At 70.3% G+C, this 55,702-nt stretch carries 50 protein-coding genes, 1 tRNA gene and 2 pseudogenes (1 of these 53 only partly in view); 28 read left to right on the forward strand and 25 right to left on the reverse strand.

The window, feature by feature from the left end; genetic code table 11:
* Window positions 1-114 precede the first annotated feature (114 nt).
* Together ABZ833_RS21410 and ABZ833_RS21415 are read left to right on the forward strand one after the other, a co-directional pair.
* Window positions 115-198, forward strand: a pseudogene (locus tag ABZ833_RS21410) (DNA-binding response regulator); the annotation flags it as partial.
* 108 nt (window positions 199-306) lie between these two features.
* Window positions 307-390 (forward strand): annotated as a pseudogene (locus ABZ833_RS21415) (DNA-binding response regulator); the annotation flags it as partial.
* A 120-nt stretch (window positions 391-510) separates the two neighbouring features.
* Here ABZ833_RS21415 and ABZ833_RS21420 read toward each other — a convergent pair.
* Window positions 511-1,245 (reverse strand): DUF461 domain-containing protein, encoded by a 735-nt coding sequence (locus ABZ833_RS21420; RefSeq protein ID WP_361048936.1) that lies wholly within the window; start codon window positions 1,243-1,245, stop codon window positions 511-513.
* Window positions 1,246-1,918: 673 nt separating this feature from the next.
* Here ABZ833_RS21420 and ABZ833_RS21425 point away from each other — a divergent pair.
* The 7 genes from ABZ833_RS21425 to ABZ833_RS21455 all read left to right on the forward strand — a co-directional run bounded on the left by ABZ833_RS21425 (window position 1,919) and on the right by ABZ833_RS21455 (window position 8,809).
* Window positions 1,919-2,401, forward strand: coding sequence for a CarD family transcriptional regulator (locus ABZ833_RS21425; protein ID WP_003953493.1), 483 nt, complete (start codon window positions 1,919-1,921; stop codon window positions 2,399-2,401).
* Between the two features lie 315 nt (window positions 2,402-2,716).
* Complete coding sequence (ispD, locus tag ABZ833_RS21430) at window positions 2,717-3,454, forward strand: 2-C-methyl-D-erythritol 4-phosphate cytidylyltransferase (protein ID WP_361048938.1); 738 nt, start codon at window positions 2,717-2,719, stop codon at window positions 3,452-3,454.
* Window positions 3,444-3,947, forward strand: a complete 504-nt coding sequence (ispF, locus tag ABZ833_RS21435) for a 2-C-methyl-D-erythritol 2,4-cyclodiphosphate synthase (protein WP_361048940.1) — start codon at window positions 3,444-3,446, stop codon at window positions 3,945-3,947. Before ispD ends, ispF begins: the two co-directional genes overlap by 11 nt.
* Before the next feature lie 120 nt (window positions 3,948-4,067).
* Window positions 4,068-4,472, forward strand: coding sequence for a PPOX class F420-dependent oxidoreductase (locus tag ABZ833_RS21440; RefSeq protein WP_249589164.1), 405 nt, complete (start codon window positions 4,068-4,070; stop codon window positions 4,470-4,472).
* Window positions 4,473-4,561: 89 nt separating this feature from the next.
* Window positions 4,562-5,962 carry a cysteine--tRNA ligase gene (cysS, locus tag ABZ833_RS21445; RefSeq protein ID WP_249589165.1) on the forward strand — a complete coding sequence of 467 codons (1,401 nt, stop codon included), beginning with the start codon at window positions 4,562-4,564 and terminating at the stop codon, window positions 5,960-5,962.
* A 124-nt stretch (window positions 5,963-6,086) separates the two neighbouring features.
* On the forward strand, window positions 6,087-7,046 hold the full coding sequence (rlmB, locus tag ABZ833_RS21450; protein WP_361048943.1) for a 23S rRNA (guanosine(2251)-2'-O)-methyltransferase RlmB: 960 nt from the start codon (window positions 6,087-6,089) through the stop codon (window positions 7,044-7,046).
* A 125-nt stretch (window positions 7,047-7,171) separates the two neighbouring features.
* Window positions 7,172-8,809: a DoxX family protein gene (locus ABZ833_RS21455; RefSeq protein WP_361048945.1), complete on the forward strand. Its 1,638-nt coding sequence runs from the start codon at window positions 7,172-7,174 to the stop codon at window positions 8,807-8,809.
* A 129-nt stretch (window positions 8,810-8,938) separates the two neighbouring features.
* Here the strand turns inward: ABZ833_RS21455 and ABZ833_RS21460 are convergent, their stop codons facing one another.
* The 4 genes from ABZ833_RS21460 to ABZ833_RS21475 all read right to left on the reverse strand — a co-directional run bounded on the left by ABZ833_RS21460 (window position 8,939) and on the right by ABZ833_RS21475 (window position 13,233).
* Entirely contained in the window at window positions 8,939-9,670 is a 732-nt protein-coding gene (locus ABZ833_RS21460) for a nucleotidyltransferase family protein (RefSeq protein WP_249589168.1), read from the reverse strand.
* A gap of 26 nt (window positions 9,671-9,696) precedes the next feature.
* Window positions 9,697-10,155, reverse strand: a complete 459-nt coding sequence (locus ABZ833_RS21465) for a hypothetical protein (RefSeq protein ID WP_361048947.1) — start codon at window positions 10,153-10,155, stop codon at window positions 9,697-9,699.
* Between the two features lie 194 nt (window positions 10,156-10,349).
* Window positions 10,350-11,486, reverse strand: coding sequence for a sn-glycerol-3-phosphate ABC transporter ATP-binding protein UgpC (ugpC, locus tag ABZ833_RS21470; protein ID WP_361048949.1), 1,137 nt, complete (start codon window positions 11,484-11,486; stop codon window positions 10,350-10,352).
* 346 nt (window positions 11,487-11,832) lie between these two features.
* Window positions 11,833-13,233, reverse strand: coding sequence for an RNA-guided endonuclease TnpB family protein (locus ABZ833_RS21475; protein WP_361048951.1), 1,401 nt, complete (start codon window positions 13,231-13,233; stop codon window positions 11,833-11,835).
* Window positions 13,234-13,415: 182 nt separating this feature from the next.
* Between ABZ833_RS21475 and ABZ833_RS21480 the strand changes: the two genes are divergently transcribed.
* Window positions 13,416-13,488: transfer RNA gene (locus ABZ833_RS21480), tRNA-Thr, on the forward strand.
* Window positions 13,489-13,624: 136 nt separating this feature from the next.
* Window positions 13,625-15,529, forward strand: a complete 1,905-nt coding sequence (locus ABZ833_RS21485; RefSeq protein ID WP_361048953.1) for a restriction endonuclease — start codon at window positions 13,625-13,627, stop codon at window positions 15,527-15,529.
* A 72-nt stretch (window positions 15,530-15,601) separates the two neighbouring features.
* Here ABZ833_RS21485 and ABZ833_RS21490 read toward each other — a convergent pair whose 3' ends face one another.
* Together ABZ833_RS21490 and ABZ833_RS21495 are read right to left on the reverse strand one after the other, a co-directional pair.
* A complete protein-coding gene (locus tag ABZ833_RS21490; RefSeq protein ID WP_361048955.1) occupies window positions 15,602-18,829 on the reverse strand; it encodes a Tat pathway signal protein in 3,228 nt (1,075 codons plus the stop codon).
* A gap of 128 nt (window positions 18,830-18,957) precedes the next feature.
* Window positions 18,958-20,352 (reverse strand): FAD-dependent oxidoreductase, encoded by a 1,395-nt coding sequence (locus ABZ833_RS21495; protein ID WP_361048957.1) that lies wholly within the window; start codon window positions 20,350-20,352, stop codon window positions 18,958-18,960.
* 125 nt (window positions 20,353-20,477) lie between these two features.
* Between ABZ833_RS21495 and ABZ833_RS21500 the strand changes: the two genes are divergently transcribed.
* Window positions 20,478-21,245 (forward strand): thioredoxin domain-containing protein, encoded by a 768-nt coding sequence (locus ABZ833_RS21500; RefSeq protein ID WP_361048959.1) that lies wholly within the window; start codon window positions 20,478-20,480, stop codon window positions 21,243-21,245.
* On the opposite strand, the gene ABZ833_RS21505 is transcribed toward ABZ833_RS21500, so the two are convergent.
* Complete coding sequence (locus ABZ833_RS21505; RefSeq protein WP_361048961.1) at window positions 21,223-21,903, reverse strand: rhomboid-like protein; 681 nt, start codon at window positions 21,901-21,903, stop codon at window positions 21,223-21,225. The genes ABZ833_RS21500 and ABZ833_RS21505 overlap by 23 nt on opposite strands.
* Between ABZ833_RS21505 and ABZ833_RS21510 the strand changes: the two genes are divergently transcribed.
* Complete coding sequence (locus ABZ833_RS21510) at window positions 21,902-22,837, forward strand: aminoglycoside phosphotransferase family protein (RefSeq protein ID WP_361048963.1); 936 nt, start codon at window positions 21,902-21,904, stop codon at window positions 22,835-22,837. The genes ABZ833_RS21505 and ABZ833_RS21510 overlap by 2 nt on opposite strands.
* A gap of 43 nt (window positions 22,838-22,880) precedes the next feature.
* A complete protein-coding gene (locus ABZ833_RS21515) occupies window positions 22,881-23,390 on the forward strand; it encodes a GNAT family N-acetyltransferase (protein ID WP_361048965.1) in 510 nt (169 codons plus the stop codon).
* A 31-nt stretch (window positions 23,391-23,421) separates the two neighbouring features.
* Here the strand turns inward: ABZ833_RS21515 and ABZ833_RS21520 are convergent, their stop codons facing one another.
* Both ABZ833_RS21520 and ABZ833_RS21525 read right to left on the reverse strand, forming a co-directional pair.
* Complete coding sequence (locus ABZ833_RS21520) at window positions 23,422-24,435, reverse strand: zinc-binding dehydrogenase (protein ID WP_361048967.1); 1,014 nt, start codon at window positions 24,433-24,435, stop codon at window positions 23,422-23,424.
* Window positions 24,436-24,519: 84 nt separating this feature from the next.
* Window positions 24,520-25,701, reverse strand: coding sequence for an FAD-dependent oxidoreductase (locus ABZ833_RS21525; protein ID WP_361048969.1), 1,182 nt, complete (start codon window positions 25,699-25,701; stop codon window positions 24,520-24,522).
* A 124-nt stretch (window positions 25,702-25,825) separates the two neighbouring features.
* On the opposite strand from ABZ833_RS21525, the gene ABZ833_RS21530 reads away from it, so the two are divergent.
* Window positions 25,826-26,530 carry a pentapeptide repeat-containing protein gene (locus tag ABZ833_RS21530; protein WP_361048971.1) on the forward strand — a complete coding sequence of 235 codons (705 nt, stop codon included), beginning with the start codon at window positions 25,826-25,828 and terminating at the stop codon, window positions 26,528-26,530.
* Between the two features lie 857 nt (window positions 26,531-27,387).
* On the forward strand, window positions 27,388-28,443 hold the full coding sequence (locus ABZ833_RS21535) for a hypothetical protein (RefSeq protein WP_361048973.1): 1,056 nt from the start codon (window positions 27,388-27,390) through the stop codon (window positions 28,441-28,443).
* Window position 28,444: 1 nt separating this feature from the next.
* On the opposite strand, the gene ABZ833_RS21540 is transcribed toward ABZ833_RS21535, so the two are convergent.
* Window positions 28,445-29,200 carry a helix-turn-helix domain-containing protein gene (locus ABZ833_RS21540; RefSeq protein WP_361048975.1) on the reverse strand — a complete coding sequence of 252 codons (756 nt, stop codon included), beginning with the start codon at window positions 29,198-29,200 and terminating at the stop codon, window positions 28,445-28,447.
* Window positions 29,201-29,430: 230 nt separating this feature from the next.
* On the opposite strand from ABZ833_RS21540, the gene ABZ833_RS21545 reads away from it, so the two are divergent.
* The 3 genes from ABZ833_RS21545 to ABZ833_RS21555 are packed head-to-tail and all read left to right on the forward strand — an operon-like array spanning window position 29,431 to window position 31,910.
* Window positions 29,431-30,105, forward strand: coding sequence for a DUF4097 family beta strand repeat-containing protein (locus ABZ833_RS21545; RefSeq protein WP_361048977.1), 675 nt, complete (start codon window positions 29,431-29,433; stop codon window positions 30,103-30,105).
* 48 nt (window positions 30,106-30,153) lie between these two features.
* Complete coding sequence (locus ABZ833_RS21550) at window positions 30,154-31,128, forward strand: ATP-binding cassette domain-containing protein (protein ID WP_361048979.1); 975 nt, start codon at window positions 30,154-30,156, stop codon at window positions 31,126-31,128.
* The gene (locus ABZ833_RS21555; RefSeq protein ID WP_361048981.1) at window positions 31,125-31,910 is read left to right on the forward strand and encodes an ABC transporter permease; all 786 of its coding nucleotides are present in this window, start codon (window positions 31,125-31,127) and stop codon (window positions 31,908-31,910) included. Before ABZ833_RS21550 ends, ABZ833_RS21555 begins: the two co-directional genes overlap by 4 nt.
* Before the next feature lie 124 nt (window positions 31,911-32,034).
* Here the strand turns inward: ABZ833_RS21555 and ABZ833_RS21560 are convergent, their stop codons facing one another.
* Genes ABZ833_RS21560 through ABZ833_RS21575 form a run of 4 tightly spaced genes read right to left on the reverse strand, consistent with a single transcriptional unit; the run spans window position 32,035 to window position 36,057 of the window.
* Window positions 32,035-33,081 (reverse strand): iron-siderophore ABC transporter substrate-binding protein, encoded by a 1,047-nt coding sequence (locus ABZ833_RS21560; protein WP_361048983.1) that lies wholly within the window; start codon window positions 33,079-33,081, stop codon window positions 32,035-32,037.
* Window positions 33,078-33,938 carry an ABC transporter ATP-binding protein gene (locus ABZ833_RS21565; protein ID WP_361048985.1) on the reverse strand — a complete coding sequence of 287 codons (861 nt, stop codon included), beginning with the start codon at window positions 33,936-33,938 and terminating at the stop codon, window positions 33,078-33,080. Before ABZ833_RS21565 ends, ABZ833_RS21560 begins: the two co-directional genes overlap by 4 nt.
* A complete protein-coding gene (locus tag ABZ833_RS21570; protein ID WP_361049647.1) occupies window positions 33,935-35,017 on the reverse strand; it encodes an iron chelate uptake ABC transporter family permease subunit in 1,083 nt (360 codons plus the stop codon). The genes ABZ833_RS21565 and ABZ833_RS21570 overlap by 4 nt, the downstream gene beginning before the upstream one ends.
* 41 nt (window positions 35,018-35,058) lie before the next feature.
* Window positions 35,059-36,057, reverse strand: coding sequence for an iron ABC transporter permease (locus ABZ833_RS21575; RefSeq protein ID WP_361048987.1), 999 nt, complete (start codon window positions 36,055-36,057; stop codon window positions 35,059-35,061).
* 128 nt (window positions 36,058-36,185) lie between these two features.
* On the opposite strand from ABZ833_RS21575, the gene ABZ833_RS21580 reads away from it, so the two are divergent.
* Window positions 36,186-36,815: an HAD hydrolase-like protein gene (locus tag ABZ833_RS21580; protein ID WP_361048989.1), complete on the forward strand. Its 630-nt coding sequence runs from the start codon at window positions 36,186-36,188 to the stop codon at window positions 36,813-36,815.
* Window positions 36,816-36,818: 3 nt separating this feature from the next.
* Here the strand turns inward: ABZ833_RS21580 and ABZ833_RS21585 are convergent, their stop codons facing one another.
* Window positions 36,819-37,070 (reverse strand): hypothetical protein, encoded by a 252-nt coding sequence (locus ABZ833_RS21585; protein ID WP_361048991.1) that lies wholly within the window; start codon window positions 37,068-37,070, stop codon window positions 36,819-36,821.
* Window positions 37,071-37,241: 171 nt separating this feature from the next.
* On the opposite strand from ABZ833_RS21585, the gene ABZ833_RS21590 reads away from it, so the two are divergent.
* Window positions 37,242-37,625, forward strand: a complete 384-nt coding sequence (locus ABZ833_RS21590; protein ID WP_055701393.1) for a cold-shock protein — start codon at window positions 37,242-37,244, stop codon at window positions 37,623-37,625.
* 11 nt (window positions 37,626-37,636) lie between these two features.
* Here the strand turns inward: ABZ833_RS21590 and ABZ833_RS21595 are convergent, their stop codons facing one another.
* The 4 genes from ABZ833_RS21595 to ABZ833_RS21610 all read right to left on the reverse strand — a co-directional run bounded on the left by ABZ833_RS21595 (window position 37,637) and on the right by ABZ833_RS21610 (window position 41,137).
* Window positions 37,637-38,530 carry a 1,4-dihydroxy-6-naphthoate synthase gene (locus tag ABZ833_RS21595; RefSeq protein ID WP_361048993.1) on the reverse strand — a complete coding sequence of 298 codons (894 nt, stop codon included), beginning with the start codon at window positions 38,528-38,530 and terminating at the stop codon, window positions 37,637-37,639.
* On the reverse strand, window positions 38,523-39,212 hold the full coding sequence (locus ABZ833_RS21600; protein ID WP_361048995.1) for a futalosine hydrolase: 690 nt from the start codon (window positions 39,210-39,212) through the stop codon (window positions 38,523-38,525). Before ABZ833_RS21600 ends, ABZ833_RS21595 begins: the two co-directional genes overlap by 8 nt.
* Window positions 39,182-39,691, reverse strand: a complete 510-nt coding sequence (locus ABZ833_RS21605) for a DUF2771 domain-containing protein (RefSeq protein WP_361048997.1) — start codon at window positions 39,689-39,691, stop codon at window positions 39,182-39,184. Before ABZ833_RS21605 ends, ABZ833_RS21600 begins: the two co-directional genes overlap by 31 nt.
* 78 nt (window positions 39,692-39,769) lie before the next feature.
* Window positions 39,770-41,137, reverse strand: a complete 1,368-nt coding sequence (locus ABZ833_RS21610) for an MFS transporter (RefSeq protein ID WP_361049649.1) — start codon at window positions 41,135-41,137, stop codon at window positions 39,770-39,772.
* Window positions 41,138-41,562: 425 nt separating this feature from the next.
* Between ABZ833_RS21610 and ABZ833_RS21615 the strand changes: the two genes are divergently transcribed.
* The 3 genes from ABZ833_RS21615 to ABZ833_RS21625 all read left to right on the forward strand — a co-directional run bounded on the left by ABZ833_RS21615 (window position 41,563) and on the right by ABZ833_RS21625 (window position 46,852).
* Window positions 41,563-42,501 carry a DUF3027 domain-containing protein gene (locus tag ABZ833_RS21615; protein WP_361048999.1) on the forward strand — a complete coding sequence of 313 codons (939 nt, stop codon included), beginning with the start codon at window positions 41,563-41,565 and terminating at the stop codon, window positions 42,499-42,501.
* A 152-nt stretch (window positions 42,502-42,653) separates the two neighbouring features.
* Window positions 42,654-45,803 (forward strand): molecular chaperone Hsp90, encoded by a 3,150-nt coding sequence (locus ABZ833_RS21620; RefSeq protein ID WP_361049001.1) that lies wholly within the window; start codon window positions 42,654-42,656, stop codon window positions 45,801-45,803.
* A 215-nt stretch (window positions 45,804-46,018) separates the two neighbouring features.
* Window positions 46,019-46,852, forward strand: coding sequence for a DUF5707 domain-containing protein (locus ABZ833_RS21625; RefSeq protein WP_361049003.1), 834 nt, complete (start codon window positions 46,019-46,021; stop codon window positions 46,850-46,852).
* 14 nt (window positions 46,853-46,866) lie between these two features.
* Here the strand turns inward: ABZ833_RS21625 and ABZ833_RS21630 are convergent, their stop codons facing one another.
* Window positions 46,867-49,269 carry a cation-translocating P-type ATPase gene (locus tag ABZ833_RS21630; RefSeq protein WP_361049005.1) on the reverse strand — a complete coding sequence of 801 codons (2,403 nt, stop codon included), beginning with the start codon at window positions 49,267-49,269 and terminating at the stop codon, window positions 46,867-46,869.
* 114 nt (window positions 49,270-49,383) lie between these two features.
* Window positions 49,384-49,653 carry a DUF2530 domain-containing protein gene (locus ABZ833_RS21635; RefSeq protein WP_249589246.1) on the reverse strand — a complete coding sequence of 90 codons (270 nt, stop codon included), beginning with the start codon at window positions 49,651-49,653 and terminating at the stop codon, window positions 49,384-49,386.
* Between the two features lie 211 nt (window positions 49,654-49,864).
* On the opposite strand from ABZ833_RS21635, the gene ABZ833_RS21640 reads away from it, so the two are divergent.
* Window positions 49,865-51,307 carry an NCS2 family permease gene (locus tag ABZ833_RS21640; RefSeq protein WP_361049007.1) on the forward strand — a complete coding sequence of 481 codons (1,443 nt, stop codon included), beginning with the start codon at window positions 49,865-49,867 and terminating at the stop codon, window positions 51,305-51,307.
* Between the two features lie 37 nt (window positions 51,308-51,344).
* On the opposite strand, the gene ABZ833_RS21645 is transcribed toward ABZ833_RS21640, so the two are convergent.
* Entirely contained in the window at window positions 51,345-51,527 is a 183-nt protein-coding gene (locus ABZ833_RS21645; protein WP_361049009.1) for a ribbon-helix-helix protein, CopG family, read from the reverse strand.
* A 143-nt stretch (window positions 51,528-51,670) separates the two neighbouring features.
* Between ABZ833_RS21645 and ABZ833_RS21650 the strand changes: the two genes are divergently transcribed.
* On the forward strand, window positions 51,671-52,108 hold the full coding sequence (locus ABZ833_RS21650) for a MarR family transcriptional regulator (RefSeq protein WP_249589249.1): 438 nt from the start codon (window positions 51,671-51,673) through the stop codon (window positions 52,106-52,108).
* A 63-nt stretch (window positions 52,109-52,171) separates the two neighbouring features.
* Window positions 52,172-53,512, forward strand: coding sequence for an MFS transporter (locus ABZ833_RS21655; protein WP_361049011.1), 1,341 nt, complete (start codon window positions 52,172-52,174; stop codon window positions 53,510-53,512).
* Window positions 53,513-53,531: 19 nt separating this feature from the next.
* Here ABZ833_RS21655 and ABZ833_RS21660 read toward each other — a convergent pair whose 3' ends face one another.
* A complete protein-coding gene (locus ABZ833_RS21660) occupies window positions 53,532-54,038 on the reverse strand; it encodes a GNAT family N-acetyltransferase (protein WP_361049013.1) in 507 nt (168 codons plus the stop codon).
* 179 nt (window positions 54,039-54,217) lie between these two features.
* Here ABZ833_RS21660 and thpR point away from each other — a divergent pair, with 179 nt between their 5' ends.
* Window positions 54,218-54,787: an RNA 2',3'-cyclic phosphodiesterase gene (gene thpR / locus ABZ833_RS21665; protein ID WP_361049015.1), complete on the forward strand. Its 570-nt coding sequence runs from the start codon at window positions 54,218-54,220 to the stop codon at window positions 54,785-54,787.
* A gap of 132 nt (window positions 54,788-54,919) precedes the next feature.
* Here thpR and ABZ833_RS21670 read toward each other — a convergent pair whose 3' ends face one another.
* A protein-coding gene (locus ABZ833_RS21670) for an aldo/keto reductase (RefSeq protein WP_361049017.1) crosses the window boundary here: on the reverse strand, window positions 54,920-55,702 show its 3' portion. The gene runs 210 nt beyond the window's last position; 783 of the gene's 993 nt are visible here — the last part of the coding sequence; its start codon lies off the right edge, out of view — the gene reads right to left on this strand; it ends in the stop codon at window positions 54,920-54,922.

Below are 55,702 nucleotides of genomic sequence, written 5' to 3' on the forward strand. Positions count from 1 at the left end.
ACGTAAACCGCAGATGGGTGGAGCGCCCTGAATCAGCGTGTTACGGGGTGCTCCCACCCGGCGGACGGAGTCCGGCGCAGCACTCCGAAGCCCGCGAAGCGGTGCGAGGGGTGCGTCAAGAAGAGGCTCGAACCGGACCCGGGGGCGCCGCGCTACCTGGTGACGGTGCGGGGTCTGGGCTACAAGTTCGAGCCGTAAACCGCAGATGGGTGGAGCGCCCTGAATCAGCGTGTTACGGGGTGCTCCCACCCGGCGGACGGAGTCCGGCGCAGCACTCCGAAGCCCGCGAAGCGGTGTGAGGGGTGCGTCAAGAAGAGGTCCGAACCGGACCCGGGCGCGCCGCGCTATCTGGTGACGGTGCGGGGCCTGGGCTACAAGTTCGAGCCGTAGACGGCCCCTCGGTAGACGGCCCCTCAGTAGACGGCCCCTCAGTAGACGGGCGCACGCGGACACACGAGAGGGCGGGAACCCGGCACCGGGTTCCCGCCCTCTCGCTTGTACGTACGTCGATCAGTGCCCGGAACCGGCACCCGCGGCCGCATCGTGCGACGCGGCGCCGGACGGGTCCGTGTTCGCCGCACCGGACGCGCTGCCCGACGGCTGTCCGGACGGCTGCCCCGAAGGGTTGGCGCCGCCGGACGCGCCCTCGGTGGGCTCACCGCTCGCGGAGCCCGAGGGCTTCGTCGACGGCTTCGCGTCCGGGGCCTCGGGAACCTCGGTCGGGCCCCACTTCTTGAAGTAGCTCTCCGCCGGCACGACGAAGGTCTCCATCTTCACGTCGCCGGTCTTGCTGAAGGCGAAGGTGACCGGCTGCGCGTTGCCGTCCTTGACGGCCTCGCGGCTGCTGGGCAGGACGGCCGACGCGTTGTCCTTGCCGCCGATGATGACGGAGCCACCGGCGGGGATGGTCAGCGGACCGCCGCGCTTGGAGGCCTTGTCGTCCTTGGCCGGCGTGATCTTGGCCGTCTTGCCGGTGCCGATGACCTTGATCTCGTCCAGGGTCTGATCGGTGCTGCCGTTGTTGAAGATCGTGGCGGCGACCACGGCGGGACCCGTCGACTTCAGGTCGGGCTGGGTGATCACCATGGCGTTCTGGATCTTGATGTCGCCGACGGCGGTCGCGGCGTTGTCCGGCTTGATCTCGTGCGTCTGAGCGTTGTTACCGGCGCCGCACGCGGCGAGCGACGCGAGCGAGAACGCGATGGCGGTGGCGGCGATGGCGCCACGTCGAAGGCTGCGGCTCACGGCGGCGGCAACTCCTTGAACGAGGGCGGTACGGGAGGGGCGGGCGGCCGTAAAGCCGTCCTAAGTGTGTGTCAGCGGGCTTAGGTTACCGAGCCGTTCCCGCGCCACCGCACCCGACCCGCCCCTACGGCCCGCGAGCCTCTCTCGTGGCACTCCAGTCCCACCGCACAGCCGCTTCCGTTCCCCCCGCACAAGCCACTTCCGTCACCCTGACGCCATTGGCCTCTCGTTCACCATTCACATAAGCGCCGTCAAGGGTCGCCGCGGCCCGTCCTGCGGATTTCCGGTAAGGAATGCATGGCGGTCCGGGGAAGTCCGGGGAAGTCCCGGAAATTGATCACCGCGGGGTGCTTGATCAATTCCGGATTCATGTCGAACGCCGACCCGGCACGTGTCTCCGATCGCCGAACGGAGTAGCGGAAGTTCACCGCTTGGAACCTGGCAAACCGGGACGTTCAGCCTCGTGGAGCGCTCTCGGAGGGCGTGTGACGGGCGCGTTTCCGCTTCCCCGAAGAGCCGCTCCCACCTGCGAATACCTCGCTCCGGAAGCCCTGCGCAGCACGTTCCTGTTGCTGTTGTCAAGCCCCGAGATATGCCCTGACCTGCGAAAACGCCATTCAGAAGAGGCGGTTCTCGTGTTAGGATGGATAGCCACGGAAGGGGTACCTGTCACATGACGTTCAAGGTTGGCGACACCGTGGTCTATCCCCATCACGGGGCCGCGCTGATCGAGGCCATTGAGACTCGCCAGATCAAAGGCGTGGACAAGACCTACTTGGTGCTGAAGGTCGCCCAGGGCGACCTGACGGTACGTGTGCCTGCGGACAATGCGGAGTTCGTCGGCGTACGTGATGTGGTCGGTCAGGACGGGCTCGACCGGGTCTTCGAAGTACTGCGCGCGCCGTACGCCGAAGAGCCCACGAACTGGTCCCGTCGCTACAAGGCAAATCTCGAGAAGCTCGCATCGGGCGATGTCATCAAGGTCGCGGAAGTCGTGCGTGACCTGTGGCGTCGTGAGCGTGAGCGCGGACTGTCCGCGGGTGAGAAGCGCATGCTCGCCAAGGCTCGCCAGATCCTGGTGAGTGAGCTCGCCCTCGCGGAGAACACGAACGAGGACAAGGCCGAGGCCCTGCTTGACGAGGTCCTCGCGTCCTGATCGCGTCCTGACATACGCATACGTCTTGGCGCCATGAATGCCGCGGTGCCCGCTGACCCTCAATGGTGTCGCCGGGCGCTGCGGCATGTTCGTACCCAGACTTCATGCCCAGGCGCAGTCCCTGTTTCTTTGTCTTTGAATTCGTGCCTCGTACTACCCAGTACCACGTCACGTATTCGGTTCTGCTCGGTGTGCGAGCCGGGCTCGGGCAGCTGACTCGACCAGATGTCACGGAAGGGTCCGGTCAAGGCGTTCGCGCCCGGCTCGCTGAGGCCATACCCACCTCGCCCGAGCCCACAAACCTGAACGGAAGCGATGTCTGAGGAATCCCGCACCGCGGTCGTGATCCCCGCCGCCGGACGCGGCGTACGGCTCGGCCCGGGCGCCCCCAAGGCGCTCCGCGCGCTGAACGGCACGCCCATGCTCATCCACGCCGTACGGGCCATGGCCGCGTCCCGCGCCGTGTCGCTCGTCGTCGTCGTGGCCCCACCGGAGGACACGGCCGAGGTCAAGTCACTCCTGGCCGACCACGCACTGCCCGAGCGCACCGACTTCATGGTGGTCCCCGGCGGTGAAACCCGCCAGGAGTCCGTGAAGCTCGGCCTCGACGCCCTGCCCGAGGGCATCGGCGTCGTCCTGGTGCACGACGCGGCCCGCCCGCTCGTGCCCGTGGACACCGTCGACGGCGTCATCGAGGCCGTACGCGAGGGCGCACCGGCCGTCGTCCCCGCGCTGCCGCTCGCCGACACCGTCAAGCAGGTCGAGCCGGGGGACCCCACACAGCCGGGCGCGCCCGAGCCCGTGGTGGCCACGCCCGAGCGGGCCCGCCTGCGCGCCGTGCAGACCCCGCAGGGCTTCGACCGCGACACCCTCGTGCGCGCCCACGCGACGGTCACCGAGAACGTCACGGACGACGCCAGCATGGTCGAGCAGCTGGGCCTCCAGGTCGTCGTCGTGCCCGGCCACGAAGAGGCCTTCAAGGTGACGCGGCCCCTCGACCTCGTCCTGGCCGAGGCCGTGCTCGCCCGCAGGAGGGCCAACGATGGCTTCTGAGACCCCGGCCCGTCTCCCCCTGCCGCAGGTCGGCATCGGCACCGACGTGCACGCCTTCGAGGAGGGGCGCGAGCTGTGGTGTGCCGGGCTCCTCTGGGAGGGCGAGAGCGCGGGCCTCGCCGGGCACTCGGACGGTGACGTCGCCGCGCACGCCGCCTGCGACGCCCTGTTCTCCGCGGCCGGCATCGGCGACCTCGGCGCGCACTTCGGCACCAGCAGGCCCGAGTGGTCCGGCGCGTCCGGTGTGACGCTGCTCGCCGAGGCGGCCAGGATCGTGCGCGCCGAAGGCTTCGAGATCGGCAACATCGCCGTCCAGGTCATCGGCGTACGCCCCAAGGTCGGCAAGCGGCGCGACGAGGCGCAGAAGACGTTGAGCGCCGCCGCGGGCGCCCCGGTCGCCGTGTCCGGCACGACGACGGACGGCCTCGGCCTCACCGGCCGCGCCGAGGGCCTGGCCGCGATCGCGACGGCACTGGTCGTGCGGACGGACTGACCGGGGTACGTACCGGCGAGGATGAAATGCCGCTGCGGCGGGGTGTGTTGGAGCAGTATCGGGAAAGCACGCCCCGCACAGCCGCACGGCATCCATCGACGCAGGAGAGAGGCACCCGCCATGGCCGCCGAACTGTCCGACAAGCTCAAGGCCCTTCTCGACACCCCCGTCTTCATCTCCGTCGCCACGATCCAGCCCGACGGCAGCCCTCAGGTCTCACCGGTCTGGGTGAAGCGCGACGGGGACGACCTGCTCTTCTCCACCACCCTCGGCCGCCGCAAGGAGAAGAACCTGCGCCGCGATCCGCGCGTGACGGTGCTGCTCCAGCCCTTCGACTCGCCGTACACGTACGCCGAGATCCGCGGCGAGGCGACGATGACCACCGAGGGCGGGCAGGAGCTCATCGACGAGCTGGCCCTGAAGTACACCGGCCTGAAGTACGTGGAGTTCAATCCGTCCTCCGTGAACGACGACCCCCGCGTCGTCGTCCGCGTCACTCCGCGCAAGGTCGTCGGCCGCCTCTGAGGGCTTCCCGCCCCGCGCATGTCACAGTTCCGTGCCCTGTTGACCCAGGAGGTCGCAGGGCACTGTCCTTGGACCACTACCCTGGAGTGGTGACGATTCGCCTGTACGACACCAGCGCCCGGCAGATCCGAGACTTCAGCCCGCTCATCGACGGTTGTGTCTCGATCTACCTGTGTGGCGCGACGGTGCAGGCGGCCCCGCACATCGGGCACATCCGGTCGGGCCTCAACTTCGACATCATGCGCCGGTGGTTCGCCCACCGCGGCTATGACGTCACCTTCATCCGCAACGTCACGGACATCGACGACAAGATCATCCGGAAGTCGGCCGAGCAGGGCCGCCCGTGGTGGTCGATCGGGTACGAGAACGAGCGGGCCTTCAACGACGGCTACGACGTCCTCGGCTGCCTGCCGCCCACGTACGAACCGCGCGCCACCGGCCACATCACCGAGATGGTCGAGATGATGCGCGGCCTGATCGAGCGCGGCCACGCGTACGAGTCGGACGGCAACGTCTACTTCGACGTGAAGTCCTTCCCCGGCTATCTGGAGCTGTCCAACCAGGAGCTGGACAACCTCCTCCAGCCGTCGGGCGAGGGCGAGACCGGCAAGCGCGACCCGCGTGACTTCGCCATGTGGAAGACCGCCAAGGAGGGGGAGCCCAGCTGGGAGACCCCCTGGGGCCGCGGCCGTCCGGGCTGGCACCTGGAGTGCTCGGCGATGGCCCACAAGTACCTCGGCCGTGAATTCGACATCCACGGCGGCGGCATCGACCTGATCTTCCCGCACCACGAGAACGAGATCGCGCAGGCCAAGGCCTTCGGCGACGCGTTCGCGCGGTACTGGGTGCACAACGGCTGGGTCACCATGAGCGGCGAGAAGATGTCCAAGTCGCTCGGCAACTCGGTCCTCGTGTCCGAGATGGTCAAGAAGTGGCGCCCGATCGTCCTGCGCTACTACCTGGGCACCCCGCACTACCGCTCGATGATCGAGTACAGCGAGGAGGCCCTGCGCGAGGCCGAGTCCGCGTTCGCGCGGATCGAGGGCTTCGTGCAGCGCGTGGTCGAGAAGGCCGGGGGCACCGTCGAGCCCGCCGCCCAGGTGCCGCCCGCCTTCGCCGACGCGATGGACGACGACCTGGGCGTCCCGCAGGCGCTGGCCATCGTCCACACGACGGTCCGGCAGGGCAATTCAGCCCTGGCCGCCGACGACAAGGAAGCCGCGGTCGAGCGGCTCGCCGAGGTGCGTGCCATGCTCGGCGTGCTCGGCCTCGACCCGCTCGACCCGCACTGGGCCGGTGAGGGCGACCGCGGGGAAGACCTCCACGGGGTCGTCGACACCCTCGTACGCCTCGTGCTCCAGCAGCGGGAGGCGGCGCGCGGCCGCAAGGACTGGGCCACCGCCGACGCCATCCGCGATCAGCTCAACCAGTCCGGTCTCGTCATCGAGGACGGCCCGAACGGACCGCGGTGGACTCTCGGCCCGCGCTGAGCGTCTGACCTCGCGATGTGCCGCCCGGCGACCCGGGCGGCACACTTCATATACGTACGCAGTCACGCAGTGGGCCGCCGCGCAGCATGCGGGCAGCCACACGCATCACAGAGACAGGTAGGTCATGGCCGCTAACAACCGCCGCATGTCCGGCAAGAAGGGCGCGCAGGTCGGCAGCGGCGGAAATCGACGCCGCGGCCTTGAGGGCAAGGGCCCGACGCCGCCCGCCGAGGCGCGCAAGGGACACAAGAAGAACCGCATCGCCAGCGCCGTGGCCAAGAAGGCCTCCGGTGGCCCCGGCGGCGGCCGGCGTCCCAGTGCCGTGAAGGGCCGCGGCAAGGGCACGTCCGAGATGGTCGTGGGGCGCAACTCCGTCGTCGAGGCGCTGCGCGAGGGCGTGCCGGCCTCGACGCTCTACGTCCAGCAGTTCATCGACAACGACGAGCGCGTGCGCGAGGCGCTGCAGCTCGCCGGTGAGCGCGGCGGCATCCACCTCATGGAGGCCCCGCGCCCCGAGCTGGACCGCATGACGAACGGCCTCAACCACCAGGGGCTCGTGCTCCAGGTGCCGCCGTACGAGTACGCGCACCCCGAGGAGCTCGCGGCCGCCGCGTACGACCAGGGCGAGGACCCGCTGATCGTCGCCCTCGACGGCGTGACGGACCCGCGGAACCTGGGCGCCGTGGTGCGTTCCGCCTCCGCCTTCGGCGGTCACGGCGTGGTCGTCCCCGAGCGGCGTGCCGCCGGCATGACCGCCGGTGCCTGGAAGACGGCCGCCGGTGCCGCGGCGCGTACGCCCGTGGCGCGCGCGACGAACCTGACCCGCGTCCTGGAGGCCTACAAGAAGGCCGGGCTCGCGATCGTCGGGCTCGCCGCGGACGGCGACCACGAGGTCGGCGACCTCGAGGCGCTGTCCGGTCCCGTCGTCATCGTCATCGGCAGTGAGGGCAAGGGCCTCTCGCGGCTCGTCGGCGAGACCTGCGACTACCGCGTGCGCATCCCCATGCCGGGCGGCACGGAGTCCCTGAACGCCGGTGTGGCGGCGGGAGTCGTGCTCTACGAGGCGTCCCGGCGCCGGAGTTAGTCCGCACCCCGGACGCCCGTCGGCCCGTATTTCGCGGGCCGGCGGGCGTTCGTGGGAGATCTTGACGCGGTCCGGACATTTCCGCGCGGTCAAGGCAGTGTCCTAAACACACATCACTCGGTTAGATGAGTGTGGACACCAGAACGCCCCGCAATCCCACGGGGGGAAGCTCGTCAGGGTTCGACGAAGCTCCCGCGCTGAGCATGGTGAAGGTGCCGAGCGACCCGGCGCAGGTCATCGTGAATCACGCGAGCTTCCGCGTGCAGCTCCCCACCGCGCAGCGGACCCAATCCCCGCGTATCGCACGGCACTTGAGCACTGCCGACGACACCGTGCGCATCCCCGCAGTCGGCTCCGCCGCACGGCGCCGCTCGCCCGTCGTCTGGAGCGGGAAGTCCGAGCCGGGTGACCCCGGAGCCACCGGACTCCTTCAGGCGGTGCGCGGCACCGGCGTGCGCCATTCGGCCGAAGCCGGCGGCTCCTCCTACGACGACGGAGGTGCCACGCAGGTCATCCCCCGCATCGACGAGGACGAACTCGAGAGCACGCAGGCCACGCCTGCCGTCATCGGGCCTCGGCACCCCGATCCCGAGACCCGGCTGATCCCGCGCATGCCGATGTCTCAGAGCGACCTCGACGAGCGGCTCCCCTACGAGGACGACGAGTTCGACGACGGCGACGACGACGGGCGCCAGGTCGTCAGGCGGCATGGGGCCGATCCCGTGCGGCACGCCTATTACCCCGGTCGCCGCATGAACCTCGGCGTCGTGCTGCTCCCGCTGCGCGTCTTCCTCGGGTTCATCTCCATCTACGCCGGCATGGGCAAGCTCTGCGACCCCGTGTACTTCGACGGCGGCGACCGCGGCTCCATGGTCAAGTGGCTCAACTCGCTGCACCCCTGGGCGCTCGCCGAGCCGCTGCGGGACTTCGCGCTCTCGCACCCGGTGGGTGCGGGGCTCTGCATCGCCTTCCTCCAGATCATCGTGGGCGTGCTCACGGTGCTCGGGCTCTGGCAGCGGGTCGCGGCCAGCATCGGCGTGCTCCTGTCCGCCGCGCTCATCGTCACCGTCAGCTGGAAGACCGTCCCCGCCTACGACGCGCCGGACATCATCTATCTGGCCGCATGGTCGCCGCTGATCATCGCGGGCGCACCCGTCTACTCCGTCGACGGACGTCTCGCGGGCGAGGCCTGGCGCACGCTCGGGCCGCGCGTGGACATCTGGGAACTGCGGCGCCGTGTGCTGCGGCGCGGCGCGCTCATCGGCTCGATCGTCGTGGGGCTCACGCTCCTCATCGGTTCGATGCTGGGCAGCGCGGTGCGCGATGCCGACCGCGTGACCGTGCCGGGTCCCGGCGAGGCCCCGCGCAACGAACTGCCGGGCTCGCCGCTTCCGGGGGAGCCCGGGAAGAAGCAGCAGCAGCGCCAGGGCCAGTCGCAGAGCCCCACGGCCTCCGGGTCGGGGGCGCCGACGCAGGGCAGCTCCGCGAGCCCTACGCAGGGCGCAGGCGCCGCGACCACGCCGGGCGCGGCGCGCGAGACCGCGGGCGCGGGCGCCGGGCAGGGTCAGCCGAGCCAGACGCAGGGCACCACGGGACAGGCCCCGCCCCAGCAGTCGTCGCCCCAGCAGCCCCCGTCGTCGGCCACCGCAGGACCCACGTCCAGCGGCGGCAGCGGCGGTGCGCCCGAGGGCGGCGCGAGCGGCGGCAGCACGGGCGGCGGCGGCAACGAGCGGCTCGTGGGCGGGCTGCTCGGCGGCGGCTGAGGCCGAGCAGGCGCGTGACCGGCAGTACGCCGACGGGGCCCCGCACAGACACTGTGCGGGGCCCCGTCGGCGTACGCGGGGAAGAAACCCGGTGAGCGGGGAGCAACTAGGTAAGCGGGGGAGAAACCCTCAACCGGTCTGTGCCGCGAGCTCCTTGGCCGCTTCCGTCAGGTCCTTGGCCGTGTCGATGGCCCGCCAGTACGCGCCCTGCGGCAGCGGGAAGCCCGCCAGGCTCTTCTCGCGGGCGAGGCGCGGGAACGTGGTGCGCTCGTGGTCGCCGCGGTCCGGCAGGAGCCCGGTGAAGGAGGCGGAGAAGACGTACACGCCCGCGTTGATCAGGTACGGGGACGGCGGGGACTCGATGAAGTCCGTGATGTGGCCGAACGCGTCCGTCTCGACGGCGCCCCACGGGATGCGGGGGCGGGCCAGGGCGAGGGTCGCGGTGGCGTCGCGCTCGGCGTGGAAGGCCGCCATGTCGCGCAGCGAGAAGCGGGTCCAGATGTCGCCGTTCGTCGCGTACCAGGGGCGGTCCGCGTGCGGGAGGTGACGGGCGGCGTACTTGAGGCCGCCGCCGCGGCCCAGGGGTTCGGTCTCGACGACCGTGGTGACGTTCAGGGGGAGATCCGCCGACTCCAGCCACTCCTGGAGCACTTCGGCGAGATGGCCGCACGAGACGACCGCGTCGGTCACGCCTTCGGCGGCCAGCCAGGAAAGCTGATGGCCGATGATCGGGGTCCCTGTGCCAGGGATCTCGACCATCGGCTTGGGCCGGTCGTCGGTGTACGGCCGGAGGCGCGAACCTTGGCCTCCGGCCAGGATGACGGCCTGCGTGGGTCTGTGAGCGTGAGGGTCGCCGGTCATGCCGGAAACCCTACGTCCCGGCCCGGTCAGCCGTTCTGGTGGGCGGCGACGCCCGTCGCGAAGGACGTGTCGCAGACCGGGCGCGAGTACGACTGGGCACGGCTCGGGCCGTACTTCTGGACTGCGGCGCGGCCAAGGGCACGGGCGATGGAGACGCAGTGCCGGGCGAGCGACGGGTGGCGGTTCACCTCCTGCTGGAGGTGGGTGAGCGCGACGCCCGGGTTCCTGTCCTGGAGCTCCAGGAGCAGCCGGTCGCGCAGGACGTCCTGCGGCGCGCGGGACTTGGCCGGTACGGAGAGGTTGTCGGCGGATGCGGTGAGCATCGAATCCGACGAGTTCCCGGACCAGTTGACGCTGGTGACCGCGAGGGTCCCGGAGAGCACCAGCATCACGGGCAGGACGAGGGCGAGCGTGCGGCCGATGCGTCGGGCGGGGCCTCGGTGGGCTCGGCGCGGCTTCTGGGTGTAGTTGGCGGAGTGCGTCACGCGAGTGAGCGTAGCGGTCGGTGATGATTTGGCGACATTACGTCACTCGGTCGAGCGACGGAGAATGAGGTTTCTCTGGAGCGGTGTTGACGGGCACCTGGCGAAATGACCGGTCTGCCGGGGTATTTGTCGACAACATGGGCGAACGCGCAGGGCCCCGCACCGAAGTGCGGGGCCCTGCGTATGGTGCGGGGTCAGTCGGTGAGGCGCTCGCCCGTCGACGTCGAGAACACGTGGATCTCGCCCGGACGGGGCACGACGTGCAGCTGCGTGCCCTTCTCCGGGACCTTGCGGCCGTTCACGCGGACCACGAGGTCCTTGTGCTCGCCGCCGACCTCGGCGGAGCCGTAGACGTAGCCGTCGGCGCCGAGCTCCTCGACGACGTTCACGGAGACGGCGAGGCCCGCCGGGGCGTCCTCGGTCTCCTTGGAGAGGGACTTGGCGGTGGAGCCGTCCTGCTCGACGATGTCGAAGTGCTCCGGACGGACGCCGACCGTGACCGTGCGGTCGCCCTTGTCGGCCGCGGCGGACAGCGCCTCGCGGTTGACCGGCACGACGGAGTTGCCGAACTTCACGCCGCCGTCGGTGATCGGGACCTCGACGAGGTTCATGGCGGGGGAGCCGATGAAGCCCGCGACGAAGAGGTTGGCCGGGCGGTCGTACATGTTGCGCGGTGAGTCGACCTGCTGGAGCAGACCGTCCTTCAGGACGGCCACGCGGTCGCCCATGGTCATGGCCTCGACCTGGTCGTGGGTGACGTACACGGTGGTGATGCCGAGACGGCGCTGCAGCGAGGCGATCTGCGTACGGGTGGAGACACGCAGCTTGGCGTCGAGGTTCGACAGCGGCTCGTCCATGAGGAACACCTGGGGCTCACGCACGATGGCGCGGCCCATGGCGACACGCTGGCGCTGACCGCCGGAGAGGGCCTTCGGCTTGCGGGCCAGGTAGTCCGTGAGGTCGAGGATCTTCGCCGCGTCCTCGACCTTCTGGCGGATCTCGGCCTTGTTGACGCCCGCGATCTTCAGGGCGAAGCCCATGTTGTCGGCGACCGTCATGTGCGGGTAGAGCGCGTAGTTCTGGAACACCATGGCGATGTCCCGGTCCTTGGGCGGCAGGTGCGTGACGTCGCGGTCACCGATGCGGATGGCGCCGGCGTTCACGTCCTCCAGGCCCGCGAGCATGCGCAGGGAGGTGGACTTTCCGCAGCCGGAGGGACCGACGAGGACGAGGAATTCGCCGTCCGCTACGTCGAGCTCGAGCTGGTCGACGGCGGGCTTGTCGCCACCCGGGTAGATGCGGGTCGCCTTGTCGAACGAAACAGTGGCCATGGTGAAGGCCCCCTTCACCGGCAGGAACGTGCCGGACGATCCGTTGTAAAGAGAGGAGTGGTGTAGTCCACCTGAGTGAACTGCTCGGACGGTACCCCGGGGGGGACCGGTCTGTCAGTAGTCCTGCACCCGCGACCTTCGAGGAGATTCTCGAAGGTCGCAGAGCAACTCACTTTTGGCTTCGCTTCGAGCGGGGGCAGAGCAGATTTCTGACCTCAGCACAAGGCTTCCTGCTTCACGGCCCACCGCCGACCGACCACGGGCTACCCCGTCATCGCGCACGGTCTTACATGAGCTCCACAGGCATTCCGGCCGACGGCCCGTCGGTCCGTACCACCGGCCACACCTACGCGGCCAGCAGACACTTCTCCAGCTCCGACGCCTTGATCACCGCCGGGGCCTTCCGGCCCGGCGGCAACGCGGCAGCCACCAGCCGGTACAACCGCATCCCCTCGTCCCGGAGGTTGACCGCCGCGTTCACGTCCCTGTCATGCGTTGCACCGCACTCGGCGCACGTCCATTCCCGGACAGAGGCGTCGAGCTTTGGCCCCTTCGCATGACAGGCCGAACAGCGGCGGGTGGACGGGAAGAAACGGTCCACCACCACCAGCGTCCGGCCGTACCACTCACACTTGTAGCGCAGCTGCCGCAACAACTCGCCCCACCCGGCATCGCGGATCGCCCGATTCAGCTTCGCCTTGCGCTGTCTTCCCTTGCCGCGCGCCGGACGCATCAGGGTCACGATGGACAGGTCCTCCACCACGAGCACTTGGTTCTCGCGCACGAGGCGGGTGGTGAGCTGATCCAGCATGTCTTTGCGTGCGTCGTCGATGAGCGCGTAGAGCCGGGCGATCTGCCGCCTGGCCTTCTCCCGGTTCTTCGAACCCCTCACTTTTCGGTGCAATTCGCGTTGCAACCGCGCCAGCTTCTCGGCGTACCGCTTCAGCAGTCGCGGGTGATCCACCTTCGTCCCGCCGTCGAGTGTCACGAGCGACGCAAGCCCGAGATCCAGACCGACGGCTCTCGGCTCCCGCGAATCGGTGAGGAAGACCGCGGGCAGAGGCGGAATCTTCTCCTCCACGAGCACGGAGAGGAAGTGCCGCCCCGCCCGGTCCCGCGTCACCGACAGCCGGACCGGAAGCGTCTGGGCAGGCAGTGCACGGGACCACCGCACATCCAGAGGTGACGATTGCTTGGCCAACTTGACCGAACCAGTCCCCGGCCGCTCCGGATCCTCCACCCAACTGAACCCCGTCCGGACGTACGTCGCCGAATCCCGCGACCGGCGCTTCCTCTTCCGCTTCGGATACTTCGCCGACCCCTTGAAGAACCGCGTGTACGCCTGATCCAGGTGCCGCAACGACTGCTGAAGCACGGTCGACGACACCTCCTGGAGCCACGACGTCTCCTCGGCCCGCCGCCAACCCGTCAGCGCCCGACACGTCTCCGCAAAGCCGACGTTCACTCGGTGCCGCTCCCAGGCCCCGGAACGCAGAGCAAGACCCTCGTTGTAGACCCAACGGCAGGCGCCGAACGTCTTCTCCAACTGCGTGGACTGTTCCTTGGTCGGATAGCAGCGGAACCGGTAGACGCGCTGCCGGGTGCCGGGCTCCTTGGCGCGGCTCTTCATGGGAGATGCCGGGCGGGCGTGGTGCTTGCGGCGGTCGGCGATGCCGAGCGCCTCGCGCTTGACGCGCTTGGCCTCTGCGCCCGTCACCGCCTCGGGCTTCTCTGCCGCGTCCCCCATGCACCCCTCCCCGGGTCCCGCAGTCCGATAGTCGGAACAGCACGTCGGTCCGTTCAACGAACGGGTGCACGGGTGGTTACGCACGGATCCGGATGGTGGGTGGCTGGGCAACTCCGTGGCTTGAGGAATCAGGCTCTGTGTAAGGTGGAGCAGCCTTCGCGTACGACGTTGTTGTGCGTGGTGCCGCCTTAGCTCAGTTGGCAGAGCGGGTGCCTTGTAAGCTCCAGGTCGTCGGTTCGATTCCGACAGGCGGCTCAACGAAAAGCCCAGGTCAGAGCAGGTGTGGCCTGGGCTTCTTCATGTCTTCGAGTGCCCTTGTCCGACCAGTGGCCCTCGCTTGCCCTCTCCAGGACACTTGCCTTCAGGGGAAGTGCAAGGGGGAGCGAGTGATATGAGCGGTCGTTCGAGTGGCCTGATCGGGGAGTGGGTCGAGGCGCAGCGCCAGCAGCAGCGTCAGCGTGAAGCGCAGCTTCGGCTGGAGTTGGAGCGGGAGCGCGATGAGGCGCGGGAGCTGCGTGGGCGTGATCGGGACATGGTGCGGATGCAGCGTGGGCGCCAGGCCGAGTATCGCCGGCGGCGTGAGGCGGAGGCGCTGCGGCTGACTGATGAGCTGGATTCCCGAGTGGAGGTCTTGTCGGGGTTCCTCGCCGACGGGTGTCAGGCTTCGGCGTTCAGCGCTGCTTGTTTGAGGCGCGAGGAACCGGCTGTCGACTGGCGAGTGCGCGATGAGCGAGTTGCTGCGCAGGTTGGGGAGGTGCGTGCGCACAACGAGCGAGTGGTCGAGATGATCGCAGCGTTGCGGGAAGGGGATCCGGCGACGGTTGTGGAGTACTTTTCGGCTGCTCTGTACGCGTCGCGTGTGTGGCCTGATGGATTTCCGCGTCAGGTGGTGGCGGCTTTTGATCCGGTGGTGCGGCAGCTGGTTCTGAATTGGCAGTTGCCGTCGTATGACGTGGTGCCGGAAGCTCGATTGGTTCGGTATTTCGTCGGTTCGGATCAGCAGCGGGAAGTCCCGAGGCCGATGGGGCAACGGAGATCGTTATACAGAGGTGTGCTGGCGCAGTGTGTGTTGCTCGCTTTGCGCGATCTCTTCGCGGCCGATGAGTTTCTTTCTTCGGTCGCGTTGAATGGCTTCGTAGATGATTTTGATCTGGCCACGGGGATGCGGGCGGAGATCTTCCTGGCCACGGTGATGGTCGAGGCCGAGGTTTTCGCCCGGTTGCGGCTGGAGTCGGTGGGGCCGGTGGACTGTCTCGTTGACGGGCTGCACGGGCAGTTGGCCGTGCGGCCGGAGCAGCGGGCGGCCGTGCGCCCTGAGAGGCTGCCCCAGCAGGTGGGCTCGGGTGTGGTGGCGCGTGGGGTTGAGGGTGAGCCGGATTTGCTGGTGATGGATCCGGTGGAGTTCGAGGGGTTGGTCGCTGATCTGTTCCGGGCGCGTGGCATGCAGGCGGTCACGACACAGCGCTCACATGACGGGGGCGTGGACGTGGACGCGGTGGATCCGGATCCGATCAGTGGCGGAAAGATCGTTGTTCAGGTGAAGAGATATCGCAATACGGTTCCGCCGAGCGCTGTGCGGGATCTGTACGGCACGGTTCAGGCGGCAGGCGCCAACAAAGGGGTGCTGGTAACGACGTCGGGATTCGGCCCTGGTTCGTATACATTCGCCAATGGGAAACCTTTGACGCTGGTGGCCGGGCCTGAGCTGGTTGATTTGTTGCATCGGTGCGGGCTGCGCGGTCGGTTGGGCGGAGAGGCCGCGATGCCGGGTCCGCAGCTGGGGGCCGCCGAAGAGCCGGACGTCGAGGGTGGCGAGTACAACGTGGTGGGCATGTCATGGGCGGGAAGTGTGCCCTTGGATGTGTGTGCGCTGGTGTGCGTGGGGGGCCGTGTGCTCAGCGACAGCCACTTCGTCTTCTTCAACAATGACCGGACGCCGGACGGCTCGGTGCGGATGCTGGGTGAATTCGCTGGGGACCGGGCCGCGATCCGGGTGGCGTTTGACGACCTGCCGAAGGAGGCCGACCGGCTGGTGCTGGTGGCCGCGGTGGATCCCGCGGCGGATCCGAGCGCTGATCTTGGTGGCTTTACCCGAGCCGGTATTCGTCTGCGGGACGCGGAGGGTGGGGAGTTGGATCAGATTCCGGTGTCGGACGGAAGGCCTGGTGAGACCGCGTTGGTCCTGGGCTCGTTCAGGCTGCGGGCGAGCGGGGACTGGCATTTCGTGGTGGGCGGGAAGGGCTACTCGGGTGGGTTGGAGTCGCTCGTCCGGGAGTTCGGGGTTGACGTTGAGTAGTGGGGGCGAGGGCCCAGGGCACCGGAGAGGTGGCCTGGGCCTTTGTGCTTTGCGCGGGTGTGGCGCCCCTGGCTAGGAGACGACCGTCCCGGTCGCCTTGCTCGTCGCCGTTCCGTCGTGGTGGCCGGTGCGGTGTGCCGTCACCTTGACCGTGATCTTCTTGCCGCGCTGGGCGGACTTCGGGGTCAGTGAGGACTTGGTCGCGCCGGTGATCTTCGTGCCGTTCGCGTACCACTGGTACGAGTACGAGCCCGGGGCGGGCGACCAGGTGCCCTTCGCCGCCTTGAGGACCTTGCCGACCTTGGCGGTGCCGCTGATCGTCGGCTTCTTCGTCGCCTTGGGTGCGGCGCCCTCGGTGACCACGACCGTCGACGACGTCGCGGTGGCGTCCTCGTGGCCCGCCTTGTGGGCGGTGACGGTGACAGCCAGCTTCTGGTTCAGGTGCGCTGCCGGGATCTTGTACGTCGAGGCCGTGGCATCGGCGATCGCCTCGCCGTTCGCCTTCCACTGGTAGGTGTACGAGGACGGAGCAGCCGTCCAGCTTCCGGGGTCGGCGGTGAGCTCGGAGCCGACGGCGGCTGTTCCCTTCACCTTGGGAGCGGTGGTGTTGCGCGGTTGCGTCTCGGTTACGGCGAAGGAGCCCTGCGGATACTCCCAACCGCCCGCGAGCACGCTGACGTTCCAGGTGCCCGCGGGGACGCCTGTCAGGTCGAGGGTCGCCTTCAGTGTGCGGTAGTCGGCCGACACCGAGTCCGTCTTCGCCGTGAGGGCCTTGCCCGCCTGGGACAGCCGGACCGTGGCGTCCGCGGGGAGGGCGGTGCCCGTCACCGTGAGCGTGGGCTTGGTGTCGCTGGGCGCCGTCGTGGGCGTCAGACCGGTGACGGTGACCCTTTCGTCGCCGCAGCGCACCGACGAGCACTTCAGCGTGGCGCGGTACGACGTGCTGGAGGCCTTCTCCGGGAGGCCGAGAACGAACACGGAGGGCTTGCGCGGAGTCGAGGGCGACTCGTTGATGCCGCAGCGGTAGCCCACCCCAACGGCCAGGGTGCAGCCGTTGGTCCATGAGCTGTTGTACAGCGCGGGGACCGCCGTCGTGTCGGCGCCGGCGGTGTCGGTGATCTCGGCGTCGAAGTGATCGCCGTAATAGGTGGGCAGGACCGCGCACACAGCGGTGCGGGACTCGTCGAGTGTGCCGGTGATCGGCCCGTACCCGTAGGCGATCGAGGTGACCTTGGCGCACTCGGCGGCGGGGCCCTCGGCCGTGGCGATGCGCAGGGCGTCGAGGCGGTACTCGGGCGCCGCCTTGAGGTGGGTCGGCACCTGGACGAGGATCTGGTGGCTGGTGCTTCCCGTGGCCGCGCAGGCGCGGTTGCGCGAGGTGCACTCGCTCTTGCCGTCGTCACCGAGGACGGTGATGTTGGCGGTGCCCAGTGCGTCCCGCACGTCGAGGTGCACGACATCGGTGGCTGCGGACGTGGTGACCTGGTGGCAGCGCAAGGAGCCGGGAGCGCCGTACGTGCCCTTGACGGAGGGGCCGCCCACCTTGCCTGCCGCCGTCTTCGCGCAGCCCGCTGCCGACGCTGTCGACGTCACGTCGCGCCGCGTCAGGGTGTAGTCGGCGGCCTGATCGCGGCCGGTGACCAGGACGGTGTGGGCCTTGCCCGGCGTCAGGGTGCAGAGCGTCCAGCCGTTGGTGGTGGCGGTGCGGTCGCAGACGCGCTTGCCGGTGGAGTCGAGTACGGAGAACTTGGCGGGCACGTCACCGGAGGTGGCGACGAGTTGCAGGGCCTCGGCAGAGGTGTGGGCGTCTGCCGGGATGGTCAGGCAGTGCGAGAAGACGCCGTCCCCGGTGGAGAAGGCGGCCTTGGCGCCGTCGTCGGCGAAGCTGCCCGCGGGCAGGACGGGGCAGTCGTTCGCCGCGTCCGTGCGGTGGACGGCGACCGCGTACGGGCCGGTGCGAGGGGTGCCGTCGGCGTGCACGAGGGCGCGGTAGGGCGCGGTGCCGGTGAGCGCGCAGTCGCCCGCGGCGAGTTCCCCCGCGCCGCACTGCTCGGTGCCGGTGCTGTCGACGACCTCCACCGCGGCGTCGACCCCGGAGCTGCCGGGCGCGGTGAGCGCGGCGATCCGGGAGTCCTTGGGTGCGGGGAGGTTCAGGCAGTCGTACTGTCCCGCCGTGCTGAACTCGCCCTTGCGGGTGCCCATTTCGCTCTGCACGCAGCCCTGGCCGGAGGCTCGGTCGAGGACGATCAGGCCGCGGGAGGTCTCGTGGAAGGGGGACGAGCCGTCGAGGTAGGCGGTGTAGGTGCCCGCGGCGGGCACCTGGCAGGGCAGCTCGGTGGTGCGGCAGACCGTCTTGCCTGAGCGGTCGTGCACGCGGACCGGGCCGGTCTCGCCGTCCTTGCCGACGGAGTCGAAGCGGTACTTGCCCGCCTTCTCTGCGGTAACCGTGAAGCAGGGCGTGGTGGTGAAGTCCTGTGCGGTCAGCGGTCCGTAGGGACGGACCGGGGAGGACGGGCAGCCCTGGGGGTCGTTCAGTCGGCGGGCCGTGACCGCGTACTCGGCAGGGAAGCCCTTCTCCGCGTACGTGACGGAGGACAGGGCGCGGTAGGGGCCCTTGCCGGGCAGGACGCAGCTGTCCTCGTTGTCCTCGGGGAAGCGGGGGCAGATCCGGGAGCCGGTGGCGTCGGTGATCCAGGCGATGGACTCGCCGTAGGCCTTGGTGCCGCGGGTGAGCCGGATGCGGTCGCCGGGCTCGGCCTCGAAGGGCTGGCAGCCGATCTCGACGGGGCTGGTGGACGTGCGCGTCGGCGTCGGCTGGTCCCAGTTGGTGCCGGTCTTCGGGGCGCAGCCGCGGTTGCTGCCGAGCGGCACGACGGTGACCGCGGTGGCGGCGTCCTCCCAGCCGCTGTTGGTGATCTTCAGCGTGTACGTGCTCGTCGCGGCGAGGTCGCACCAGCCGTCGACGCCGTACTCGCTGTCGTGGCAGTCGACGGGTGCGTCGCCGCTGTAGACCTCGGTGTGCGCTTCGTTGCTTGAGTCGTCGAACGAGACCAGGTGAAGGCCGGTGTCGGTGGTGGTGAACGTGTAGCAAGTCGTCGCGTCGGGCGCGACGGTGGCCTTGCCGATCGCTGTGCCCGGATCGCCGAACGGGGCGAGGGCGAGCGGTGCGCACTCCGGCTCGGCGGCGTGGGCGGCCGACGCCGGGAGTGCGGACGGTACGAGCAGGGCCAGCAGTGCGGTCAGGGCGAGGAAGAGCGCGGCGGACGCCGCGGGTCTCGCGGAAGGACGTGGTTCAGGCATGGAGCCCCCCCAGGCTGTGTGGATGATCGGGTGATCGTGGCACAGCGGTGTGACAACTGGTGCTGGAGGGGCTACTGATTGCGATTGCTACTGGTCGAGGTGCGGGTCGGGGGAGCTGTCGCCGGGTCTCAGTGGCGGCCCGACAAGCGGTCCGCGATGCGGGCCAGGCGGGGGGCCCTGGCGGTCGGGGTGGTCAGTTCGTGGCGGTCCGCGTTGCGGTACGTCGCGTACATGCCCTGGACGCCGATCCAGCGGAACGGCTCCGGCTCCCACTTGCGGACCTTGTGGTTGACCCAGGGGAGGGTGGTGAGGTCCGTGGTGCCCGCCTGGCCCGAGTCCTGCTGGACCAGGTCGCGCAGGGTGCGGGCGGCGAGGTTGGCGGTGGCCACGCCCGAGCCGACGTAGCCGCCCGCCCAGCCGAGGCCCGTCGCGCGGTCCAGGGTGACCGTGGCGCACCAGTCGCGGGGGACGCCGAGCACGCCTGACCAGGCGTGGGCCACCTGTACTCCGGCCAGCTGGGGGAAGAAGCGGGTCAGGATTTCGTGGAGGGCCTCGATCGTGGCCGGTTGCGTGCGGCCGTCGTTGTCCGTTCTTGAGCCGAAGCGGTACGGGACGCCTCGGCCGCCCAGCGCGATGCGGCCGTCGGCGGTGCGCTGGGCGTACATGTACGCGTGCGCCATGTCGCCGAGCGTCTCGCGGCCCTCCCAGCCGATCGACTCCCATTGGGCGTCGGTGAGAGGTTCCGTTGCGATCATCGAGGAGTTCATGGGGAGCCAGGTGCGGCGCTGGCCCTTGAGGGACGCTGTGAAGCCCTCCGTGCAGCGCAGGATGTACGGGGCGCGGACCGTGCCGTACGGGGTGATGGCGTGCTTCGGCTTGATCTCTGTGACGGGCGTTGATTCGTGGATCGTCACACCCAGTGCTTCGACCGCCGCCGCCAGGCCCTTCACCAGCTTCACCGGGTGCAGGCGCGCGCCGTGCGGGGTCCAGGTGGAGCCGACGGCGCCCGCGACGCGGATCCGGTCGGCCGTCTCCCGGGCGCCGTGCAGGGTGCGGTCCTTCTCGCCGTAGGCCAGTTCTGTTTCGTGGAAGGCTTTCAGGCGTGCCAACTGGGCCGGGGTGTATGCCACTTCGAGTACGCCGCCGTGGTGGATGTCCGCCTCGATCTGCTCCTCGGCGGCGGCGCGGATCACCTCGTCGACCGTGTCGTTCATCGCCTCCTGGAGGCGGACCGCCGCGTCCCTGCCGTGCAGGCGGGCGTAGCGGTCGCGGCCCGCGATGCCGTTGTAGAGCCAGCCGCCGTTGCGGCCGGAGGCTCCGTAGCCGCAGAACTTCTGTTCCAGGACGGTGATGCGGAGGAAGGGGGCGGCCTTCTTCAGGTAGTACGCGGTCCACAGGCCCGTGTAGCCGCCGCCGACTATGCAGATGTCGGCGCTCTCGTCGCCCGGCAGGGGTTCGCGGGGGGCCGGGGTGCCGTGGTCCGCGTACCAGTACGAGATGCCGCCATTGATCGTGCTGCTCATGAGCCGGACGTTACTGCGCTGGTGGGGGCTTTGGGGAGGGGTACAGGGGAGGGCATTCCGATACGTTGATCCGGTGCGTGGCGATGTCGAAGCGTCACGTGCCGAGATCATGGAGGACTGTTCAGATGGCCGTACGCAAGGCCGCACGCAAGGCCGGGCGCATCGTCGCCGCGGTGGCCGCCACCGCACTCGTCGCCGGGGGCGCAGCCGCCTGCGGGCCCGAGGACCTCACGGGCGGGGGCGACGACAAGGGGGCGTCGGCCTCGGAGTCCGCGTCCGCCACAGGGCCCGAGGCGAAGGAGCCGCCGGCCGGCACCGACGTGCTCGCGAAGACGCCCGCCACGGTGAAGGGCGGCGTGATCACGGTCGGCGACCCGCAGGCCGGGCACACGGTCAAGTTGTACGAGGACGCGCGCTGCCCGATCTGCAAGAAGTTCGAGGAGTCCGGCGCGCAGGCCCTGGTGAAGCCGGTGGCCGAGGGCAAGGTGAAGGTCGAGTACACGCTCGCCTCGTTCCTCGACAAGAACCTCGGCGGCAGCGGCTCGGTGAACGCGGCGAACGCGCTGCGGGCGTCGGTGGAGGCGGGCAAGTTCCCGCAGTTCCACGCCGCGGTCTTCGCCAACCAGCCGGTGAGCGAGACCGAGGACGCCTTCACGCCCGCCTTCCTGCTGAAGATCGCCGACAAGGTGGACGGTCTTCGGGGCGCCGAGTTCGACAAGGCCGTGCAGAAGGGGACGTACAAGAAGTGGGTCGGTGAGGCCATGCAGGCCTTCACCGACGACGGCATGGAGGGCACGCCGACCGTCGTCATCGACGGCAAGAAGGCGGACGCCAACTCGCTGTTCGACCAGGACGCGTTCGCCGAGGAGCTCAAGGCTTCCGGGATCTCCTGATCGCCCATCGCGTCGGTGCCGGGCGTACGGCGCTCCGGGTCAGCGGGAAGCAGGCCAGGCCGATCAGGACCGAGGTGAAGTGGCCCAGGTCGGTGAAGGTCCTGCCGGTGATCAGCGGAGTGCCGTACACGGCGATGACGATCAGGAGATACGCGTATCTCCAGGGTGTGGGGACCCAGTAGGTGAGGACCGCGATCACGCCCGCGAGGGCATAACTGACGCCCACATCAAGGGTGTTGACCGAGGACGGCGGCGCTGCGCCGTGGTGGATCGCGAGCGCGAGGAGGCCCTCGCTGATGAGGGTGGCCATGATGTGCGCGGCCGCGGCCACCGCGAGCCAGCGCGCCGTGCCGAGCCAGCGTTCGGCGGTGGCGTGGAAGACGGTGTAGAGCACGGCGTACGAGAGCCAGGTGCCGCCGTCGATCCACAGCGCGCTGGAGACCAGGACGCGGACGGGGTTCGTGGACAGTTCGTGGATGTTCGTGGAGCGCTGCCGCAGGAAGTCCTGCTCGAACTCCGGTGACATGTGGTGCATGGCGACCGTCGTGACGAAGAGGACCGCGAGCCAGATGTACGTGCCGGGAGCGCTGCGGATGTAGGAGCGAATGCCGCCGACGCAGGCCCGAATGCCACCGGCGCAGGCCCGAATAATCCCCATGCGGCGATTCACCCACGCCGGTAGCGTCGCGAGGGTGATCGACATTCGTATTCCGGACGGGCTTATCGAGTCGCAGTACGCGTACGCGGGGGAGCCGGGCCGTGCCTTCATCGCGGCGCTGCCCGCGCGCGTGGCGGAGTTCGTGGAGCGGTGGGAGCTGACGGTCGACGGGCCCTCGATGCACGGCATGGCCGCGCTCGTGCTGCCCGTGGTACGGCGGGACGGCACGCCCGCCGCGGTCAAGTTCCAGCTGCTCGACGAGGAGACCGAGGGGGAGCCCGTCGGGCTCCGGGTGTGGGACGGCGACGGGGCCGTGCGGCTCCTCGACCACGACGAGGGCACCGGCACGATGCTGCTCGAACGCCTGGACTCCGGGCGGATGTTGTCGACGGTGGCGGGGGAGCGGGCAGACACGCGGAAGGCGGTCCTGGTCATCGCCGAGCTCCTCGCGCGGCTCACCGCTGTGCCCGCGCCGGAGGGGATGCGGCGGCTCGGGGACATCGCGGGGGAGATGCTGGAGGACCTGCCGGGGGCGCTGAAGGCGATCTCCGATCCGGCCGAGCGCGCGCTCGTGGAGCGATGCGGGGGTGCGGTGCGCGAGGTCATGGGGGAGCCCGGTGACCGGCTGCTGCACTGGGACCTGCACTTCGAGAACGTCCTCGCGGCCGAGCGCGAGCCGTGGCTCGCCATCGACCCGAAGCCGCTGGCCGGGGACCCCGGGTTCGATCTCTGGCCCGCGCTCAACAATCGCTTTGACGCTGACGATGTGCTGTGGCGGTTCGACGCGATGACCGAGGTGCTGGGTCTTGACAGGGAGCGGGCGCGTGCCTGGACCTTGGGGCGGGTGCTGCAGAACGCGCTCTGGGAGATCGAGGACGGGCGGGCGCTGGACGAGGACGATCTGGAGGTCGCGCGGCTGCTGCTCGGGGCGTGAGACGCAGGTTGGCCCCGGCGGGCGGTCTGGTTAGCCTGCGGCCATGATTCGTAGCGCCACGCCTGACGACGTCCCTCTGATCCACGCCATGGTCCGCGACCTCGCGGAGTACGAGAAGGCCCTCGACGAGGCAAGGGCCACCGAGGAGCAGCTGCGTGAAGCGCTCTTCGGGGAGCGGCCTGCCGCGTTCGCGCACATTGCGGTGGACGATGCGGTGGACGATGGGGTGGACGAGGGTGCGGGGTCGGGCTCGGGGGAGGTCGTCGGGTTCTCGCTGTGGTTCCTGAACTTCTCCACGTGGCGCGGGGTGCACGGGATCTACCTGGAGGACCTGTACGTACGGCCCGAGGCGCGCGGCGGCGGCCACGGCAAGGCGCTGCTGACCGAGCTCGCGCGGATCTGTGTGGAGCGGGGTTACGAGCGGCTCGAATGGTCCGTGCTCGACTGGAACGAGCCGTCGATCAACTTCTACCGGTCGCTCGGTGCGCTGCCGCAGGACGAGTGGACCGTGTATCGGCTGACCGACGGGGCGCTGGCCGAGCTGGGGTCCTGAACCTCAGGGGGCTCGCGGGAGGTGAGGGGGCTCAGGGGATGAGTACCACCTTGCCCGTGGTGCGGCGGTTCTCCAGGTCGGCGTGGGCCGTTGCCGCCTTCGACAGGGGGTAGCGCTGGACCGCCGGGGTGAAGTGGCCCTTCGCCGCTTCGGCGAGCGCCGCGAGCTCCAGGGTGCGGACCGGGTTGTCGCCGCCCGCCTTCTGCATCATCACCGGGCCCAGGACGTTGAGTTGGGTGATGCCGCGGGCGGCCAGCTGCTCGTCTGTGAGGGTGAGGGGCTCGCCGTCGTGCGGGCCCTTGCCCGACCAGCCGAAGACGAGGTGCGTGCCGCCGGGGGCGAGGAGGTCCACGGCGGCCAGGCCGGATGCCCCGCCGACTCCGTCGAAGACGACGGTCGCGCCGGGGACGCCGATCTTCGTCAGGAACGCGTGCGCCTCGTTCGGCCAGTCCGGGTTCCTGTAGTCGACGGCGAGGTCCGCGCCGTACGCGGCGACCCGGTCCGTCTTCTCCGGGCCGCCCGCCAGGCCGATGACCGTGGCGCCCGCGTGCTTGGCGTACTGGACCAGGAGCGTGCCGATGCCGCCCGCCGCCGCCGGGATGACGGCTACGGAGTCGGGGGTCAGCTCGGCGAACTGAAGGATCCCCATTGTCGTACGGCCCGTGCCGATCAGGGCCACGGCCTGTGCGTCGTCCAGGCCTTCGGGGATCTCGTGCAGGCGGGACGCCTCCGTGACGACGAGCTCGGCGTAGCCCCCGGGGGCGAAGCCGATGTGGGCGACCACGCGCTTGCCGAGCAGGGCGGGGTCGACTCCCTCGCCGAGGGACTCGACGGTGCCTGCCACCTCGCGGCCCGGGATCGTGGGCAGCTCGGGGAGTTCGGGGAGCGGGCCCTTGATTCCGGCGCGGATCGCGGTGTCCAGGAGGTGCACGCCCGCCGCGGTCACCGCGATGCGGACCTGGCCGGGGGCCGGTACCGGGTCGGGGGTCTCCTCGTACGTGAGGTGCTCGGCCGGGCCGAAGGTGTGCAGGCGGATGGCGTGCATGGGGCTTGCTCCTTGGGCGTTGGGTGGGGGGCTTTGGGTGGTGGGGGGTTGGGCGGTGCTTGCTCTTGGTGTCACCCTCGTACCTCAAGCGGACTTGAGGTCAAGCCCCGCGGGGGCCAGTGCGAGCGTCACCGCCTCCAGTGCGCTGTTGAAGGAGACCTCGGAGAGCAGGCCGGGGGCCGCCACCTGGTCGCCGGCCAGGTAGACGTCGTTGCCGCGGTTGATCGCGGGGCGGTCGCGCCACGTGGTGCCCGGCAGGTCCACCGCGCCGGTGCGGCCGTTGGACACGGCGTCGCGGCGCCAGACCAGGCGGTCGCGCCAGCCGGGGAAGCCGAGGTCGAGGAGGTGGTCGGCGCGGGCCGCGCCGTCCGCCTTGGACTCCTCGGGGGCGAGTGGGATCTGCCCCTGGATGAGTTCCTGTCCCGCCGGGGCGAGGGTGCGGTCCTGGGTGGTGAACCGTTCGACCCAGCCGGTCCTGTCCAGGTCCGAGATCGCGAAGGGGTCGCCCTTGCGGGAGTTGAGGGCCACGTCGACGAGGGTGGTGCGGGCGCTGTCCCACTGGAGGGTGTCGTCCTGGAGGAGGCGGCGGGCCGCGGGGAGGGATGTGGCGACGACGACGGGGCCCGGGGCGGGGAGCGAGGCGAGGGTGTCGACGCGGGACAGCGTCTCCACGCGTACGCCCAGGTTCCAGGCGAGTGTCGCCATGCGGTCGATGACCGAGCCCCAGCCGCCGCGCGGGTAGTGCGCCTCCGGGGGCAGCTTCGTGGCGCGGCGCAGGCGCTCGTGCACGAACCTGGCGGAGAGGGAGCCGGGGTCGTGGTGGAACGTCGCCACGGCGATGTAGTGCGCGGCGGCGCGCGCGCCTTCCTCGCCGACCTCGCCGGTGGCCCAGGTCATGAAGTCCTGCTCCACGGGGGCCTGTTCGGGCTTGCGGCGCAGGAGCTTCAGCATCGCGAGGGGTGGGGTGCGGCGGAGCTTTCCCTGGTGGTGGAGGCGGAGGCGGGTGCCTTCGATGGGCGGCAGTGGGGCGAGGGGGCCGGTGAGGTCGCGCTGCTTGAGCCAGGTCCAGTGGGGGCCGCCGTTGTAGAGGGCGTGCGGGCCTTCGTTCGTGCGGTACGCGCCTTCGGCGGTGCGGGCTCGGCCGCCGAGGGTGTGGTGGGACTCGTGGAGGGTGACCCGGGCGCCGGCTTCGGCGGCGGTGATGGCCGCGGTGAGGCCGGCGAAGCCGCCGCCGATGATGGTCAGGGGGGTGGCGGGCTTGGACATGGGGTGGGCTCCTGTCGTGGTCGGGTGGCTTCGGTTGCGGTCACTCGGTACGACGGACGGGGGTGCCCTGGATGTGACATCGGGGTGCCACGGCGTTGTCAGTGGGTGGGTGCACGATGGGTGCATGGGACAGAAGGATCGGCAGAAGGACGCGGCAGGGGTGAAGAAGGCTCGGCGGCCCGAGGTGAGGTTGCCCGTGCTGCGGGGGTTCGGGGAGTTGGGGCTCGGCGGGCTCGGCGGGGGCGAGTTGGAGCCTGACGGGGACTATGACGGGGTCGAGTTCCGGGACCTCGATCTCGCGGGGCAGGACGGCGGGGGAGCGCTGTTCCTGGACTGTGCGGTGACGGGCTGCGGGGTGACCGAGACGCGGCTCAGCAGGGCGCGGTTCGTGGACTCCGTGCTGACGGAGCTGCGGGGGGTCGGCACGGAGCTGGTGGAGGCTTCGCTGCGGGACGTGGAGGTGGTGGACGCGCGGCTGGGGGGAGTTCAGCTGCACGGGAGTGTGCTGGAGCGGGTGGTCGTGCGGGGCGGGAAGATCGACTATCTGAACCTGCGGAAGGCGCGGTTGAAGGACGTCGTCTTCGAGGGGTGCGTGCTGGTGGAGCCGGACTTCGGGCAGGCGTCGCTGGAGCGGGTGGAGTTCGTGGGCTGCGTGCTGAAGGGGGCGGACTTCAGCGGGGTCCGGATGAAGGATGTCGACCTGAGGGGGGCTGCGGAGGTGGGCATTCTGCGGGGGATCGACTGCTTGGCGGGGTCGGTGATCAGTGCTGCGCAGCTCATGGATCTGGCGCCGGCGTTTGCTGCGCAGGTGGGTGTGCGGGTGGACTAGCGTCCGGCTTTGGCGGGCTGCGGGGGTGGTCCGTCTTGGGTGGGGCTCCCGGCTGTGGGTGAGTACGTGCGGGCTGCGGGCTGTGGGCTGTGGGTCGATTCCGTCTGGGGGTGCGGGGACATAGCGGCACGTCCCCTCGGGAGTGTGGCCGACTGCAGGCGGGTGGTGCGTGCTGCGGTGCTTGTCCGTCTGTGGGGGCGGGGCCGTGCCGGTATGTCCGTCCTCGCTATCGTCCGGTGGCCGTGGGGTTGCTTCGGTGGGGGAGTGCTGGGAGCCGTGCTCCGGGCGGACATACCGGCACGTCCCCTCAGGTGCGCTGCCGACTGCGGGCATTTGGGGTCCGAACCCGCCTACACAGCCTCGCTCCTCCCCCTCCGGGCCTGTAAAACCCGCCCCCGCCTACGCGTTCCCCAGCTACCCCGAGCACCCGCCCACTCCACCTGCACGTTCCCCACCTCACATCGGGGACCGTCCCCCGCCCACCCCTACGCATACGCTCCCCACTCGCCCCGGGAATTCGTCCCCCGCCCCCTACTTGCACGTCCCCCACGCACCCGAGGTCCTGCTCCCCACCCGCTCCCACCCGCACTTCCCCCACCCACCCTCATCCGTCCCGCCCTCATCCGTTTGGAATCTCTTGGCACCGCGGGGCAATCGGGCGGGTGGGTGGGAAAGGCTTGTTCGGTCAGGTGGGGCTGCGGGGTGATCGGGTGGGTGGTGGGAAAGGCTTGGTCGGGAGCTTTGCTGCTGGGGGCGATCTAGGGGCAGGAGTGGGGCGCCCCCGCCAGAAGAAGGTAACGTCGACTCACCGGGTACAAAGGGTGGTTCGGCAACGGGGCCGCCCCGGAGGGGACTTCGTGGGGATCGAGAGCGATCAGCTCGTCTTCGACTATCTGAGCCGCGTCGGCGACCTGGCCCAGCAGCACCAGCTGCCGTCAGGCACCCGCATGCGCCTGGTCTCCGCCCTGCGGAACGAGATCGACCGGAGCCGGGCGAAGACCACGGGCGACAGCCCGGCCGCGATACGCCGCATCCTGGACCGCCTCGGCACCCCCGAGGAACTCGTCGAAGCCGCCGGCCCCGGAGCAGGCGCGGAAACCGGGGCCCGCCCCGGTGACGTACCGAAGACGGCCACACCCCGCCCCGCCGTCCCCACCCAACGCACCTCGGAGCCGAAGGAACGCCCCAAGCGCCTGCGCCGCATCGTGCCCCGCCCCCGCCCGGCGGCAGAGGAACCGGAGCTGCCCGAGGAGGACCCCGGGCCCTCCCCGCCGCACCTCGCGAGCACGGACGAGCTCGGCGAGAGCGGATCCGAGCCCGACTGGTGGCGGGTGGACAGCAGCCCCTTCGGCCTCGCCGACAGCGTGCCGGGCTTCACCGGCGGCGTAGAGATCCCGGAAATCCTCAAGCCCCCGCCGAAGAAGCGCCTCGAAGAGGAGGAGCGGGAGGAAGAGGAGGATGAAGCCGATGCAGGCGACGAGGAAGAGTGGGAGGAAGCCGGTGCGCCCGCCGCCCGGCGGCGTCGCATCCGCATCCGCCGCCCCGCATCCGCAGTCACCGCCTCTGCCGCCCCCCGCTTCACCAACCCCCTCCTTCTGCTCGCCGCAGCCCTCCTCACCGTCGGCGCCATCCTCGGCAACTGGCTTGCCCTGGGCGGCGGCTGGCTCCTCGCCTACGCCTCGCGCAGGCTGAGCCGCGCCGAGGCGAAGTGGGCCGTCATCGGTCTTCCCGGCCTCTCCGTGGCGGCCGGGATCACCTGGCTGTGGGGCAGGAACGAAGGCCGCTGGGGAGATCCCGTCCGCGACGGCCACATGAGCGACGCGATGGCCGACACCTGGCCGTGGGTCGTACGCGGTGCGGCCGTCGCCTCCGCGCTCTACCTCTTGTGGAGATCGCAGCGGCAACGGCCCTGAGTCATCCGCGCTCCGGGCCGGGCTCCGCAGTGCCGTCCGGTGTCGTCGCGGGCTTGGCGTGGAGGATCGCGCGGGCCTGGTCGGCGGCGCGAGCCGTGCTCTCGCTGACGTAGTCGAGGAAGCGGGCGATGTTCTCCAGGCGGGCGCCCGCCGGGGTGTCGGGGCCGAGGGTGCCGACGCCCTGCCGCGCGGTCTCGACTATCTGGGCGGTGGACCGGGCGCTGGCCATCATCGACTGGTACCAGACGTCGTCGTCCACGACATAGCGCTCGCGGCGGCGTTCGTCCCGTTCCCGGCGGATGAGCCCCTGGCCCTCCAGGAACGTGATCGCCTTGGAGATGGACGCCGGGCTGACCTGAAGGCGCTGGACGAGCTCGGACGCGGTGAGGCGGCCCTCGTCGGTGGTGCAGAGGCAGGCTTGCACCCGGGCCGTCATCTTGGTCATCCCTGACTGCATGAAGACGGTGGTGAGCGTCTCCACGTACTCCTGCACGGCCTCGGCGTCGCGTCCGTGGGCCTGCGGGGGCGCCTCCGTGCCTCGGGGCGCGGCCTGCTTGCGGCGGTGGTTGCGGCGCTCGGTGGCGCGGTGGGCCAGGTCGGCGCGGTAGGCGGTGGGGCCGCCGTTCCGCATCACCTCGCGCGTGATGGTCGAGGTCGGACGTTCGAGACGTCTGGCGATCTCCGCGTAGGCGTGGCCTTCGGCAAGGCCCAGCGCGATCTGCTGACGTTCCTGCTGGGTGAGTCTGCCGCCCGGCATCGCGATCTCCTTCGTACTCCTCGGGTGCCCCCACCATAGCGTTCACTTTCAATCCATTGCAACGAGCGCATGGCTGTTGTTGCGTTATCTTCAGGGCCGTTGCAACGATTAAACGGCTTTGAGCTGCAAGAATGACTTCTCTACGCAACGAAGCTGTTGTCGGATCCGTGAACGCAACGTAGCTTTTCCAATGTCAGAAACGCAGCAACGGAAACCCGAAGGAGCACACCATGAAGAACTTCGACACCCCCGCCCCGATCGCCGCCGTCCTCGACATCCCCGCCGGCCTCATCCGCTTCATCGCCGCCGACCGGGCCGACACCGCGGTCGAGGTCCGCCCCGCCGACGCCTCGAACAGCCGCGACGTGAAGGCTGCCGAGCAGACCGAGGTCCAGTACGGCGACGGCGTCCTGCGGATCGAGGCCGCACCGGCGAAGAACCGGATCCTCGGCAGCGCCTCCGGGTCGGTCGAGGTGACCGTCCAGCTGCCCGCCGGCTCCCGCGTCGACGCGAAGGCCGCCAGCTTCGAATTCCGGGGCGTCGGACGGCTCGGTGACGTCGTCCTCGAGGGCGCGCAGGGCGCGGTCAAGCTCGACGAGACCGCGAGCGCCCACCTCACCCTCCAGGCCGGCGACATCTCGGTCGGCCGCCTGGGCGGACCCGCGGAGATCAGCACCCAGAAGGGCGACCTCACCGTCGCCGAAGCCGTGCAGGGCAAGGTCGCGCTGCGCACCGAGTCCGGCGCGATCTCGGTCGGCGCCGCCCGCGGGGTCTCCGCGTCCCTGGACGCCGGCACCTCCTACGGCCGGATCCACAACTCCCTCAAGAACGCCGAAGGCGCCACCGCCGAACTCACCATCCACGCGACCACCGGCTACGGCGACATCGACGCCCGCAGCCTCTGACCGTCGCCCCCCCCGCAGCCTCTGACAGCCACTCAAGGAGCACCCACCATGACCAGCTTGGCCATCGCGGCGAACGGGCTGCGCAAGTCCTACGGAGACAAGGTCGTCCTCGACGGCGTCGACCTGACCGTCCCCGAAGGAACCGTCTTCGCGCTGCTCGGTCCGAACGGCGCGGGCAAGACCACCGCCGTGAAGATCCTCTCCACCCTCATCAGCGCCGATGCCGGGGAACTGCACGTCGGCGGCCACGACCTGGCCGCCGAACCGCAGGCCGTGCGGGCCGCGATCGGCGTCACCGGGCAGTTCTCGGCGGTCGACGGACTGATCACCGGCGAGGAGAACATGCTCCTCATGGCGGACCTGCACCACCTGTCGAAGAAGGAAGGGCGGCGGGTCGCCGCCGAGTTGCTGGAGCGCTTCGACCTCACCGAGGCGGCGAAGAAGCCCGCCTCCACCTACTCCGGCGGCATGAAGCGCCGCCTCGACATCGCCATGACGCTGGTCGGCAACCCGCGGATCATCTTCCTCGACGAGCCGACCACCGGACTCGACCCGCGCTCCCGCCACAACATGTGGCAGATCATCCGCGAGCTCGTCGCCGACGGCGTCAGCATCCTCCTCACCACCCAGTATCTGGAAGAGGCCGACGAACTCGCCGACCGCATCGCGGTGTTGAACGACGGCAAGATCGCAGCAGAGGGCACGGCCGATGAGCTGAAGCGGCTCATCCCGGGCGGGCACGTCCGGCTCCGCTTCACCGACCCGGCCGCCTATCGGTCCGCCGCCCTCGCGCTCGACGAGGCCGCGAAGGACGACGAGGCCCTCGCGCTACAGCTCCTCAGCGGCGGCAGCCAGCGCGAACTGCGCGCCATCCTCGACCGGTTGGACTCCGCCGGCATCGAGGCGGACGAACTGACCGTGCACACACCCGACCTGGACGACGTGTTCTTCGCCCTGACCGGCCCGGCCGGCATCCCCAACCAGACCAACCAGACCAACCAGACCAAGGAGAACGTCCGATGAGCTCCCTCGCCCTCGCTGTGCGCGACTCGTCCACGATGCTGCGCCGCAACCTCCTGCACGCCCGGCGCTACCCGTCCCTCACCCTCAACCTGCTGCTCACGCCGGTCATGTTGCTGCTGCTCTTCGTCTACATCTTCGGCGACGTGATGAGCGCGGGCATCGGCGGCACGGACCGCGCCGACTACATCGCCTACATCGTCCCCGGCATCCTCCTGATGACCATCGGCAGCACCACGATCGGCACCGCGGTCTCCGTCTCCACCGACATGACCGAGGGCATCATCGCCCGCTTCCGCACCATGGCCATCCACCGGGGATCCGTGCTCGTCGGACACGTCGTCGGCAGCGTGATCCAGTGTGTGATGAGCCTGGTCCTCGTGGGCGCGGTCGGCGTGGCCATCGGCTTCCGCTCCACCGACGCCACCGTCCTGGAGTGGCTCGCCGCCTTCGGGCTGCTCGTCTTCTTCGCCATGGCGCTCACCTGGGTCGCGGTCGGCATGGGCCTGATCAGCCCGAACGCCGAGGCGGCAGGCAACAACGCGATGCCGATGATCCTGCTGCCGCTCCTGTCCAGCGCCTTCATCCCGGTCGACACGATGCCGGGCTGGTTCCGGCCGATCGCCGAGTACCAGCCCTTCACGCCCGCCATCGAGACCCTGCGCGGCCTGCTGCTCGGCAGCGAGATCGGCAACAACGGCTGGATCGCCATCGCCTGGTGCCTGGGGCTGACCGTGCTCGGCTACTTCTGGTCGAAGGCCAAGTTCAACAACGACCCGAAGTAACCGCCGTGACAGCGCGGGGCACTTCCCCGCCACTCGTCCCGCCCAGAGCGGCGTACTCCGACATCGCGTCGGCGTACGCCGCTCTTCTTTTGTACGTGCGCGGGGCGGGCCGCAGGCGCGGCGGTTACTTCTTCGTCAGGTCCGCCTGCATCTCGTCCAGGATCTTGTTCGCCGCCGTGTAGCCGATGCCCTGGATCCACAGCTCGTCGTCGACGGTGTGGACATTGCCCTTCTTCACCGCGTCCATGTTCTTCCACAGGCTGCTGCCGACGGTCTGCGTCTGCTTGGACTTCTTCGGATCGCCGTACGTGGAACGGAAGATGACATCCGCGTCGGCGAGGTCGATCTTCTCCGGCGACACGTCGTACGAGAAGCCGTCCTTGGCCTTGGCCGCGACGGCGGGGCGGCCGAGACCCACGTCCTTGAGGAGCGTGGCGATGTAGGTCTGCTCGCCGTAGATGCGGATGTCCGCGCCCTCCACGAAGCGGACGACGTTGACCTCCGTCGCCTTGGCCTTCGCCGGGCCGCCGACCGCGGTGGTGACCTTCTCGGCGTGCGCGTCGTAGTCGGCGACGACCTTCTTCGCCTCGGCCTTCTTGCCCAGCGCGTCGGCGTGCACCTGGAAGTTCTCCTTCCAGGGGTGGCCGGTGTTCTCCGTCATCACGGTCGGCGCGATCTGCTTGAGCTGGTCGTACTTCGCGGCGTGCCGGATCTTGCTGGTGAGGATGACGTCCGGCTTGAGGGCCGCGATGGCCTCCATGTTCGGGTTCAGCATCTCGCCGACGTCCTTGATGCCGCTGACCTTGTCCCCGGGCAGATAGCCCGGGAAGCCCGACGACGCCTCGACGTGCGTGGCGCCGACCGGCTTCACGCCCAGCGTGATCGCCGAGTCCAGCTCGGCCGTGTCGAGGACGACGACCCGCTGGGGCGCGACAGGGACCTTCACCTCACCCATGGCGGTCTTGACGACATGCGTCCTGCCGGAGCCGGAGTCACCCTCCGAGCCGGATTCGGACTCCGACGAGCCGCAGGCGGACAGCGCGAGCGCGCCGCTCAGGGCGAGGGCCCCGGCGGCGACGGCGTGACGGCGACGGCGGCGGCGGAGGCGGTGCGCGGAGCCGGGTTCGGCGGGGGTGGCGGGCAGCGCGGTCTTGTCGGTCTCGGCGGTCATGGCTTCTGGGCCACCTTTCGATCGGCGGGCGAGGGCTGCGGGCGCGGCTCGGCGGCCCACGGAGCGCCGGGGACGACCAGGGGCGACCCCGTCACCGGATCCGGTACCACCACACACTCCAGACCGAACACCTCGCGCACGAGATCCTCGGTGACGACCTCGGCGGGCGCTCCCTCGGCGACGATCCGGCCCGCCTTCATGGCGACGAGGTGATCGGCGTACCGGGCAGCCTGGTTGAGGTCGTGCAGCACCACGACCACGGTCCGGCCGCGCTCGCCCTCGTGGGTCTCGGCGGCCAACTGGCGCACCAGGTCGAGCACTTCCACCTGGTGCGAGATGTCGAGATACGTCGTCGGCTCGTCCAGGAGCAGGATGTCCGTCTCCTGCGCGATGGCCATCGCGATCCACACCCGCTGGCGCTGACCGCCGGACAGCTCGTCCACGGACCGCTCGGCGAGCGCGGCGACGTCGGTACGTTCCATCGCCTCCGTCACGGCCCGCTCGTCCTCGTCGGACCACTGTTGCCACCAGTGCTGGTGCGGCTGGCGTCCGCGCGCGACGAGGTCGGCGACGGTGATCGCCTCGGGCGCGACCGGAGTCTGCGGGAGCAGCCCGATCTGCTGGGCGATCTTCTTGGTCGGCAGCTTGGCGAGCGCGTCGCCGTCGAGCAGGACCGCGCCGCTCCTGGGCTTGAGGAGGCGGCCGAGCGCGCGCAGGGTCGTCGACTTCCCGCAGGCGTTGGGGCCGACGATGACCGTGACCTTGCCGTCGGGGACCGCGAGTTCGAGCTCGTGCACGACTTCGCGGTCCTCGTAGGCGAGGGTCAGCTCGCGGGCGCTGAGGCGGGCGGCGGTCACGAGGTGCCTCCATTGCGGACGGAACGGCTTCGGACGATCAGCCAGATCAGGTACGGGGCTCCGACGGCCGCTGTGAGCACGCCCACCGGCAGTTCGGTGGGCGAGAAGAGCCGCCGGGCGAGCAGGTCGGCGAGGACCACGATCAGCGCGCCCATGAGCGCCGAGCAGAGCAGCGGGATCTGCGCGGTGCGGGTCATCCGGCGGGCGATCTGCGGGGCGAGCAGCGCCACGAAGTCGACGGGCCCCGCGGCGCCGGTCGCCACGGAGGCGAGGACGACGCCGAGCAGGACGAGACCGAGGCGTACGTGCCCCAGGCGCACCCCGAGTGCGGTCGCCGTGTCGTCGTCCATGGTCACCGAGCGCTGGGCGCGGGCGGCCCAGAAGACGAACGGGAGCAGCACGAGCAGGGTCCAGGCGAGCGGCGCGGCCTCCGCCCAGCCGCGGCCGTTGAGCGAGCCCGTCATCCAGATCTGCGCCTGCTGGGCGACGAGATAGTCGCCCTTGGTCATGAAGAGCGTGGTGATGGAGCGCAGGGCGATCGCGAAGCCGATGCCGATGAGCACGAAGCGCGTCGCGTGCAGGCCGCCGCGCCAGGCGAAGACGTACACGAGCGCGGCGGCCGCGATGCCGCCGAGCACCGAGAGGTAGGGCAGGACGGTGGCCGATGTGACCCCGAGGGTCATCGCTCCCACCGTCAGGGCGCTGGCGCCCTGGCTGATGCCGATGATGTCGGGGCTGGCCAGGGGGTTGCGGGCGACGGTCTGGATGAGCCCGCCCGCGACGCCGAAGGCGGCGCCGACGAGGAGGCCCACGACCATGCGGGGTTCGCGCAGCGTTCCCACGACCAGTTCGTCGGGGGACGGCTGCCCCGTCAGGACCTTCAGAACCTCGCCGGGCGCGACGAAGGACTCGCCCACGCAGAGGTACGCGAGGCAGCTCGCCGCCAGGAGCAGGGCGAGGATGACTGCGGCTGCCGCTGCCCTGCGGTGCACGAGGAACGCGGCCTTCCGTAGCCGCAGTACGGAATACCCTGCTGGACGCAGCTGTCTCGGTCGGCCCGCATCCAGGGTTGTGCCCACCCGTTCCGCCTTGCGGAACGCCTGCCCACAACGGGGAGACGTCATGCCGCCACCGCCTTGCGTCGTACCAGAGTCACCAAGAACGGCACCCCGATCAGCGCGGTCATCACCCCGGCAGGCACCTCACTCGGCGGGAAGATCACGCGCCCCACCGTGTCGGAGACCAGAAGCATCACCGGCCCCAGGACCGCGGCCATCGGCAGCACCCAGCGATGCCCGCTGCCCACGATCGCGCGGGCGATGTGCGGGACCGCGAGCCCGATGAACGCGATGGGACCGGCCGCTGCCACGCCCGCGCCGGTGAGCACGGTCGCCCCGAGGCCCCCGACGATCCGCACGGTCGCGACCTTCTGCCCGAGCCCCTTGGCCACGTCCTCGCCCAGGGCAAGCGCGTCGAGCCCGCGCGCCACGGACAGCACCAGCACGAGCCCCACGAGCAGGAACGGCCAGATCTGGCCGACGATCTCGGAGTCGCGCCCGGAGAGCGAGCCCACCTGCCAGAAGCGGAACTCGTCCAGGGCGGAGGCCTTGGTGGTGAGGATCCCGGTGGTCACGGAGACCAGCAGGGCATTGATCGCGGCGCCGCCGAGCGCGAGCTTCACGGGGGTCGCACCGCCCCTGCCGCTCGCGGCGATCGCGTACACCGCGACGGACGCGATGCCCGCGCCGACGAAGGCGTACCAGACGTACCCGGTGAGGGTGTGCACGCCCGCGAAGGCGATCGCCATGACGACACCCACCGACGCGCCCTGGCTGACGCCGAGGATGCCGGGGTCGGCGATGGGGTTGCGGGTGATGCCCTGAAGGACCGTGCCGGCCAGGGCGAGCGCGGCGCCGACCATCAGGCCGATGAGCGTGCGCGGCACCCGCATCTCGCGGACGACCTCGGCGGCGTCGCTGTGCCCGCCGTGCAGCAGGGCGTCGACGACGGCGGACGGGGCGATCGCGCGGGCGCCGACGGAGAGGCTGAGCAGGACCGCGAGCAGCAGGGCCACGACGGCCGCCGTCATCGCGACAGCGCGTCTGGCTGGCACACGCATCGGCTGAGCTCGTTTCGGTTCGGTGGGGAGATGGGGGGGCTGAACGGGAGGCTTGGTAAGGCTTGGCTAAGCGTAAGGGCGACCTTAATGCCCGCCACCCGGGCGTCGGACCTCTGCACAATGGCCCCATGACTGCACGCGCTCTGACGGTCGGCTTCGACCTCGACATGACCCTGATCGACTCCCGGCCCGGCATCAGGGAGGCCTACCTGGCCCTGTCCGCCGAGACCGGGACGCACATAGACGCCGACCTCGCGATCACCCGGCTCGGCCCTCCCCTGGAGGAGGAGCTGCGCAACTGGTTCCCCGAGGACCGGATCCAGGAGATGGGCGACCGCTACCGCGAGATCTATCCCACATACGCCATCGCCCCCACGCTCGCGATGCCCGGCGCCCCCGAGGCGGTCGCGGCCGTGCGCGCCCACGGCGGCCGGGCGATCGTGGTGACCGCCAAGCACGAGCCGAACGCGAAGCTCCACCTGGCGCACCTGGGCATCGAGGCGGACGCGGTGATCGGCTGGCTGTGGGCCGAGGCGAAGGCGGAGGCGCTGCGCGAGCACGACGCAGCGGTGTACGTCGGTGACCACACCGGTGATGTACGCGGGGCGCGTACGGCGGGCGCGCTCTCCGTCGCGGTGGCGACCGGGCCGTGCGACGCAGCTGAACTGCGCGCGGCGGGCGCGGACGTCGTGCTCACCGACCTGACGGAGTTCCCCGCCTGGCTCGACGCCTACGTGGCGGGCGGCGCCCTCAAGTAGCGGCTAAGTGGCCGCCGATTTGGCCTGGCGGCGCTGAACGGCGATACCGCGCAGCACTCCTGCCCCGGCGATGAGGAATCCGACGCCCATCAGCATGCACACCGCGTACGCGATGGACGGGAAGGGGTCGGTGCCGAGAAACAGCGGGGCCACCGTGACCAGAGTGGCCACGGCTCCGACGAAGAAAACGATTGCTCCGGTCCGGACCAGGCCATCGCCCGGTCCGGCGGAATTCGCTTGGGTTTTGTCACGCACCCCACCAGGGTAGTTCCCAGCGCGAAGGAAGAATCCGGGGACGTCTTGTCACCGGCTCCCGGACCAATAGTCTTGGTGCTGGCGGGTCGGGCGACCCGCTGTAGTGCTATCCAGAGCCGTTTTCCGCGGCATAGACGCGTACGACGACAAGTACGAGGACGAGGACTTCAGGTGCCTACCGGCAAGGTCAAGTGGTTCAACAGCGAGAAGGGCTTCGGCTTTCTCTCCCGCGATGACGGCGGCGACGTCTTCGTGCACTCCTCCGTACTGCCCGCAGGTGTCGACACACTCAAGCCCGGCCAGCGCGTCGAATTCGGCGTCGTCGCGGGCCAGCGCGGTGACCAGGCTCTTTCGGTGACGATCCTCGACCCGACGCCGTCCGTGGCGGCGGCCCAGCGGCGCAAGCCCGATGAACTGGCGTCCATCGTCCAGGACTTGACGACGCTCCTGGAGAACATCACGCCGATGCTGGAGAAGGGGCGCTACCCCGACAAGGCGTCGGGCGCGAAGATCGCGGGTCTGCTGCGTGCGGTGGCGGACCAGCTGGACGTGTAGTCGCCGGTCGGCTACCGGTCGTATGCGAGCGCATCCGGCGCGAGGGGCGGTACGAGCCCCTCCGCCGCCGCTCGCGTGAGCAGTCCGCGGATCGCCGCGTAGCCGTTCTCGCCCAGGTCGGCCGTGAACTCGTTCACGTACAGGCCGATGTGCTGGTCGGCGACGGCCGGATCCATCTCCTGCGCGTGCTCCTGCACATAGGGGCGCGAGGCCTCGGGGTCGTCCCAGGCCATGCGCACCGAGGTGCGGACGGCGTCCGCGAGCTGCCGCAGGCGCTCCGCTCCAAGGGACCGCTTGGCGATGATCGCGCCCAGCGGGATGGGCAGGCCGGTCGTGTTCTCCCAGTGCTCGCCCATGTCGGCGAGGCAGTTGAGGCCGTAGTTCTGGTACGTGAAGCGCGCCTCGTGGATGACGAGGCCCGCGTCGACCTTGCCGTCCCGCACCGCGGGCATGATCTGGTCGAAGGGCAGCACGACGATCTCGCCCACGCCGCCGGCCAGGGTGTCCGCGGCCCAGAGCCGGAACAGCAGGTAAGCCGTCGACTTCTCGCTCGGCACCGCGACCGTCTTGCCGGTCAGGTCGACCCCGGCCTCCCGGGTCAGGACCAGCGGCCCGCAGCCACGCCCGAGCGCGCCGCCGCAGGGCAGCAGCGCGTACTCGTCGAGGACGTAGGGCAGCACGGCGTACGACACCTTCAGTACGTCGAATTCGCACGAGCCGCGCTCGGCCAAGCCGTTCGTGATGTCGATGTCCGCGAACGTGACGTCGAGCGCGGGCGCGCCGGGCACCCGGCCGTGGGCCCAGGCGTCGAAGACGAACGTGTCGTTCGGGCAGGGGGAGTAAGCGATCTGCAGGGCGTTCGCGTCCTGCGCGGGGGATGCGGGCGATGCGGGCGATTCAGTCATGCCGGTTCCAACTCTCCAGTACGGGCGCGAATTTCCCGAACGCGTCCCCGAGCGCGCCGAGTGCCTCGCCGATCCGCCAGGCTCCGCGGTCCCGCGGTCCGACGGCGTTGGAGACCGCGCGTATCTCCAGGACGGGCAGTGCGTACGCGGCGGCGGCCTCGGCGACCCCGAACCCCTCCATCGCCTCGGCCAGCGCCCGCGGATGGCGGCGCCGCAGCTCGGCGGCGCGCTCGGCGGAGCCGGTCACGGTGGAGACGGTCAGGACGGTGCCGGTGCGGGCGCCGCAGGCGGCGGCCAGGTCCCGTACGAGGGACGGCGGCGGCCGGTGGGTGACGGCGCCGAACCCGAGCTCGGTGACGGGCAGGAAGCCGTCGGGCGTCTCGGCGCCCAGATCGGCCACGGTGATCTCGTCGGCGACGACGAGGGAGCCGATGGGCGCGTCGGGCTGGAAGCCGCCGCCGATCCCGGCGGAGACCACCAGGTCGTACGGGGCGCGCGCGAGGGCGGCCGCCGTGTGCGCCGCGGCGGCCGCGGGCCCGACGCCGACAGCGACGGCGTCGGCGTGCGGGGGCAGCAGGTCAGCCACCGCGTCCCGTTCGGCGGGGACCGCGGTGGCTACCAGCAGGCGGAGGGGAGACTGCAAGGGAGCGGTCAGGCGTCCTTCTTGAGCTTGAACGACCACAGGCCGGTCGCCTTCGCGGTGGAGCCCTTGCCGCCCTCGAGCAGGCTGACGGTGGTGGAGTTCGTGCCGCCGCCGTACTGCTGGTTGAAGAAGACGCTGCCGGGGATGACGACGTACGTCTTCTTGCTGGCCTCGGTGAGCGGCTGACCGTTCATCAGGAGCGTCCAGCCCTTCTCGGCGACCTCGGGGTCGACACCGAAGCGGACCTTCTCGTCGGGGTCGACCTTGATGGACTTGACGTCCGTGTCCTTGAGGCAGCCCTGCAGCTGGGACTGCTCGAGCTCCTTGCCGTCGTTGTAGCAGGAGGCCTCGGAGTTCACCGAGTTGCTGCCGACCGTGACGGTGGCGAGCGGCGTCGGCTTGTCGCAGGCCGACAGGACGAGGAGTCCGGCGGAGACAGCGCCAAGGGCGGCCACGGAACGGCGACGGCGCGCCGGGCTGTGAACGAGTGCGGCTCCGCCGCGGAGCAGGGAGGTCATGGGCGAAGGCTATCGGGCACCCCGTGCCGTCTCGCCACGTGGGGGTCGCGGCGTGCCGCTCCCGTCAATGTGGCGGGCTCATGCCACCCGGCGGCGGCGCGTCCCGCCGTGCCGGGCCGCCGAGAGCAGGCCCCGCGCGGTCGTCAGCCAGCCGAGGGCGACGATCGCCGCGGCCACCGAGAGCCCCAGTGACCCGACCAGCGGCAGGGCCATGCCGATTCCGCCGCCCACCACCCAGGCCACCTGAAGGATGGTCTCCGAGCGTGCGAAGGCGGAGGTCCGCACCTCTTCCGGCACGTCACGCTGGATCAGCGCGTCCAGGGACAGCTTCGACATGGCCTGCGCGAAGCCCGCCACCGCGCCGAGGCAGGCGACGCCCACCGCCCCGAAGAACACCGCCGCGGTGATGGCCACGCCGAGGACGACGGCGACGACGGTCACGATGATGACCTCCGGCGCCCGTGACTTCAGCCCGGCGCCGACGGCCGTGCCGAGCGCGTTCCCGACGCCCGCCGCGACGCCCACTATCCCCAGGGACACCGCGGCGCTCTGGCCGCCGAGGGGCTCCTCGCGCAGCAGGAAGGCGAGGAAGAAGATGAGGAACCCGGAGAGACAGCGCAGCGAGGCGTTGGCGGTGAGGGCGTGGGTGACGGCGGGTCCGACCGTACGCAGTCCGAGGCGCCGCTTCTTGGACGTGTCCGTCGCGGCTTCGGCGCGCGCGTGCAGGTGCAGATGCTCCTCGTCGGCCGCGAGGAGAGCCTTGTGCTCGCCCTTCGCCGAGTCCACCTTGGGCGGCAGCGAGAGGGAGAGGAACATCCCGACGATGAAGATCACAAAGGCGCCGTAGAGCGGCCAGCGCGGCCCGAGCGCCTGTAGCCCCGCGCCGACGGGAGCGGCGATGCCGGTCGCGAGGAGCCCGCCGAGCGTGACCCTGGAGTTGGCCTTGACCAGGGAGAAGCCCTTGGGCAGGAGTCTGGGCACCACGGCGCTGCGTACGACCCCGTAGGCCTTGGAGGCGACCAGGACGCCGAGGGCGGCGGGATAGAGCTCCAGGCTCCCCGTGATCACCGCCTCGGACAGCAGCAGGGCGAGCAGGGCGCGCGCCAGCATCGCGGCGGCCATCGCATAGCGGCGGCCGTGCGGGAGGCGGTCCAGGAGGGGGCCGATGACGGGGGCGAGGAGAGTGAAGGGCGCCATGGTGATGGCGAGATAGAGGGCGACGCGGCCGCGGGCCTCGTCCGTCGGGACGGAGAAGAACACGGTCGATGCGAGCGCGATGGTGATCATGACGTCGCCCGCGCCGTTCACGGCGTGCAGCTCGATGAGCTTGCCGAGCCCCGACTCGCCCGCGCCGTGCGCGTGCGTGGCCTTGCGGATGCCGCGGGCCGTGCCGGTGAAGGGCAGGTGCAGGGCGCGGCCGACCCAGCGGGCGGCCCGGCTCAGCACCGGGCCCTGTCCGCTGACTCCGTGGGACGACGACCTTGCGGCAGCCACTCCGCCATAGTGCCCCTTAAAGGGGGGCACTAGTGCGCATACGCTGCGGGGCAATCGGGCGGGGGCGCAGAATCCGCTGCGGGGCAATCGGGTGGGTGGGAGGGAAATCCGCCGCGAAGCGGCATCAGAGCGGGCCCCGGACAGAGGGGCGGGCACGCCGGTGTAGGCCCAGGGGCCAGGAGAAGGTAGCGTGCGTAGCGCGCCTGCGGCGGTTGTTCTTGGCCGCGCGCCTCTCGGTCATCCCGCAGAATGGATGACGTAGGTGCGCCCGAGGACGTTCGGGCGCGGACGTCGACGCGGCCCTCCGGTCCGCTCCGTCCGCACTCCCGCGTATGGGTGGCGCACTCGTGAGACGGCGTAATGGAGAAGCGATACCTGTGAGCGCAGCGACAACGCGAAGCCGTACCCCGCGTACCCCGCGTACTCCCGACCGCCTGTGCGCCGAGGCGGTGGGACTGGCCCGGGACGCGGCCGAAGAAGCCGCCGCGCCCGGTGTGGTCGGTGAGCACGTCGAGGCCGTGGTCGAGGGCGACCGCGTCGTCACGCACCTGTTCGAGTGCAAGGACTTCGGCTACCGGGGCTGGCGCTGGGCCGTGACGGTGGCCCGCGCCTCGCGCGCCAAGGTCGTCACGCTCGACGAGACGGTGCTGCTGCCCGGTCCTGACGCCCTGCTGGCCCCCGAGTGGGTGCCGTGGAGCGAGCGGCTGCGCCCCGGTGACATGGGCCCGGGGGACCTGCTGCCCACGGACGCGGAGGATCTGCGTCTGGAGCCCGGTTACTCGGGCGAGGAGGAGCCGCCGCCGAACTCCGTGTTCTCGGAGGAGATGGCGGAGCTGGTCGAGGCGGAGGACGCCGAGATCGCCGCGGAGCCGTCCGCCGAGGTGCCGGCGGCGCCCGCGCGTGGCTCGATCGCCGCGATCGCCGACGAGCTGGGCATGCGCAGGGCGCGCGTCCTGTCCCGGTACGGCCTGCATGCCGCGGCCGACCGCTGGGAGGAGTCGCACGGCGCGAAGACGGCGATGGCGCAGGCGGCGCCCGCGTCCTGTGTCAGCTGTGGCTTCCTTGCCCCGATCGGCGGATCGCTCGGTCAGGCGTTCGGTGTGTGCGGGAATGAGTTCGGTCCGGCGGACGGGCACGTCGTGTCCCTCGCGTACGGCTGCGGTGGCCACTCGGAGGCTGCCGTGATGCCGAAGCCGTCGCGGCCTGCCGCGCCCGTCCTCGACGAGACCCGGGTGGACGTCCTGCCGCTGCGGCCCGCGCCGGACTCGGGGTCGGTGCCGTTGGAGGGGGCCGCGGAGGAACTGGGCCACAGCTGAGCTCTGGGCTCGCGCTGGGGGTGGCTGTCTTTTGCTGCCTGCGGCTCGGTGGGTCTTTTCTCCCGCGCTCCCACCCGTTTGCCCCGTAGCGATAGGGAAACCCCAGGACGCGGTACCGTTCGCCCCGCGAACCAAGCGAGGGAGACGACACCGTGAGCAAGACCGTGCGGCCGGCGGCCGAGGGTACTGACCCGTTCGGCACGGCACGGCTCCGGCGGGGGGTCCTCGACGCCTGGGCGGCCAGTCCTGCCCGGTTCCGGGAGGACGCCAACGCCGAGGAGGACCTCGCCCTCGGGGGCTACCGTGACCGGCTGATCGTCGAGCTCGCCCAGAACGCCGCCGACGCCGCGGCCCGCGCCGGAGCCCCGGGCCGTCTTGCCCTCACCCTCCGGGACGGAGTGCTCGCCGCCGCCAACAACGGCACCCCCCTCGACGCCACCGGCGTCGAGTCCCTCTCCACCCTCCGCGCCTCCGCCAAGCGCGAGGAGCAGAACAACGGTGCCGTCGGGCGGTTCGGCGTCGGCTTCGCCGCCGTGCTCGCGGTCTCCGACGAGCCCGCCCTCGTCGGACGTACCGGCGGCGTCCGCTGGTCCCTGAGCGAGGCCCGTGAACTCGCCGCCGACACCTCCCGGTTCAGCCCCGGCCTCGGGGACGAGGTCCGCAGGCGTGACGGGCACGTGCCGCTGCTGCGGCTGCCTTTCGCCGCCGAAGGGACCGCCCCGGACGGGTACGACACCGTCGTCATCCTGCCCCTGCGCGACGCCGCCGCCGAAGATCTCGTCGTGCGGCTGCTCGACGGCATCGATGACGCTCTTCTTCTTGCCCTTCCCGGGCTCGAGGAAGTCGTCGTCCAGGTCGGGGACCAGGCTCCCCGCACCCTCCGCCGCACCGCCGAACCCGGCTATGTGGATGTCTTCGACAGCCGTGACGATGACGGTGACGGTGGCACTCGCTGGCGCATCGTCAGCAGGCAAGGCTCCCTGGAGCAGGGCCTCCTCGCCGACCGGCCCGTCGAAGAGCGGCTGCGGCCCCACTGGTCCGTCACCTGGGCCGTGCCCACCGACCGCGAAGGCGCCCCGAAGCCGCCCCGCAGCGCCCCCGTCCTGCACGCGCCGACCCCCAGTGACGAGCCGCTCGGGGTGCCCGCCCTGCTCATCGCCTCGTTCCCGCTCGACACCACCCGGCGGCACGCGGCGCCCGGACCCCTCACCGACTTCCTCGTGCAGCGCGCGGCCGACGCGTACGCCGAACTCCTCGCCGACTGGCGGCCCGTCGGGGAAGGCATCATCAGCCTCGTCCCCGGCCCGCTCGGCAAGAGCGAGCTCGACGGCGCGCTGCGCCAGGCCATCCTGGACCGGCTGCCCCGCACGGCTTTCCTGCCTCCCGCGGTCGAGGCCGTCCCGCAACAGGACCCCGACGTACCCGAGTGGGAGGTCCCCGTCGCGCTGCGGCCGCGTGACGCGGAGGTCGTGGAGGGCGCGGGCGCCGACACCGTACGCGTGCTCGCCGATGTCCTGCCCAGCCTGCTGCCCGCGGGACTTGAGCGGCGGGCCGAGCTGCGCACCCTCGGTGTCGCCCGCGTCGCGCTGACCGAGGCGATCGACCGCCTCGCGGGTCTGGAGCGGGAGCCGGGCTGGTGGCGGCGGCTCTACGACGCCCTCGCCGGTGTCGACCCCGACCGCCTGACCGGGCTTCCCGTCCCGCTCGCCGACGGACGCACCACCATCGGGCCCCGCCAGGTCCTCCTGCCCGTCACCGGCGACGACAGCGACCCCGCCGCCCTCGTCAGGCTCGGCCTGAAGGTCGCGCACCCCGATGCCGTGCATCCCCTCCTGGAGAAGCTCGGCGCCCTGCCCGCCACGCCCCGCGCCGTCCTGACGACTCCTCAGGTCCGTGCCGCCGTCGCCGCGTCCCTCGACGACGACACGTGGGACGAGGACGCCGTGGACGCCGAGGAGCTGGCGGACATCGTGCTCTCGCTCGTCCGCGACGCGAACCTCGCGCCCGGCGACGAGCCCTGGCTCGGCGCGCTCGCCCTCCCCGACGACGAGGACGGCGACCTCGCTCCCGCCGGGGAACTCGTCTTCCCCGGCAGCCCGTTCGCCCAGATCATGAGCGAGGACGAACTCGCCACGGTGGACGCCGATCTCGCCGAGCGCTGGGGCGAGCAGCCGCTTGCCGCATGCGGTGTGCTCGCCACGTTCGCGCTGGTCCGCGCCACGGACATCGTGCTCGACCCGGACGAACTGGAGCCGCGCGACGGCGACTTCGCCGAGCCCGACGACGCCGGTCTGCTCGACGCGGTCGACGTGTGGTGCGAGGACGTGCTCGACCGGCTTCCGGAGACGCCCGTTCCGCCGGTCGCGACCGAGATCATCGCCGTACGGGACCTTGATCTGGTCGACGAGGACTGCTGGCCGCAGGCCCTGGCGATGCTCTCGCGCCCGCCGCTGCGGGACGCGCTGACGCAGCCGCTGCGGATCCTGCTGCCGGACGGCACGACGGAGACCGTCCGCTCGTACACGGCCTGGTGGCTGCGCGGGAACCCCGTCCTCGGCGGCCGCCGTCCCGCCGGTCTTCGGGCCTCGGGCAGTGACCCGCTGCTCGAAGGTCTCTACGACGCGGCCGACGCCTCCGGGTTCGACGACGAGCAGGTGCTGCGCGCACTCGGCGTCCGTACGTCGGTCGCCGCCCTCCTGGAGGAGCCCGGCGGCGCCGCCGAGCTGCTCGACCGGCTCGCGGACCCGGAGAGGACCGTTTCGGCGGCCCAACTGCACGCGCTGTACGGCGCCCTGGCCGATCTGGACCCGGAGCAGGTGACGCTGCCGGACGAGGTGCGGGCCGTCGTGGACGGCGAGGTCGTGGTCGTCGACGTGGCGGACGCGGTCGTCGCCGACGCCCCTGACCTGCTCCCGTTGACCGAGGGCGTGGCCCTGCTGCCCGTGGCGCCCCGCAAGGCGCGCGACCTGGCCGAGCTGTTCCAGGTGCGCAGGCTGAGCGAGACGGCGGCCGTGGAGCCCGCGGGGGAGGGGGCCGAGCATCCGGTGCCGGATTCGGTGCGGATCCTGCTCGGGGCGGCGACCCCGGAGACGTACATCGAGCACGAGGAACTGATCGCGGGCGGCGTCGAGCTCGACTGGCGCCGGACGCCGGACGGCACGATTCACGCCGCCACGCTGGAGGGTGTCGCCGCCGGGCTCGCCTGGGCCGCGGGTCAGTGGCCGCGCCGCTTCGAGGTCGCGGCGCTGCTCGAAGATCCCTCCCGGACCGACGAGCTGGAGCGGGACCGCTGGTTCGACTGAGGAGCGGGGAGCGGACCGCTCGCTTGACGACCGGCTTCCGGTGAACGCTGCCGGAAGCCCCCGCTCCCCTTCCCGGTCACAAAATCTTCACTTCCCGTACAACCGGCGGGGCGGGTCGTGGGTCTGATCTTCCGAGTCAACAGACTCCTAGATCACTGGGCTCCGCGTGACAACCCCCATACACCGCGGTGCCCCCTTCCCACCTGGGGAAACACATGCGCATCCGTGCCACCGTGGCCGCACTGACCGGCACCCTGGCCCTTTCCGCTCTCGTCGTTCCCGTCGCCCAGGCTGCCGACGAGCCGAACGCCCCGAAGTTCGCGCCCTTCAAGGCCAACGCCCCTGCCGACGAGGTTGTAGGCGACACCAAGATCACGAAGGTCGCCGTCAACGGTGGCAAGAGCATCGTGGTCGGCACCACCGAGAAGAAGAAGTTCACCGTCGCCATCACGGCGACCGACCCCGAGGGCATCTACGACGCCGATGCCATGCTGTGGCACGGCTCGGACATCGAGAGCGACATCGACGGTCTGCTCTTCTCCGATGAGGACGGGGCCACCTGCAAGGTCGTCGACGCGACCACCTCCACCTGCACGGTCAACGTCACGGTCGACCCGAAGCTCGACCTCTACAGCAACATCCTGGCCGGCAAGTGGAAGGTGTCGGCGAACGCGATCGGCAACGACGGCGACTACGTCATCAAGGACACGTTCGGCTACGCCGGCATCCAGCGCAACGCCCGCCTCACCACCAACGCCTCCCCGGAGCCCATCAAGAAGGGCAAGACCCTTAACGTCACCGGCGCCCTGACCCGCGCCAACTGGGAGACCTCGAAGTACGCGGGCTACACGAAGCAGTCCGTGCAGCTCCAGTACAAGAAGAAGGGTGCGACCTCCTACTCCACCCTGAAGACCGTCACGTCCGACTCCAAGGGCAACCTGAAGACGACCGTGAAGGCCTCCGCGGACGGCTACTTCCGCTATGTCTTCGCGGGTACGTCCACGACCCCGGCCGTCACGTCGACGAGCGACTTCGTGGACGTCAACTAGTAGTCCACCAGCGCCTACGCCGGAAAGCGGCGGCCCACCCAGCGGAAGATGACCTCGATGACCAGTGAGGCCACCGCCGCGATGGCGACCGCCGCCCACGGCATCGTCGTGCCGACCAGCTTCAGCTGGAAGAAGTCCTGAAGCCACGGCACGGTGAGCACCAGCAGGAAGCCGAGACCCATCGTGCCGATCAGCCCGATCCGCCACCACGTGTAGGGGCGGGCGATGATCGCGAGCACCCACATGGCGATCAGGAACAGCGCAAGGGTGGCCGCGCTGGTCTCGGCTTCCCGTGCTCCCGCGCCCGCGTAGTGGTGGCGCGCCAGGAGGTACGTACAGAAGGTGGCGACGCCCGCGACGACACCGCCCGGGATCGCGTACCGCATGACCCTTCGTACGAAGTGGGGCTTGGCCCGCTCCTTGTTGGGCGCGAGGGCGAGGAAGAAGGCCGGGACGCCGATCGTCAGGGTCGAGAGCAGCGTGAGGTGGCGCGGCAGGAACAGGTACTCCACCTGCGAGCAGACCACGAGCAGCGCGATGACGACCGAGTAGACGGTCTTCACCAGGAACAGCGTCGCCACGCGCGTGATGTTGCCGATGACCCGGCGGCCCTCCGCGACCACCGAGGGCAGCGTCGCGAAGCTGTTGTTCAGGAGCACGATCTGGGCGACCGCACGCGTCGCCTCCGAGCCGGAGCCCATCGAGACGCCGATGTCGGCGTCCTTCAGGGCGAGGACGTCGTTCACGCCGTCGCCCGTCATCGCGACCGTGTGGCCGCGTGACTGGAGGGCGCCCACCATGTCGCGCTTCTGCTGCGGGGTGACGCGCCCGAAGACGGAGTTGGCGTCCAGGGCCTCGGCCATCTCGCCCTGTTCCGTGGGCAGCCTGCGGGCGTCCACGGTGTTCTCCGCGCCCGGCAGGCCCAGCTTTCCGGCTACCGCGCTCACCGAGACCGCGTTGTCGCCGGAGATGACCTTGGCGCTGACGTCCTGCTCCTCGAAGTACCGCAGGGTGTCGGCGGCGTCCGGGCGAAGCCGCTGCTCCAGGACGACCAGGGCGGTGGCGCGGGCCCCGGCGGCCACGTCCGGATCGTCCAGTTCACCGGCGGCACGGGCCAGGAGCAGCACGCGCAGGCCCTGCTGGTTGAGGTCCTCGATCTCGGCGAGGGACGGGTCGCCGTCGGGCAGCAGCACATCGGGGGCGCCGAGCAGCCACGTCGAGCTGTTGCCGTCGCCCTCGCTGAAGGAGGCGCCGCTGTACTTGCGGGCCGAGGAGAAGGGCAGCGACTCCGTGCAGCGCCACTCCTCGCTGTCGGGGTACGCGTCGATGATGGCCTGGAGCGACGCGTTCGGCCGCGGGTCGGACTCGCCGAGGGCGCCGAGGACCCTGCGTACGTACGTCTCGTCCGAGCCGTTCAGCGGGCGCAGCTCGGTGACGTCCATGCCGCCCTCGGTGAGGGTGCCGGTCTTGTCGAGGCAGACCGTGTCGACGCGGGCGAGGCCCTCGATCGCGGGGAGCTCCTGGACCAGGCACTGCTGGCGGCCCAGGCGGATCACGCCGATCGCGAAGGCGACCGAGGTGAGGAGCACGAGCCCCTCCGGGATCATGGGGACGATCCCGCCGACGGTGTAGGCGATGGACTCCTTGAAGTTGTCGTCCTTCACGACGAGCTGGCTGATGATGAGGCCGATCGAGGTCGGGATCATCAGCCACGTCACGTACTTGAGGATCGTGGAGATGCCGCTGCGCAGCTCGGAGTGGACGAGCGTGAAGCGGCTCGCCTCCTCGGCGAGCTGCGCCGCGTACGCCTCGCGGCCGACCTTCGTGGCGGTGAACGCGCCGCCGCCCGCGACCACGAACGAGCCCGACATCATCCGGTCGCCGGGCTTCTTGATGACCGGGTCGGCCTCACCGGTCAGGAGCGACTCGTCGACCTCCAGGCTGTCGGTCTCGACCGCCTCGCCGTCCACGACGATCTTGTCGCCGGGCCCCAGCTCCACCAGGTCGCCGAGGACGATCTCGGAGGTGGAGATCTCCGCGGCCACGCCGTCGCGCCGCACGGTGGGTTTGGCCTCGCCGATGACCGCGAGTCCGTCCAGGGTCTTCTTGGCGCGCAGCTCCTGGATGATGCCGATGCCCGTGTTGGCGATGATCACGAAGCCGAAGAGGCTGTCCTGGATCGGCGCGACGAAGAGCATGATCACCCAGAGCACGCCGATGATCGCGTTGAAGCGGGTGAAGACGTTCGCCCGGACGATCTCGGTCGTGGACCGTGAACTGCGGATGGGTACGTCGTTGACCTCGCCGCGTGCGACCCGCTCGGCGACCTCGGCGGGCGTAAGACCCGTCGCGCGTCCGGTGGGTGGCGCCACCGGGTGGACCGGGTCGAGCTCGGCGCCCGCGTCGATATGCGTCATGGCATCGACGGTACGGGCGGGATGGGGGGTTCACCCCTTGAGTGGCCCAAAGATCCGACCACGGTAGGACATGGACCGTCCCGTGGTTGTACGCGCGCCTTCCCGCGCGAGGGGCTACTCGGAGGCGGCCGCGGCCTTGCTCTGCGCGTCCCGCTTGATCGCGGCGTCGCGGCCCCGCACGTACCAGATGCCGATCAGGCCGAGGCCGGCTCCGGCGAGGCAGGTCCACACCCACCAGGTGGCGTCGCGGTCGTCGAACCAGCCGTAGAACGGCAGCTGCACCAGGAAGAGGACGAACCAGAGGATCGTGCCGCCCGTGATGGTGGCGACGACGGGGCCCTCCAGGGGCTCCGGCGCGTCGTGCTTTGGGGTCCACTTCTCCATGCGCACAGCTTACGAGTACGCGGGGCGGGGTCCCGCGGGGGCTTGTGCGGCCGGACGCCACAAGGGTCTACGCGCGGAGATAGCGAATTCCCTCTCATGTATTCATACTGAAACGGCTCGTTAATGGCTGATTGTTTTCGTAAGAACAAACAAATCGATCAATACTCGCCACTTAACGATCTTCCCCTTCTCTGAGTCCACGAGGTCCCGCATGCCTTCCTCGGCCACAGCCCCGGTCGACGCCAAACCGCCGATGCCCCCGCAGGGTGGCATCGACGGTTTCTTCAAGATCACTGAACGGGGCTCGACCCTGGTCAGGGAAGTCCGCGGCGGCTTCGCCACCTTCTTCGCGATGGCCTACATCATCGTGCTGAACCCGATCATCCTGGGCAGCGCGAAGGACATGTACGGACACCAGCTCGACAACGGCCAGCTGGTGACCGCGACCGCACTGGTCGCCGCCTTCACCACGCTGCTCATGGGCGTCATCGGCAACGTCCCGATCGCCCTCGCCGCCGGTCTCGGCGTCAACACCGTGGTCGCCCTCCAGCTCGCGCCGCGCATGTCGTGGCCCGACGCGATGGGCATGGTCGTCCTCGCGGGCTTCGTCGTGATGCTGCTCGTGGCGACCGGCCTGCGGGAGCGCGTGATGAACGCCGTGCCGCTGAGCCTGCGCAAGGGCATCGCGATCGGCATCGGCCTCTTCATCATGCTGATCGGCCTCGTCGACTCCGGCTTCGTCTCGCGCATCCCGGACGCCGCGCACACCACGGTGCCGCTCCAGCTGGGCGGCGACGGACACCTCAACGGCTGGCCCGTCCTCGTCTTCGTCCTCGGCGCGCTGCTCACGCTCTGCCTGCTCGTGCGCAAGGTGCCCGGCGCGATCCTCATCAGCATCGTCGTCATGACGATCGTCGCGATGGTCATCAACGCGGTCGCGACGGTGCCCTCCTGGGGCCTGACGACGCCCGAGTGGCCCGGCAACCCGGTCGCGACGCCGGACTTCGGCCTCGTCGGTCAGGTCAGCCTGTTCGGCGGCTTCGACAAGGTCGGCCTCCTCACCGGCATCCTCTTCGTCTTCACCGTGCTCCTGTCCTGCTTCTTCGACGCCATGGGCACGATCATGGGCATCGGCGACGAGGCCAAGCTGACCGACGCGAGCGGCAACATGCCCGGCATGAACAAGGTCCTGTTCGTCGACGGCATCGCGGTCGCCGCCGGCGGCGCCTCGTCCTCGTCGGCCACCACCTGCTTCGTGGAGTCCACGGCGGGCGTCGGCGAAGGCGCCCGTACGGGCTTCGCCAACATCGTCACCGGCGGTCTCTTCGCCGTGGCGCTGTTCCTCACGCCCATCGCGACGATGGTCCCGTCGCAGGCGGCCACGCCCGCGCTGCTCGCGGTCGGCTTCCTGATCCTGTCCGGTTCGATCACCCAGATCGACTGGACCGACTTCACCGTCGCGATCCCGGCGTTCCTGACGATGATGATGATGCCGTTCACGTACTCGATCACGAACGGCATCGGCATCGGCTTCATCAGCTTCACCGTGCTGCGCCTCGCCGCGGGCCGCGGCCGTGAGGTGCCGGTCGCGATGTACGTCGTGGCGGCCGTCTTCGGCTTCTACTACCTGATGCCGGCGCTGGGTCTCACGTAACCCCTCCGGTCCTGCGTGCGTACATACGGGGCGGCCGTCAGGCCGCCCCGTAGAACTTTTCCGTCGCTTCGACGGCGCTCTGGAAGCGCTCGTCGAAGTCGTCCCTGATGAGCGTCCCGACCACGTAGTCCTGGACGCTCATTCCCCGTTTGGCGGCGTGCTGCCGGAGCCGGTCCAGCAGCTCCCCGTCTATTCGCAGGCTGAGCACTGTCGATCCCATGCGTGCCAGGGTCCCTGCCGCTCGGCGGGCCGTGTCTCACTTTCCGAAGTCACCTCACTCATATGGGTGACGAAAGGGTTCTGTGGCGCGTGATGAGGGAATCGAGTGGTCTTTAGTTAGAGTAATGAGTTACTCTAACGAACATGCCGGACCTCTCCCATGGTGACGACGCCGCCGCCGTGAATTCCCTGCGCTCCGCCGTGATGCGCCTGTCCCGTCGACTCAAGCACCAGCGGGTCGACGAGTCGCTGAGCCCCACCGAAATGTCGGTGCTCGGCACCCTCGCCCGCTGCGGCCACGCCACCCCCGGTGAGCTGGCCCGCAAGGAACACGTGCAGCCGCCGTCGATGACCCGCATCGTCGCGCTGCTCGAAGCCAAGGGTCTCGTCCGGCTCGAGCCGCACCCCGAGGACCGCCGCCAGAAGGTGGTGACCCAGACGGAGACGGCCGAGGCCATGCTCGAGGAGAGCCGCCGCAAGCGGAACGCCTGGCTGGCCGGCCTGGCCGAGCACCTCGACGAGGACGAGTGGGCGCGACTGCGCGCCGCCGCCCCCGTCCTGGAGAAGCTCGCCCATCTGTAGACAGCGCACGAGGCAGGCCCCGGCCGCCGCCGTGCCACACGACGCCAAGGAGGCGAACCCACTTTGAGTACGGGATCCGGAGCAGACTCCGCCCCCGCACCAACCGCCCTCGACAAGTCCCCCGCCGCCAAGTCGTCGATGTTCAGCTCGCTGAAAATCCGCAACTACCGGCTCTTCGCCTCCGGCGCCGTTGTCTCCAACACCGGCACATGGATGGCGCGCATCACCCAGGACTGGCTGGTCCTGAGCCTCACGGGATCCTCGGCCGCGGTCGGCATCACCACCGCGATGCAGTTCCTGCCGATGCTCCTGTTCGGCCTGTACGGCGGCGTCATCGCCGACCGCTTCGCCAAGCGCAAGCTGCTCTTCTGCACCCAGGGCGCGATGAGCATCAGCGGCCTGTTCCTCGCCACGCTCACCCTGACCGGCAACGTCCAGGTCTGGCACGTCTACCTCGCGGCCTTCTTCACGGGCCTCGTCACGGTCGTCGACAACCCGACCCGGCAGTCCTTCGTGTCCGAGATGGTGGGACCCGACCAGGTCCGCAACGCCGTCTCGCTGAACTCGGCGAACTTCCAGTCCGCGCGCCTCATCGGCCCCGCCGTGGCCAGTGGTCTCACCGCGGCCGTGGGCCCCGGCTGGGCGTTCCTCGCCAACGGCCTGTCCTTCCTCGCGCCGCTCACCGGCCTGCTCCTGATGCGCACGAGCGAGCTGCACCACACCCCGCGCAAGCCGCGCGGCAAGGGGCAGCTGAGGGAAGGCCTGAACTACGTCTCCAAGCACCCCGAGCTGATCTGGCCGATCGTCCTCGTCGGCTTCATCGGCACCTTCGGGTTCAACTTCCCGATCTGGCTGAGCGCCTTCGCGGACGACATCTTCCACGGCGGAGTGGGGATGTACGGGCTCTTCAACACCCTGATGGCGATCGGCTCCCTGGCCGGAGCGCTGCTCGCCGCGCGCCGCGGCACCTCGCGTCTGCGGCTGCTCGCCGGGGCCGCGATCGCCTTCGGTGTGCTCCAGATCGTGGCCGCGTTCGCGCCCGAGCTGTGGATGTTCGTCGCCCTGATCGTCCCGATCGGCATCCTCGGCCTGACGGTGAACGTCACCGCCAACTCCTCGGTCCAGATGGCCACGGACCCGGAGATGCGCGGCCGCGTCATGTCCCTCTTCATGATGGTCTTCACCGGCGGTACGCCGCTGGGCGGCCCGCTCTTCGGCTGGCTCGCCGACGCGTACGGAGTGCGCCTCAGCATGGCTGCCGGTGGCCTCATCTGCGCCGTGGCCGCGGTCGGCGTCGGCCTGATGCTGGCCCGCGCCGCGAACCTGCGGCTGAAGGTGGATCTGCGGCGCGGGCAGCAGCACGTGCAGTTCGTGCCGCGCGAGCAGCTGGCGACGGCGGCGTGAGCCCTTCGCCGGTCGGTGGCTACACCCGCCGGGCCAGGATCTGGCCCGGCCAGGTGCCGTCCTGCTCGACGAAGGCCTCGGTCCGCGTGAAGCCGTTGCGCTCGTAGTACGCGACGAGCTTGCCGTCACCGCCCGCGTAGCAGTCGACCCGGAGCAGGGAGATCCCCTGGCTCCGGGTTTCTGCTGCCGCGTGCGCGAGCAGGGCGGAGCCCGCGCCGGAGCCGTGCCGGGCGGTCAGTAGATGGATGTACTGCTCGGGCTCGTCCACCGGCGCGATGTACGCCCCGGGCCCGTCGGTCAGGGTGAGCGTGCCGGCCGGCTCCCCGTCGATCTCCGCGATCCAGGCGGATCCGGTGGTCAGGTACTTCTCGACCAGGGCGACGGTCTTCGGGTTGGTCGACCAGGGCTTGTCGCCCCACTGCCCGGTGCGCCCCTGCGAGACGAGCCAGGCGACGGCGTCGTCGAAGAGGGCGAGGACGGTGGGGATGTCGGCGGGGCCGGCGGGGCGGATGGTTATGTGATCCATGCGGCCATCCTCGCCCAGGGTCTTTCAGCCCGTCCGGCGTTTGAGGACGAACTCGGCGGAGCCGGTGATGACGGCCACCAAGGCCCCCGCGCCGAGCGGCCCGCGGCGGAGCCGCCCATAGATGCGGCTGGGAAGGGGCGGGGTTGGGGAAGAACCCCGCCGGAGGCGAGACTCCCCTCATGAGACTCTTCGCGGCGGTGCTGCCGCCGGATGCCGCAGCGGACGAACTGACCCACGCGGTGGACAAGTTGAAGCCCCTGCCGGGCGCCGAAGACCTCCGCTGGACGCTCCGCGAGAGCTGGCACTTCACGCTCGCCTTCATGTCCGAGGTACCGGACGAGACGCTGCCGGAGCTCTCCACCCGCCTGGAGCGCGCCGCGCACCGCACCGCTCCCTTCGCCCTCTCCCTCCGGGGCTCGGGCCACTTCGGCGACCGAGCCCTGTGGGCCGGGGCAGCGGGCGACGTGGACACCCTCCGCCTCCTCGCCCAGCGGGCGGACGCCGCGGCCCGCAGGTCCGGCATCACCATGGAGGAGCACCGCCGCTACCGCCCGCACCTGACGCTGGCCCGCGGCCACGGGGAGCCGTCCCTGCGCCCGTACGTCGACGCCCTCGCGAACTTCACGGGTGAGGAGTGGACCGTGGCCGAGCTGACCCTCGTACGGAGCAATCTGCCCAGGAGCGGGGTGCCGGGGGAGCGGCCCCGCTATGAGGTGGTCGGTCGATGGCCACTGGGCGGAGCCGGTTAACCTCGACTACGTGGACCCGAAAACCAGGAACCGGATCATGGCCGGTGTGCTCGTAGTGATGTTCGTCGTGGTGGCCGTGGCGGCCGCGGTCGGCCAGTGAAGTGAGGCGATGACCGCGGCCGCGTAGAGCTACTACCAGGCGAAGGACTCCGGCGAGGGGCCCGGCCCCGGGAAGATCTCGTCCAGGGCGCCGAGCAGCTCGTCCGAGAGGTCGAGCTCGACCGCGCGCAGAGCGCTGGTGAGCTGCTCCGACGTGCGCGGACCGACGATCGGCCCGGTGATGCCGGGCCGGGTGAGCAGCCAGGCGAGCGCCACTTCGCCCGGCTCGAGGCCGTGCTTGTCGAGCAGGTCCTCGTACGCCTGGACCTGCGCGCGCACCTCGGGCTTGGCGAGCTCGGAGGCGGCCCGGCCGCTGGTGCGCCGCGAGCCCTCGCCCTCCTTCTTGAGCACGCCGCCGAGCAGTCCGCTGTGCAGCGGCGACCACGGGATGACGCCGAGGCCGTAGTCCTGGGCGGCCGGGATCACCTCCATCTCGGCGCTGCGCTCGGCGAGGTTGTAGAGGCACTGCTCGCTGACGAGGCCGTAGCTGCCGCGGCGCTTGGCGATCTCGTTGGCCTGGGCGATCTTGTACCCGGGGAAGTTTGATGAACCCGCGTAAAGGATTTTGCCCTGCGTGATGAGGGTGTCGATCGCCTGCCAGATCTCCTCGAAGGGAGTGCGGCGGTCGATGTGGTGGAACTGGTAGATGTCGATGTAGTCGGTCTGCAGCCGCTTGAGCGAAGCCTCGACGGAGCGGCGGATGTTGACCGCCGAGAGCAGATCGTGGTTGGGCCAGGCCGGCTTCCCGTCGAGGGCCATGTTCCCGTACATCTTGGTGGCGAGAACGGTCTTGTCGCGCCGCTCGCCGCCCTGCGT

The organism is Streptomyces sp. NPDC047525 (assembly GCF_040643025.1).
Lineage (GTDB): Bacteria > Actinomycetota > Actinomycetes > Streptomycetales > Streptomycetaceae > Streptomyces > Streptomyces durmitorensis.

Excerpts from the sequence above, each read along its gene's own strand:
- ABZ833_RS21425 (WP_003953493.1), top strand. The coding sequence starts at position 1,919 with ATGACGTTCAAGGTTGGCGACACCGTGGTCTATCCCCATCACGGGGCC.
- ispD (WP_361048938.1), top strand. The coding sequence starts at position 2,717 with ATGTCTGAGGAATCCCGCACCGCGGTCGTGATCCCCGCCGCCGGACGC.
- ispF (WP_361048940.1), top strand. The coding sequence starts at position 3,444 with ATGGCTTCTGAGACCCCGGCCCGTCTCCCCCTGCCGCAGGTCGGCATC.
- ABZ833_RS21440 (WP_249589164.1), top strand. The coding sequence starts at position 4,068 with ATGGCCGCCGAACTGTCCGACAAGCTCAAGGCCCTTCTCGACACCCCC.
- rlmB (WP_361048943.1), top strand. The coding sequence starts at position 6,087 with ATGGCCGCTAACAACCGCCGCATGTCCGGCAAGAAGGGCGCGCAGGTC.
- ABZ833_RS21455 (WP_361048945.1), top strand. The coding sequence starts at position 7,172 with ATGAGTGTGGACACCAGAACGCCCCGCAATCCCACGGGGGGAAGCTCG.
- ABZ833_RS21460 (WP_249589168.1), bottom strand. The coding sequence starts at position 9,670 with ATGACCGGCGACCCTCACGCTCACAGACCCACGCAGGCCGTCATCCTG.
- ugpC (WP_361048949.1), bottom strand. The coding sequence starts at position 11,486 with ATGGCCACTGTTTCGTTCGACAAGGCGACCCGCATCTACCCGGGTGGC.
- ABZ833_RS21475 (WP_361048951.1), bottom strand. The coding sequence starts at position 13,233 with ATGGGGGACGCGGCAGAGAAGCCCGAGGCGGTGACGGGCGCAGAGGCC.
- ABZ833_RS21485 (WP_361048953.1), top strand. The coding sequence starts at position 13,625 with ATGAGCGGTCGTTCGAGTGGCCTGATCGGGGAGTGGGTCGAGGCGCAG.
- ABZ833_RS21490 (WP_361048955.1), bottom strand. The coding sequence starts at position 18,829 with ATGCCTGAACCACGTCCTTCCGCGAGACCCGCGGCGTCCGCCGCGCTC.
- ABZ833_RS21495 (WP_361048957.1), bottom strand. The coding sequence starts at position 20,352 with ATGAGCAGCACGATCAATGGCGGCATCTCGTACTGGTACGCGGACCAC.
- ABZ833_RS21500 (WP_361048959.1), top strand. The coding sequence starts at position 20,478 with ATGGCCGTACGCAAGGCCGCACGCAAGGCCGGGCGCATCGTCGCCGCG.
- ABZ833_RS21510 (WP_361048963.1), top strand. The coding sequence starts at position 21,902 with ATGCGGCGATTCACCCACGCCGGTAGCGTCGCGAGGGTGATCGACATT.
- ABZ833_RS21505 (WP_361048961.1), bottom strand. The coding sequence starts at position 21,903 with ATGGGGATTATTCGGGCCTGCGCCGGTGGCATTCGGGCCTGCGTCGGC.
- ABZ833_RS21515 (WP_361048965.1), top strand. The coding sequence starts at position 22,881 with ATGATTCGTAGCGCCACGCCTGACGACGTCCCTCTGATCCACGCCATG.
- ABZ833_RS21520 (WP_361048967.1), bottom strand. The coding sequence starts at position 24,435 with ATGCACGCCATCCGCCTGCACACCTTCGGCCCGGCCGAGCACCTCACG.
- ABZ833_RS21525 (WP_361048969.1), bottom strand. The coding sequence starts at position 25,701 with ATGTCCAAGCCCGCCACCCCCCTGACCATCATCGGCGGCGGCTTCGCC.
- ABZ833_RS21530 (WP_361048971.1), top strand. The coding sequence starts at position 25,826 with ATGGGACAGAAGGATCGGCAGAAGGACGCGGCAGGGGTGAAGAAGGCT.
- ABZ833_RS21540 (WP_361048975.1), bottom strand. The coding sequence starts at position 29,200 with ATGCCGGGCGGCAGACTCACCCAGCAGGAACGTCAGCAGATCGCGCTG.
- ABZ833_RS21545 (WP_361048977.1), top strand. The coding sequence starts at position 29,431 with ATGAAGAACTTCGACACCCCCGCCCCGATCGCCGCCGTCCTCGACATC.
- ABZ833_RS21550 (WP_361048979.1), top strand. The coding sequence starts at position 30,154 with ATGACCAGCTTGGCCATCGCGGCGAACGGGCTGCGCAAGTCCTACGGA.
- ABZ833_RS21555 (WP_361048981.1), top strand. The coding sequence starts at position 31,125 with ATGAGCTCCCTCGCCCTCGCTGTGCGCGACTCGTCCACGATGCTGCGC.
- ABZ833_RS21560 (WP_361048983.1), bottom strand. The coding sequence starts at position 33,081 with ATGACCGCCGAGACCGACAAGACCGCGCTGCCCGCCACCCCCGCCGAA.
- ABZ833_RS21575 (WP_361048987.1), bottom strand. The coding sequence starts at position 36,057 with ATGCGTGTGCCAGCCAGACGCGCTGTCGCGATGACGGCGGCCGTCGTG.
- ABZ833_RS21580 (WP_361048989.1), top strand. The coding sequence starts at position 36,186 with ATGACTGCACGCGCTCTGACGGTCGGCTTCGACCTCGACATGACCCTG.
- ABZ833_RS21595 (WP_361048993.1), bottom strand. The coding sequence starts at position 38,530 with ATGACTGAATCGCCCGCATCGCCCGCATCCCCCGCGCAGGACGCGAAC.
- ABZ833_RS21605 (WP_361048997.1), bottom strand. The coding sequence starts at position 39,691 with ATGACCTCCCTGCTCCGCGGCGGAGCCGCACTCGTTCACAGCCCGGCG.
- ABZ833_RS21625 (WP_361049003.1), top strand. The coding sequence starts at position 46,019 with ATGCGCATCCGTGCCACCGTGGCCGCACTGACCGGCACCCTGGCCCTT.
- ABZ833_RS21630 (WP_361049005.1), bottom strand. The coding sequence starts at position 49,269 with ATGACGCATATCGACGCGGGCGCCGAGCTCGACCCGGTCCACCCGGTG.
- ABZ833_RS21635 (WP_249589246.1), bottom strand. The coding sequence starts at position 49,653 with ATGGAGAAGTGGACCCCAAAGCACGACGCGCCGGAGCCCCTGGAGGGC.
- ABZ833_RS21640 (WP_361049007.1), top strand. The coding sequence starts at position 49,865 with ATGCCTTCCTCGGCCACAGCCCCGGTCGACGCCAAACCGCCGATGCCC.
- ABZ833_RS21645 (WP_361049009.1), bottom strand. The coding sequence starts at position 51,527 with ATGGGATCGACAGTGCTCAGCCTGCGAATAGACGGGGAGCTGCTGGAC.
- ABZ833_RS21650 (WP_249589249.1), top strand. The coding sequence starts at position 51,671 with ATGCCGGACCTCTCCCATGGTGACGACGCCGCCGCCGTGAATTCCCTG.
- ABZ833_RS21660 (WP_361049013.1), bottom strand. The coding sequence starts at position 54,038 with ATGGATCACATAACCATCCGCCCCGCCGGCCCCGCCGACATCCCCACC.
- thpR (WP_361049015.1), top strand. The coding sequence starts at position 54,218 with ATGAGACTCTTCGCGGCGGTGCTGCCGCCGGATGCCGCAGCGGACGAA.